Below are 57,671 nucleotides of genomic sequence, written 5' to 3'. Positions count from 1 at the left end.
TGATTGCGGTTATGCCGGATGGTCTTGAAAAAGAAGGTACTCTTGTAGAAGCATTTCCCGGATTGGGGATGATGGTTTCATGAGCAAGACAGTATACTTAAACATCAATGAAATTACCGAAGTACGCCATAAGGAGATCCAGCTGAAAGATGTAGCTGACGTATATTGTGATGATTCTGCCACTATGAATAAGTGTAAGGCCATGAGAATCAAAACCATTCATCTGGATCAGAATAAAAGGTATGTGGAAAGCGCTCTCGATGTCATAAAGAAGCTGGTGGAGATGGACCCCACCATATCTGTCACGAATGTAGGAAAAGTGGAATATATCATCGATTACCACAAGCCTAAGCCTCCGTATTGGGCATGGCAATGGGCAAAAACTATTTTTGTATGTATCATATGTTTCTGCGGTGCTTCTTTTGCAATTATGACTTTTAATAACGATGTCAGTGTAACGGATGTATTTAAGGAGATTTATAAAATTGTGATGAGGAAGGAGTCAAGCGGATTCACAATTATGGAAGTCAGCTATTCTGTTGGCCTGTTTTTGGGAATTGTCGGTTTTTTTAATCATTTTGCAAAGTTCAAGATCAATACTGATCCGACGCCCATTGAGGTGGAAATGCGCCTTTATGAAGATAACGTCAGCAAAACTCTGATCCAGAATGATGGAAGAAAGGAGTCCGATATTGATGTTACTTAAAGAAGTATTCCTTTGTTTTATCGGGTTAAGCGCTGGCGGCATTATCGCAGCCGGCGTTTTTGCTTTTTTAGCAATGATAGGTATCTTCCCCCGGATCATCGGATATACCAAAACCAAAAAACACATCATTCTGTTTGAAACGTGCATTATCCTTGGTGGAGTACTGGGAAATATCTCAGATATTTATGAATTCCCCATAGGTTTTGGAGGGAATGTGGCTTTGGGGATTTACGGTTTAGCTGTAGGAATATTCGTAGGCTGCCTGGTGATGTCACTTGCAGAAACGTTAAAAGCACTGCCTGTCATCAGCCGCCGGATCCATATTGGGGTTGGTCTGCAGTATATCATTCTATCCCTTGGACTTGGCAAAATGGTGGGATCGCTGGTTTTTTTTGCAGAACGGTTCGGACAGTAACCGGATATATGGTACAGAATGGAGGAAAACAATGGAGATAAACAAAAAAGCTTATGAAGCATATGTAAAAGAAGTAACACCGGTAAATAAAAAAATACCGGGGCTTATAAAAGCATTTTTCGTAGGAGGAATCATATGCACCCTGGGACAGCTTTGTACAAATTATTTCATGAATCTGGGGATTGAAAAAGAATCTGCTGCTTCCTGGACCCTTCTGGTCCTGATTGCAGCCAGTGTGATTTTGACTGGACTTAATATCTATCCCAAAATCGTAAAATTCGGAGGTGCCGGTGCCCTGGTGCCGATTACTGGCTTTGCAAACTCAGTCGTGGCTCCGGCTGTGGAATTTAAGGCGGAAGGTCAGGTATTTGGTATTGGCTGTAAGATATTTACCATTGCCGGTCCCGTCATTTTATATGGAATATTAAGCTCCTGGATTCTTGGAGTTATCGCCTATGTATTAATGGCTTTTGGGATACTGTAGGTAGGAACAAGCAGAGAAATGGAGAGAGAACATGCAGTTAGGAAAAGCAAGCATAAAATTTGAGGAACCGCCGGTCATTGAAAGTATGGCATCAATTGTCGGTAAAAAAGAAGGGCAGGGCCCTTTGGGTAAACTATTTGATGTGGTAGAGCAGGATGATATGTTTGGAGCGGATACCTGGGAAAAGGCAGAGAGTGCTCTCCAGAAGCAGACCGCTGATCTTGCCATAGAAAAGAGGGATATACGGAGAAAAGATATTCGCTATTTGTTTGCCGGTGATTTGCTTGGACAGCTGATCGCCACTTCTTTTGGAACTGTGGATCTGGAAATACCGCTGTTTGGTTTATTCGGAGCATGCTCCACCATGGGAGAAGCATTGAACCTTGGAGCAATGACAGTAGCAGCCGGCTATGCCGATAAAGTAATGACTATGGCTTCCAGTCATTTTGCAACGGCAGAAAAGCAATTCCGTTTTCCGCTGGGATACGGAAACCAACGGCCGTTTTCCGCCTCATGGACCGTAACCGGATGCGGTGCCATTATTCTTGGAAAAAACAAAAAGGAAGGTATCGCTGCCATTTCCGGAATCACCACCGGCCGTATGGTGGATATGGGAATCAAGGATTCCATGAACATGGGGGCAGCCATGGCTCCGTCAGCCTTCCACACCATTCAGCAGAATTTTGACGATTTTTCAGTTGATGAGTCCTATTATGATAAAATCATTACAGGTGATTTGGGGCAGGTCGGCCGGACCATTTTACTGGATTTTATGAAAAACAAAGGTCATGATCTGGAAAAGATCCATACAGACTGCGGAATCGAAATTTTTGACAGTGAGTCTCAGGACACACATGCTGGAGGAAGCGGCTGCGGCTGTGCCGCTGCAACCCTGTGTGCTTATATTCTTCCCAAAGTGCAGAGCGGAGAGTGGAAAAGGGTTTTATTCGTTCCCACAGGCGCATTGCTTTCCACGGTCAGCTTCAATGAAGGAGAAACTATTCCCGGCATTGCCCATGGAGTCGTTATAGAGCATATTGAAAGCCACTCATAAGAGGAAAGGAGCAAGCGATGGACTACGTAAAAGCATTTTTAGTTGGAGGAGTAATCTGCGCACTGATACAGATATTAATGGACAATACAAAGCTGATGCCAGGCCGTATTATGGTACTTCTGGTGGTAAGCGGAAGCATTCTTGGTGCTGTTGGGCTTTATCAGCCGTTTGCTGATTGGGCAGGCGCAGGAGCCACAGTTCCGCTTCTGGGTTTTGGAAACACCCTATGGAAAGGTGTTTGGAAGAGCATGGGGGAAGATGGATTTCTGGGAATATTCAAAGGCGGGTTTACTGCCAGTGCAGTAGGTATTTCCGGGGCACTTATCTTTGGCTATCTGGGCTCTATTTTATTTAAGCCAAAGATGAAGAGTTAAGAACGGAACAAAATATTTGTTTTTTCTTTTTATTGACAGTGAAAAAAAATCGTGCTATTCTAAATAAAAATTAATAGTACAAGTTCTATGTTGACATTTGGTCGCATAAAGGGGTACACCACCTAGGGTGTAGCTTTTTGTGCGGCCTTTTTTATTGCAAAGGAGGTGAGCTTGTGATTCGTATTAATGGAATGGAGGTTCTGGCAGATAACCAGTTATTAAGTGATTGCCTTAAAAATAACGGCTATCGTTTGGAACGGGTTGCAGTTGCGGTAAATGGACAGATTGTTCCAAAAGTCCAGTACAGCGCGACTGTTTTAATGCCGGGCGACAGAGTTGAAGTCGTCTCACTTGTAGGAGGCGGCTGATGTTTCTTTTACTGGAACAAACCATATGAGGGTATAAAAATTGATTACATACGAATAGGAGCAAATTATATGAAACATCAGGATTTATTGGTTTTAGGCGGTAAGGAATTTTCTTCAAGATTTATTTTGGGTTCAGGAAAATATTCTCTGGATCTGATAAAGGCTGCAATAGAATGTGCAGAGGCACAAATGATTACACTGGCAGTACGCAGAACAAATACAAAAGAAAATGAAAATATTCTCGATTACATTCCGAAGGAAGTAACCTTGCTTCCCAACACGTCTGGAGCGAGAAATGCAGAAGAAGCAGTGAAAATAGCAAGGTTTGCAAGAGAACTTGGCTGCGGAAATTTCGTAAAAGTAGAGATTATGAGGGATACCAAATACCTGCTTCCAGATAATGCAGAAACGGTCAGGGCCACCGAACAGTTGGCAAAGGAAGGGTTTATTGTACTGGCTTACATGTATCCGGATCTATATGCGGCCAGGGATTTGGTCAATGCAGGAGCGGCTTCTGTCATGCCGCTGGCAGCTCCTATCGGCTCAAACAAGGGCCTTGCCACAAAAGAATTCATTCAGATACTAATTGATGAAATCGATGTTCCGATTATCGTGGATGCCGGAATCGGCAAACCATCAGAAGCTTGCCAGGCAATGGAAATGGGAGCAGCGGCTGTTATGGCAAACACCGCAATTGCAACAGCCGGAGACATTCCCTTGATGGCAGCAGCTTTTAAGCAGGCGGTATGCTCCGGGAGAAAGGCATATCTGTCCGGTCTTGGAAGAGTTTTGGAACGGGGAGCCGCTTCTTCTGACCCGATAACAGGATTTTTAAGGGATTCATGAAAGACTTTGAATCATAAGATGGTTTTCGTAAGTAAGATAAATCGGGAGTGAAACAGAATGAATGAAAATAGCTTTTTTATAGATTCCGGCCGGTTAAGTCCGGCCGCAAGTAAAAAGAAACACTTATTAGAGGAAGATCCGGCCAGCCGGACCAATCATATGGAATATCTGCCCGGTATGGACCAGATATCGTCTGACATTATGTCAAAGGTCACAGAAACCATGAATTCCTTTGATTACAGCCGCTATCATCAGGAGGATGTAAAGAGAGCATTGTTCCATAAAACTTGCAGCATCGAAGATTTTAAGGCTCTTTTATCCCCGGCTGCAATGCCTTTTCTGGAGGAAATGGCATTGCGGGCCAGGCAGGAGACGGGAAAGTTTTTTGGCAATACCGTCTATGTGTTTACGCCGCTCTACATTGCCAATTATTGTACCAACTACTGCGTTTACTGTGGATTTAACTGCTATAATAACATCAATCGTAAAAAGCTGGACATGCAGGAAATCGAGAAGGAGATGAAAGTGATTGCTGATTCTGGTATTGAAGAGATACTGATCCTTACGGGAGAAAGCCCGGAACAAAGCAATGTGGAATACATTGCCCAGGCATGCCGGTTGGGGAAAAAGTATTTCCGAAACATAGGACTTGAAATATATCCGGTCAATGTGGCTGAGTATGGGTATCTGCATCAGTGCGGCGTGGATTACATAACGGTTTTCCAGGAAACCTATGATTCAGACCGATACGAAAAGCTGCATTTACTGGGGCGCAAAAGGATTTATCCCTATCGTTTTGAAGCACAGGAGCGGGCGATTATGGGAGGAATGAGAGGGGTAGGTATGTCTGCCCTGCTTGGACTTGGGGACTTTCGTAAGGATGCGCTTGCAACTGCAATGCACGTATACTGTCTCCAAAAGAAGTACCCTCACGTGGAATTCTCCTTATCCTGCCCAAGGCTAAGACCGATTGTCAACAATACGGATATCCGGTCCTTGGATGTTCATGAAACACAGTTGTGTCAGATCTTGTGCGCTTACCGTATTTTTCTGCCCTATGTGGGAATCACGGTATCTTCAAGAGAAAGCAGTGATTTTCGCAATGGAATCGTTAAAATTGCTGCAACAAAGGTATCAGCCGGAGTATCAACAGGAATCGGGGACCACGAAAATAAATATGAAGGAAAGGATAAACAGGACGCAGGAGATGAGCAGTTTGAAATTGCTGATGAAAGAACGTTGGATGCGATGTACCGCGATATCAAATCAAAAGGTCTGCAGCCTGTTTTAAATGATTACATCTATGTCTAAAGTTCTATGTATTACAAACCGCAGCCTTGCCGGGACAGATTTTCTCCGGCAGATAGAAAAAATTGCAGCCGCAGGGCCGGAAGCCGTTATTTTAAGGGAAAAGGACTTATCTGAAAAGGAATATGAGGAATTGGCCTCTAAGGTGTCTGAAATCTGCAGAAAAAGGCAGGTTCCCTGCATTTATCATACCTACATAATGACAGCAGAGAAACAGAAAGCGGGCGGCATTCATTTACCCCTTGTGCAGCTGAGAGAGGTCTACCGTGAAGCAAAGGAACGGTTTCTTATCATCGGCTGTTCCACGCATTCTGTCGATGAAGCTCTGGAAGCGCAGTCGTTAGGTGCCACCTATATCACGGCCGGCCATGTGTTTCAAACGGATTGTAAAAAGGGGGTTCCACCCCGGGGTCTATCTTATTTAAAAGAAGTCTGCAGCACGGTTTCTATCCCTGTGTACGCATTAGGCGGCATAGACAGGATAAACGCTTCACAATGTCTGGAAGCGGGTGCAGCCGGAGTCTGTATGATGTCTCCGTTTATGAAAAGCAGCAATCCAGCGGAACTGGTAAACGGCGTGTAATCATAAATAAATGTAGGAAAAGAGGAATCAAATGCAGATCGGAATTAATAAAAGATTGTTCCCTGAGGAGGAAAACGGGAAAAATGTAAGCTGGACCCAGCTGAAACTGTTTGAAAGACAAGATTTTTTAATGATAGATATAAGAGACTCTGTAGTCTTCCAGAAAGGCAATATACCTGGCTCCGTCAACGTTCCGTTCCCGAAAGAAGCCGCAAAGCTTTACGAAATCCCCCGGGACAAGGCTTTAATTGTCTATTGTCAAAAAGGGGAGATAAGCAGTGAGATTGTACAATTACTTACAGATGCAGAATATGAGGCTTACAACTTAAAAGATGGTTTTTGCGGCTGGCTAAAAGCCCGGATGATAAGTGACAGATAATAAAATAAAGTTGCAAAATCTTTATGCAGAGCAAACGTCCGTCCGCTAAGACAGGAAAGATTATAGGGAGGTTAAGATTCAATGTTTTCACCACAGGAAGTTGAACGCTATTCCAGACATATGTTATTGAAAAATGTAGGTGTGAAAGGGCAAAAGGCTCTTTTAGAGAGCAAGGTTTTAATCATCGGTGCCGGCGGACTGGGAGCACCGGCAGCACTTTATTTAGCCGCTGCCGGTGTTGGAACCATAGGGCTCGCAGACAATGACAAGGTGGAATTATCCAATCTCCAAAGACAGATTATCCACAAAACAAAAGCAGTGGGAAGTTATAAGACAGAATCCGCCAGACAAACCATACAGGAAATCAATCCGGGGGTAAACGTAAAGACCCATCCGGTCCGAATTCAGCCGGATAATATTATGGATATCATTAAAGAATACGATTTCATCATTGACGGAACCGATAATTTCCCAACAAAGTTTTTGATAAACAATGCCTGTGTAATCGCAAAAAAACCATTTACCCACGGAGGAATTCTAAGGTTTGAAGGACAGCTCATGACGTATGTGCCGGAAAAAGGCCCCTGTTACCGCTGTGTATTTGAGGAAATCCCCCCAGAAGACGCAGTCCCCAGTTGTTCTCAGGCCGGAGTCATGGGTGCCATGGGAGGTATTATAGGAAGCCTGCAAGCTCTCGAAGCTCTAAAATATTTATTAAAGACCGGTGAACTACTCATAGGTCGAATGTTGGTATTTGATGGCTTAAAAATGGATTTCCGAACCATAACCTGCCATTCTCCCAACAAAACCTGCAAAGTCTGCGGCAATCCTCCCCGGATCACAGACGTAAAGAAGAATGCAGCCTTATACACCCGGTCATTCTGTAAATTGTAAGGACTGCAAACATAAACCCAGCCAAAACGAAAGACGGAGGGGAGAGCTTTCTGCCGAATGCCCTCTCCTCCGTCTTTTGTTTCTTCCCAATCTGGAATCAATCCATATTCTTTAGTATCCCCAAGGCCAGAATCCTCCGGGTGATTGTGGCGCCTGAGGCGCTGCCCCTGGTCCATATTGCTGAGGAATATCTTCTGATGCTCCCGGGTTATCTGGAACATTCCCCGGTGGGATAATAATGGAATTTGCCGTATGAATGGTGCAATACCCCGGCATCGCATATTTTGAATCATCCGTGGTTCCTTCTTCCCCGGCCGGCAATACCATGAAAACAGCAGTGGTCCTTTCCGGACAATAGGGGGTAGGAAGTTTGTGAGAAGTCGCACAAACCGTTGCCCGGACATGATTGTTGCAGACATCAGTGGGAACCGTTCCTTTTGCAAAATATTCTGTATATACCGGATTCCCTCTCGGATCCTCGGTACAGACTCCTTTGACGGCCAGTTTACCGGATTTCCGGCAGATCTGAGCAGTTTCAATGCTGTCTGGTACGGCAAAGCCCGGATCTGACATACCCTGATGAACCCGGGTCATGATTTTCCGCCAGATGGCCTTGTGGAAGGAGGTTCCTCCGTTTTGTTTGGTAAGTTTCTGGTTGTCATCACATCCACCCCATATTCCGGCAGTGTAGTAAGGCGTATACCCAACGAACCAGATATCATTGTTTGCTGTTGTGGTTCCGCTTTTTCCGGCAGCCGACATACCGGGTATGCTTGCCGCTGTACTGGTGGAAGACGGTCCGTTGCTTGAGAACTTTCTGCTGCTTTTCATGGAGTCGGCCATGGCATCCGTTAAAAGAAATGCAGTGGAATCTTTTAATACCCGGTGAGTATCCGGTTTGTTCTCAATCAGGACGTTGCCGTCATGATCCAGTATTTTAGTGAAGAATACAGGCTTTGTATACACTCCGCCGTTGGCTATGGTGGCAAAAGCACCTGTCAGTTCCAGATTGGATACTCCCTTAGTGATACCGCCCAGAGCCAGAGCCGGGTTGTAATCCGTATCTGTTAAGGAGCTGATTCCGAAATTCTTTGCATATTCCACGCCCAGCTGCGGAGTCACTGTTTCCATCAGACAGCGGACTGCCACGATGTTCATGGAATAGACGATCCCATCCCGGATGCTGGAGTAGCCCTGATAGCCTGAGCTGTACCAGTTGGAGAAGGTTTTTTTACCCACCCGGTAGACGGAATCGTAATAAACCGTTCCAAGGGTAGCTCCACTGGTATCAATGGCAGGAGCAAAGGCTGTCAACACCTTAAAGGTAGAGCCGGGCTGCCGGAACGTATTGGTCGCACGATTCAACGTCAGGCTGGCTGTCTTTTGCCCACGGCCGCCGCTGATGGCTTTCACTTCCCCGGTTCTTTGATCCATAATGACAAAGGAAGCCTGAGGCTCCAGCGTTTTATGAAGGCTTTCTCCCAAAATGGTATCTCCGTCTTTTATCAGTTCCGCCTTATATCCGTCAATGTCTGCCTGAATTTCCTGTTCCGTGTTGTATAATCCGTCAAATCCGGAATCCACATTTTCTCTGTGATAGTTATGGATATTCTTCTCGGAATAGTGCGTGGTAGTGCCATTCTTATGAGTGACGGAAAGCCGGTATTCTATGGAATAACGGGCGGCCGAGTAATTATCTGGATTGTTGATTTCTTCATCAACGATGGACTGAATGCCGGGATCCTGTGTCGTATAAATAGACAATCCGCCGCTGTAGAGCATGTTGTGGGCCTGAGTTTCCGTATAACCTAACTGAGTCTTCATGGCTGTTATGACCTGTTCCACCAGTTCATCCGTAAAATAGCTGTATGGAGTGGAAATCTCCTTGGCTGCCATGTCCACATTCTGGATTCTGGAATAAACATCATCAGAAAGAGCGAGTTCCTCCTCTTCCTTTGTAATATAGCCCTGGTCAAGCATGTACTGAAGAATTACTTTTTGCTTGGCAGCGTTCGATTTCTGACCGGTGATAGGATTGAATTTGGAAGGATTCTGTGTGATTCCTGCCAAAACCGTGCATTCGGACAACGTTAGATCCTTTACATCCTTATTAAAATACCTCTTGGCTGCCACCTTCACCCCAAGGGTGTTATTGCCAAGGTTAATGGTATTTAAGTAATTGGTAAGGATCTGTTCTTTGGACATGGCACCGTCCAGCTTGACAGCTAAGAACCATTCCTGAAGCTTACGCTCCAGCCGTTCGCCGAAGCTTTTTTCCATACCGCCGCCAAAGACACTGTTTTTGATCAGCTGCTGGGTGATGGTACTTCCTCCGCCAGCAGAGGAATCACCGGTCAAAACACCTCTTGCGGCACGTAAGATGGAACGCAGATCGATTCCGTTATGTTCCCAGTATCGGGAATCTTCATAGGAAACAAAAGCATTTATCAGATTTTTCGGTAGTTCTTCATAAGTAGCTTCTTCCCGGTTAGAACCTGCAGTCACCAGGGTTTCGGTGACGTTTCCTGCACTGTCGTAGACCGTGGATGCATATTCATTTGGGACGATGGTTGAAATATCTACATCAGGAGCATTGTCTATGATTCCTTTTACCATGCCGATTAAAACGCTGGCGGTTACGATACCGCCGAACAGGCACAGCACAAATAGACTTTTAATAAAAGCCAGAAAAACCTTGGTGGTGTATTTCCTTGCTTTTGAATTGGCAGATCGAATTTTCCTCTCTGTCGCTTGCTTGCCGTAATTCATAGGAAACCTCCTTTACCGGTTCATTATACCAAAAATTGTATAGCAATTCAACACTTACCATTTTCGGAGAAAAAATGGGGAAATATACATGAAAGCTTGATTGGATTGCCATTTTTGGATATAATGAGAGAAATTTTTATACCCCAGGAAATAACAGAGAGATTAGAAAGAGGCTGCTTATGAGAAAAGCTTACCGTATTTTATACGAAGGTGGAACCGGAGAGATTACGGAGAAGAAATCACGCTTTATCGCTAATTTTAAGCCCGTGCAATCGGAGGATGAAGCACAGGCTTTTATAGAAGAAATGAGAAAAAAATATTGGGATGCCAGACATAACTGCTATGCGTGGATTATTGGTAAAAAAGGAGAAGAAAAGCGCTGCAGCGATGACGGAGAACCAAGCCAGACCGCAGGAAAGCCCATGCTTGATGTTTTAGAAGGGGAACAGGTTGTAAATGTATGTGTGGTGGTGACCCGGTATTTCGGCGGGACTCTGCTTGGCACAGGAGGGCTTGTGCGGGCTTATTCAAAAGCTGTAAAGGAAGGGCTTACCGCATGCACGGTGCTGACCGTTGAACCGGCTAAAAAGATTGCCGTAGCCACCGATTATAATGGAATCGGCAAGATCCAGTATCTTTTAGGACAGCAGGAAATCACAACCTTAGACAGCCAGTATACGGACAAGGTAGAACTTATAATTCTTGTGCCCGATGAGAGAACAGGGAAGTTAAAAGCAGAAATAACGGAAGCAACAAGCGGAAAAGCGGAAATTCTTGAATTGGAAGAGGTTTATTACAGCATACTTGACAAAGAAGTACTTTTATTTCCAGAATAGGAATGCAGATGTAAAAAAAACAGGAAAAAAATCTTGCAATATCAAATACATGATGTTATACTAACTAATCGTGATAATGTTAATGGAACTAAGGACAGAACCGGTCCTTAGTTTTTTATGGTATGGACATGAGTTTGTCTGTATTATAAAAATGTTCTCTGGCTTTTTGCCTCTTGGGCGGCTGGAGTGCATTCTTTGTTGAAAGAAGAGAAAGAAGAGTACATTTTATGAAAATGAAAAGAGAAGACGTAAGAAATGTGGCAATTATTGCCCACGTCGATCACGGTAAAACAACACTGGTTGACGCTCTGTTAAAGCAAAGTGGAATTTTCCGTGATAATCAGGAAGTTATGGAGCGCGTTATGGACTCCAATGATATTGAAAGAGAGCGTGGAATCACGATCTTATCAAAGAATACAGCCGTACATTATAAAGGTACAAAAATCAACATCATCGATACCCCAGGACATGCGGATTTCGGTGGTGAGGTGGAACGTGTATTAAAGCTGGTAAACGGCGTAATCCTTGTTGTAGATGCCTATGAAGGCGTTATGCCGCAGACCAAGTTCGTTCTTCGTAAAGCCCTGGAACTGGGACTTTCCGTTGTTACCTGTATCAATAAAATCGACCGTCCGGAAGCAAGACCGGAAGAGGTGGAGGAAGAAGTATTAGAGCTTTTAATGGATCTTGATGCCAGTGAAGAGCAGCTTGACTGCCCATTCCTTTATGCATCGGCAAAGGCAGGATTTGCGAAAAAAGCCCTTGATGATGATGATGTGGACATGGCTCCTTTATTCCAGACAGTGATTGATCAGATTCCGGCTCCGGAAGGCGACCCGGATGCATCCACTCAGCTGTTAGTCAGTACCATTGATTTCAATGAATACGTTGGCCGTATCGGCGTAGGGAAAGTGGATAATGGCAAGATCAGGGTCAATCAGGAATGCGTGATTGTAAACCATCATGAACCTGACAAATTCCGCAAAGTAAAGGTAGGAAAACTTTACGAATACGAAGGTCTTAATAAGGTAGAGGTTCAGGAAGCTGCCATCGGTGCCATCGTTGCCATATCCGGCATTGCCGATATTCATATCGGTGATACCCTTTGTTCCACAGAAAATCCTGTAGCGATTCCGTTCCAGAAGATCTCTGAGCCCACCATTGCCATGAACTTTATGGTTAATGACAGTCCTCTTGCAGGACAGGAAGGTAAATTCATTACCTCCCGCCATCTCAGGGAGCGTTTGTTCCGTGAACTGAATACGGATGTCAGCCTTCGCGTAGAAGAGACAGAATCTCCGGACTGCTTTAAGGTTTCCGGACGTGGAGAGCTTCATTTATCCGTATTAATTGAAAATATGAGAAGAGAAGGTTTTGAGTTTGCTGTCAGCAAAGCAGAGGTTCTTTTCCGTTATGACGAAAGAAACCAAAAGCTGGAGCCAATGGAAATCGCCTATATTGACGTACCTGAGGAATTTACCGGAGCTGTTATTCAAAAGCTTACCAGCCGTAAAGGAGAGCTTCAGGGTATGAGTCCGGCAAACGGTGGCTATACAAGACTGGAGTTTTCCATTCCTTCCAGAGGTCTTATCGGATACCGTGGGGAGTTCATGACAGATACAAAGGGAAATGGTATTATGAACACGGCATTTGACGGTTATGCACCATATAAGGGAGAGATCTCCTATAGAAAATCCGGTTCTCTGATCGCTTATGAGTCAGGTGAATCCATCACTTACGGTCTTTACAATGCTCAGGAAAGAGGAATTTTATTTATCGGAGCAGGAGTTAAGGTATACTCCGGTATGATCATTGGACAGAATCCGAAAGCAGAAGACATTGAAATTAATGTCTGCAAGGCAAAAAAACTGACGAATACACGTTCTTCCGGTGCCGATGATGCGCTTAAGCTGACCACACCGAAGGAAATGAGCTTAGAACAGTGCCTTGATTTTATTGATGTGGATGAACTTTTGGAGATCACCCCTGTAAGTCTTCGTATCAGAAAAAAAGTTTTAGACCCTACCTTAAGAAAAAGGTCTGCTTCAAATAAAAAATCTCTGGGATAATATGTAATAAAATGGAGGATGCTGACTCAGGTCGCCGAATATTCGGCAATCTCGCGGCATTCTCCATTATTTTTGTTCATTATGCCTGGTCCTGTCGATATTTTTGGATTGTTTTTTATCATTTTAGAGCATTCTATCACATAAATTTAATAATAGCTGTGAAGCGTATTAGCAAATAAGTGAAAGAAGAGGAGAAATACAATGTCAGAAAAAATGATTGAAAACAACAAAGTAAGCGTTATCGGAGAAATTATCTCCGGCTTCACCTTCAGCCATGAGGTATTTGGAGAAGGATTCTATATGGTGGATATGGCAGTAAACCGTCTCAGTGATCAGGCCGATGTTATTCCGTTAATGGTCTCAGAACGTCTCATTGATGTGACTGGAGATTACAGCGGCTGTACGGTAGAAGCAGTGGGCCAGTTCCGCTCTTACAACCGCCATGAAGGAACCAAGAATCGACTGGTACTTTCCGTGTTTGTAAGAGAAGTTCATTTTATGGAAGAATTTACCGATTATACAAAAACCAATCAGATTTTTTTGGATGGATACATATGCAAAGCTCCTATTTACAGAAAGACTCCTCTTGGAAGGGAAATCGCCGATTTGCTGCTGGCCGTGAACCGGCCTTACGGAAAGTCTGATTACATACCCTGTATTGCCTGGGGAAGAAATGCCAGATACGCGTCTGGATTTTCGGTGGGAACCAGAGTGAAAGTATGGGGAAGAGTCCAAAGCAGAGAGTATACCAAAAAATTGAGTGAGACAGAATGCGAAAAGCGAATCGCATACGAAGTCTCTGTCAGCAAGCTGGAATGTGCAGAGTAAATTCTGTTGCAATTATATTAAGAAAATGGTAAGAAAACTTGCAAAATAGTTAATTTTGTGATACGATAAGCAGGTTCTAACGTAATATGTAAGTTATTGCATTTTAGCTGTTATGAGGTGCTGAAGGATGAATAGAGGTACGATACAGGTTATATGCGGCGAAGGAAAAGGAAAGACCACGGCTGCATTAGGTATGGGAATCGAAGCTCTGATGAAGAACAGGAGTGTTATTGTCATACAGTTCTTAAAAGGCTGTACAGGGCGTGGATCTTTTGAAATTATGAAACGTCTGGAACCGGAGATGAAGATATTCCGCTTTGAAAAGTGTGATGGTTTTTTTGAAAACCTGACAAAGGAAGAGCAGGATGAAGAGCGGATGAATATCCGCAATGGTCTGAATTTTGCCAGAAAAGTTGTATCCACCGGAGAATGTGATCTGCTGATCCTTGATGAAATTTTAGGGATACTGGATCAGAAAATTATTGAAGCAGAAGAACTGGTTAAGCTGCTTCAGACGAAAGTTGATGATATGGAGATCATATTGACCGGTAAGGTGTTTTCCAAAGAAATGGAGCCTTACGTAGACAGTATTCTGGAAATCAACCATGTTAAAGTTGACAACACAAAATAATAATGATAGTATGGAAACATACATAATAAAGTAGAGGTTGCGTTGCTTATAAGTACTTTGTCCGATGTATCAGGTGCAGGTGAGGACAGGGGAAAGGAAGAGACGCCGAAGAACGGTACGGCCTGAGCGTACTTGTTCTGGGCATATGGTTAAGAGCCATATGACTGTCATCCAAGTCGGATGGGGAGCTACTTAAAGAGAGATGATATTACCAAATTCTGGGCTTTAAGAGCTGACCCCGTTGTCAGCTCTGTTTTTTCGTGTACGGCCAGCCACAGGCTTCTTAGCGGCTGCTGCGATGACGGATGAAGGTTTACTATGTATGATAAAATGGATCAGGAGGATTAGATCATGGCAATTTTTGAAGGCGCCGGTGTTGCGCTTATTACACCACTGAAAGAGAATGGGGAAGTAAACTACGGGAAGCTGGAAGAGCTGGTAGAAGAGCAGATTGCAGGGGGAACGGATTCCATCATCGCTTGCGGAACTACCGGAGAAGCTTCTACGATGACTCACGAAGAGCATTTGGAGGTTATCAAATACGTTTGCGAAGTGACGAAAAAGCGGATACCGGTCATTGCTGGTACCGGTTCTAATTGTACGGATACTGCAATTTATTTGTCCAAAGAAGCGGAGAACTGCGGAGCGGATGGACTGCTTTTAGTGTCTCCATACTACAACAAAGCGACTCAGAACGGATTGAAGGCGCATTTTAAAGCGGTTGCTGATGCGGTTAAGATCCCAATCCTTTTATATAATGTACCTTCAAGAACCGGAGTGAATATTGCAGCAGAAACCATCGCAGACTTATGCCGGAATGTTTCCAATATCTTAGGTGTAAAGGAAGCCAGCGGCGATTTCTCTTCTATTGCCGATCTTATGTATCTTACCGATGGAAAAGCGGATGTTTATTCCGGTAATGACAACCAGATCGTCCCCATTCTGGCACTGGGCGGAAAAGGTGTTATATCCGTACTTTCAAACATTGCACCTTCCCAGACTCATGAGATCTGCCAGGCATATTTTGACGGCGATGTGACACGCAGTGCCAAATTACAGCTTGATGCGATCCCACTGATCAATGCCCTGTTCTGTGAAGTAAATCCTATTCCGGTAAAGGCTGCTTTAAATCTTATGGGCAAGAACGCAGGCCCGCTGCGTCTGCCGCTGACAGAGATGGAACCAAAGAATCAGGAACGCTTGAAAAATGCCATGAAAGCGTATGGAATTTTATAATTCGTGAAAGATATACCTATGGAGGAAAACATGATTAAGATGATAATGCACGGCTGCAACGGGGCAATGGGGCAGGTGATTACCGCAATGGCAGCAGAAGAAAAAAACATTACGATCGTAGCAGGAATCGATCCTTACGATACGAAAGCAAATCCGTATCCGGTCTTTCCATCTTTAAAGGAGTGTGATGTTCCGGCAGATGTGATCGTGGATTTCGCTTCCGCAAAGGCAGTGGATGGACTTCTTGATTACAGTATGGAAAAGAAGATTCCTGTGGTGGTTTGTACGACTGGACTTTCGGAAGACCAGATAAAAAGGATAGAAGAGATATCTGGTCATGTTGCAGTACTTCGTTCGGCCAACATGTCTTTGGGTGTGAATCTGCTTATGAAGCTTGTGAAGGATGCGGCTCAGATACTTGCCGTTGCCGGATTTGATATAGAAATTTTAGAGAAACACCATAATAAAAAATTAGATGCTCCCAGCGGAACTGCCTTGGCTTTGGCTGATTCCATTAATGAAGCTATGGATCAGGAATATCATTATGTTTATGACAGAAGCCAGGTTCGAAAAGCCAGGGATAAAAAAGAAATCGGAATTCAGGCGGTTCGCGGAGGCACCATAGTAGGGGAGCATGACGTGATTTTTGCAGGTAAAGATGAAGTGGTTACCTTTAACCATACGGCATATTCAAAGGCGATTTTTGCACAGGGGGCAGTATCGGCAGCAAAATTCCTGGCAGGAAAAGGGCCGGGATTGTATTCCATGAAAGATGTAATCGAATCCTAAATTTTCCAAAATCTTCCACCATAATTCATTTGTCCTTTACACATACTAATGATAGAAAATGAAAGGAGAATGTATTATGAAAAGAATAAAACCATTTGTTTTAACACTTCTTGTAATTATGGCAGTTATATCATTGACTGCCTGTGGAACGACTCAGAAAGATACCGGAAATTCCGGAGCCACAACAGGCGGTACAGCTCAGACATCTGCAGCAACGACAAAAGCAGCCACTACCGAAGCTGATACAACTTCTAAAGCCGGTGATTCCAGCACAGAAAGCACCGGAGTCATCAACGGAGTTGTGAATGATGTTGAAAAAGGTGTAGACAGTATTACAGGCGAAAGCAATGGTCAGCCAACCACTGAAAGCACAAGTGCGGCACAATAAGCTGAATCATAAGGAAAAAGCTTCAGGCAGTATTTTATGCTTGAAGCTTTTTTTATAATGAGTTATAATAGGTTGTAACATATCTTTTTGTATTTTTCATCCGTTCCTTTAACCCTTCATGAATCAATAGTTCGATTTCGTATCCAGTGAGCCAATCCATATGTCAGGAGGCCGGCGTTTCGTGACAGAGAAATTTGATTTATTTAAAATTCAACGGTATAATAACAAAAGAAAACCATGGAGACAGCTCCGGTGGTCCGTAAAAAAGAAAGGGAGGCACCCGCAAGGCTGTGTGGCCTGGCTTTTTTTGCTGGCCTGTCTGGAAGCGGCTGTTTTAATTCCGGATTATGGACAGGCGGTTCTTGATGAGGCACGGACGTTCCTTACTGTCAGCAGGGAGATGAAACTTGAGAAGGAAAAAGGTGATTTGTATCATGGAGATGCAGGAGAAACAAAAGAACGTGGATTTTCTCTGGATATTAAAGAAGGCAAGGTGGAATTATGGCAGAAAGTAGAACGCATAGTCTTTAAAGAAACTGATTGAGAAACAGAACCGCATAGTGGTCATTAGTATTTATAATAAGAAAATCAGTTGCATTCCTATTTTCAGTGTATTATAATTTCTACTGAAACACCAGAGTTTTATTTGAAAAACTTATAAATTAATTCAGAAAAGGACAGGTGGTTGCCATGGAGAAAAAAGAAATGCTGTATGAAGGAAAAGCAAAAAAAGTTTATACGACGGAAGACCCGGACGTATTGATTGTTTCATATAAAGATGATGCTACAGCGTTCAATGGCCTTAAAAAAGGTACCATTGTCGGAAAAGGTGCGATCAACAACCGAATGACCAATTTTATCTTCAAAAAGTTAGAGGCCAAAGGTGTTCCTACGCATCTGGTGGAAGAATTAAATGACCGTGAGACTGCGGTAAAGAAAGTGGAGATCGTTCCCCTTGAAGTCATCATCAGAAATTTCTCCGCCGGAAGCTTCGCCAAGAAGATGGGAATGGAAGAAGGCATAAAGTTTTCTTGTCCGACTCTTGAATTCAGCTATAAAAATGATGATCTGGGTGATCCGTTCATCAACGATTATTATGCACTTGCCTTAAATCTTGCAACTCAGGAGGAGATCGATGCCATTACAGAGTATGCATTTAAGGTGAATGAAGTATTACAGGAATATTTTGACGGTTTAAATATTGACCTCATTGATTTTAAAATCGAATTCGGCCGCTACCATGGAAAAGTGATACTTGCCGATGAGATTTCTCCGGATACATGCAGGCTTTGGGATAAAGATACTCATGAAAAGCTGGACAAGGACCGTTTCCGCAGAGATTTGGGAGACGTAGAAGGCGCTTACGAGGAAGTGTTCCGCCGTCTTGGTATTCAGTAAACCGCACAGAGAGGGAAAAACATTAGATGAGTAACGAATTAAACTTCAACATCGAGGAAGAGTTACATGAGGAATGCGGCGTCTTCGGTATGTATGATTTTGATGGCGCTGAAGTTGCATCTACCATTTATTACGGATTATTTGCTTTACAGCACAGAGGACAGGAAAGCTGCGGAATTGCCGTCAGCGATACGGAAGGTCCCAAGGGAAAAGTGAGTGCCTATAAGGGGATGGGGTTATGTAATGAAGTTTTTACTCCGGAGATTTTAGAAGGTCTTCACGGCAATATAGGAGTAGGTCATGTTCGTTATTCGACGGCTGGAAGCAGTACACGTGAGAATGCACAGCCCCTTGTTCTTAACTATGTGAAAGGAACCCTTGCAATGGCTCATAACGGCAATCTGGTCAATGCGCCGGAACTGCGCAAGGAACTGGAATATGACGGAGCTATTTTTCAGACGACCATAGATTCAGAAGTAATCGCCTACCACATCGCAAGAGAACGGGTAAAGACTTCGTCTGTTGAGTCAGCCGTAGCCAATGCCATGAAAAAGATTGTCGGTGCTTATTCTCTGGTTGTCATGAGCCCCCGGAAACTGATCGGGGCCAGAGATCCTTACGGTTTCAAACCTTTATGTATCGGCAAAAGGGATAATGCCTACATTATTGTATCTGAAAGCTGTGCTCTTGACACGATCGGGGCTGAATTTGTCAGGGATGTCCTGCCGGGAGAGATCGTAACCATTACAAAGGACGGAATTGTTTCCGATACAAGCCTTTGCCCGGCAGATAGATCAAAGGAAGCCAGATGTGTGTTTGAATATATTTATTTTGCAAGACCGGACAGTGTGTTTGATGGAGTCAGTGTTTACCATGCAAGACTTTCTGCGGGACGTGCCCTTGCGGTAGATTCTCCTGTGGATGCGGATATCGTCGTTGGCGTACCCGAATCCGGCAATGCAGCAGCACTTGGTTATTCCCTGCAGTCCGGTATTCCCTATGGAACGGCTTTTGTTAAGAATTCCTATGTGGGAAGGACGTTTATTAAGCCAAAGCAGAGCAACCGGGAATCTGCTGTAAGAATTAAACTGAATGTTTTAAAAGAAGCAGTTGCCGGCAAGCGTGTGATTATGATTGATGATTCCATTGTCCGAGGGACCACCAGTGCTTTGATTGTCAATATGCTTCGGGAAGCAGGGGCCAAAGAGGTACATGTCCGCATCAGTGCCCCTCCGTTTCTTCATCCCTGCTATTTTGGAACAGATATACCGGACGAGGATCAGCTGATTGCCCACAACCGGAGCATTGAAGAGATACGGAAGCTGCTGGAAGCGGATTCACTATCTTACTTAAATATAGAACGGTTACCGGAGATGGCGGCTGGTCTGCCCATCTGTACGGCCTGTTTCAGCGGCAATTATCCGATTGAACCGCCGAAAGAGGATATCCGCGGAGAATACAGCAGATAAAAAAATCTGTACTGGGTGAGAGGACCGCCTGGCTGGCTAAAAAAGGCCCGTCAGGCGGTTTTTTCTTTCCCTTTCCAAACCATGAAAAATATGATAACATAAAACTAATATGACCCCAAGGAGGAATATAGGAAACATGACAGATCGATACCAAAGCCCATTGTCTGAGCGATATGCCAGCAAAGAGATGCAATACATTTTTTCACCGGATAAGAAATTCAGAACATGGAGAAAACTCTGGATTGCACTTGCGGAAGCAGAAAGAGAACTGGGGCTTCCGATTTCGGAAGAACAGATAGAAGAGTTAAAGGCGCACCAGGAAGAGATTAATTATGATGTGGCCAGACAGAGGGAAAAAGAGGTCCGTCATGATGTGATGTCCCACGTATATGCATACGGTGTTCAGTGTCCAAAAGCCAAAGGCATTATTCATTTGGGCGCAACTTCCTGTTATGTTGGGGATAATACGGATCTCATTGTTATGACAGAGGCTTTAACGCTTGTTAGAAATAAATTGATAAATGTGATCGGGGAATTGGCAAAATTTGCCGATACCTATAAGGAACTTCCCACCCTTGCCTTTACCCATTTCCAGCCGGCCCAGCCTACGACGGTAGGAAAGCGTGCCACTTTGTGGATCCATGATCTTACCATGGATCTGGAGGATCTGGATTTTCTGCTTGGGTCAATCCGTCTTCTTGGTTCAAAAGGCACCACCGGAACTCAGGCAAGTTTTCTGGAGCTTTTTGACGGTGATATGGATAAGGTGAGAAAATTAGACCGCCTGATTGCAGAAAAGATGGGATTTACAGGATGTTATCCGGTTTCCGGACAGACTTATTCCAGAAAAGTGGACAGCCGTGTGGTAAATGTTCTGGCAGGGATTGCCCAGAGTGCACACAAATTCTCCAATGACATCCGTCTGTTACAGCACTTAAAAGAGGTTGAGGAGCCATTTGAAAAGAGCCAGATCGGTTCTTCTGCCATGGCCTATAAGCGTAATCCTATGAGAAGTGAACGGATTGCCTCTCTTTCCAACTATGTAATGGCAGATGTCATGAATCCTATGCTGGTTTCTTCCACTCAGTGGTTTGAGCGGACGCTTGATGATTCTGCAAACAAGAGATTAAGCGTTCCGGAAGGATTTCTGGCAATCGATGGTATTTTAGACCTTTATTTAAATGTGGTAGACGGACTTGTGGTATATCCCAAGGTAATTGAAAAGCATATGATGGCAGAGCTTCCGTTTATGGCGACAGAAAATATTATGATGGATGCAGTAAAGGCTGGCGGAGACCGGCAGGAGCTTCATGAAAGAATCCGGGAACTGTCCATGGAGGCCGGGCGGAATGTGAAGGAACGCGGCCTTGATAACAATCTGCTGGAGCTGATTGCAGCAGATCCCACCTTTAATCTGACGCTTGATGATCTGAAAAAGAGCATGGAACCGGGCAAGTATGTTGGCTGTGCTCCTGTTCAGGTTACGGATTATCTGGAGGAAGTAATTACCCCTCTGCTTGAAAAAAACAAAGAGGTACTTGGACTGACAGCAGAGATTAACGTATAGTTCTAAGCAGGCGGACTGAAAAAATTTGGTCTGCCTGCATTTTGTTTTTATCAGGAGGAATTCATGAGCATCAATTTGGAATACTATAAGGTGTTTTATTATGTGGCTCAGCTGGGCAGCATTACACTGGCAGCGGAACGGTTATGTATCTCCCAGCCTGCGGTGAGTCAGGCAGTGAGGCAGCTGGAACAATCCTTAGACAGCCAGCTTTTTTTACGTACCTCAAAGGGTGTCCGTATGACAAGGGAAGGCGCGTTTCTCTATGAATATGTGAAATCCGGTTTGGACAGTATCTGGCACGGGGAAAATATGCTTAAGCGGATGAAAGATCTGGATACCGGCGAGGTGCGGATCGGTGCCAGTGATATGACCCTGCAGTTTTATCTGCTGCCTTATCTGGAAAAGTTTCATGAACTTCACCCGGGAATAAAAGTTATGGTTTCCAACGGACCTACTCCGGAAACCCTGCGCTTCTTATATGAAGGAAAGATTGATTTCGGAGTGGTCAGCACTCCTTTTGAAGCAAAGGCGGAAGTGGTCAGCAGGCCGGTAAAAGAAGTTGAAAATGTATTTATTGCCGGGGATAAATTCCGTTATTTAGAAGGGAAAAAATTAAGCTATGATGCCTTAAAGGACCTTCCCTGCATTTTTCTGGAGAAAAATACCAGCACAAGGACCTTTATGGATCAGTATCTGGCAGAGAGAGGCGTGGAGGTGGAACCGGAATTTGAACTTTCCACCAGCGATATGATCGTACAGTTTGCCATGCGAAATCTTGGGGTCGGATGTGTGATGTCAGGATTTGCCAAAGTGGAACTGGAAAAAGGAAATCTACTGGAGCTGAAATTTCAGGAAGAAATGCCAAAGCGGCACTTTTCCATCATTACAGACAGCAGGACCCCTGTTTCACCGGCGGGAAAGCGTTTGCTGCAGCTAATGACAAGCAATATAAGCTGAAATTATGAGGAATATAAATAATATTGATTTTACTTATGGAATACTTTGCGCTATCATAGAATAGTAAAAGGTATTTTCACTCGAAGGAGGAACAATCAAATGGTAAGAGCAATCGTAGGCGCCAATTGGGGCGACGAAGGAAAAGGCAAGATCACAGATATGCTGGCAAAGGAATCTGATATCATTATTCGTTATCAGGGCGGCAGTAACGCCGGGCATACAATCATCAACAATTACGGTAAATTTGCACTTCACCTTCTGCCGTCAGGCGTATTCTACAATCATACGACAAGTATTATCGGCAATGGCGTGGCATTAAACATCCCTTTCCTGGTTAAGGAGGTGGGAGAACTTGTAAGCAAAGGTGTTCCGAAGCCTCAGATTCTGGTTTCTGACCGTGCGCAGATTCTGATGCCATACCACATTTTGTTTGACCAGTATGAGGAAGAGCGTTTGGGCAAACAGTCCTTTGGTTCCACCAAATCTGGGATTGCTCCGTTTTATTCAGATAAATATGCAAAGATCGGCTTTCAGGTAAGCGAGCTTTTTGATGAGGAAAGCTTAAAAGAAAAGGTTTTCCGTGTTTGTGAAACAAAGAATGTTTTATTAGAGCATCTTTATCATAAACCGGCAATTGATCCGGAAGAATTGTTTAAAACCCTCCTGGAATACAGGGAAATGGTGAAGCCGTTCGTATGTGATGTGTCCAAATATCTTCATGAAGCCATTAAAGAAGGAAAAAACATTCTTTTGGAAGGTCAGTTAGGATCTTTAAAGGATACGGATCACGGTATTTACCCGATGGTAACTTCCTCTTCAACTTTGGCTGCTTACGGAGCCATTGGTGCAGGGATTCCCCCCTATGAGATCAAAAATATTACGACTGTTGTAAAAGCTTATTCCAGCGCAGTTGGTGCAGGCGCATTTGTCAGTGAGATTTTCGGGGAAGAAGCAGATGAATTAAGACGCAGAGGCGGTGATGGCGGAGAGTTTGGTGCAACCACCGGCCGGCCGAGACGAATGGGCTGGTTTGATGCAGTCGCTTCCAGATATGGCTGCCGCATTCAGGGGGCAACAGAGGTAGCATTGACCGTTCTTGATGTTCTGGGATATCTTGATGAACTGCCCATTTGTATCGGATATGAGATCGATGGAAAGGTAACAAAGGATTTCCCTACCACGGCTCAGCTTAATAAGGCAAAGCCGGTATATACCACACTTCCCGGCTGGAAATGCGAAATCCGAGGAATTAAAAAATACGAAGACCTTCCGGAGAACTGCAGAAAATACATTGAATACATTGAGCAGGAGCTGGAGACGCCGATTACAATGGTATCTAACGGACCTGGAAGAGATGAAATCATTTACCGCAAATAAAATTATGGTCAGATAAGAAAACGGAGAATATGGAAAAAGTTCATTGGCTTATTCCTGTTCTCCGTTATTTATTATTTCTGATCTTTTTTTGCTTCCTGTGTTTTTCCGGGATCAGGCTTTAGTACCCGGTAGACCAGCTGAATGGCATAAATCAAAACAGGGACAATTACAGTAGAAAAAATTGCAGCCATCAGCCAGTTTTTCGCTTCCGGATGATGGGAAAAAGCTGATATAATGGCGATGATGTAGATGGATAAAAGGAAAATAATTCCGATCATGGCCAAAGGGCGTTTCCATTTCATGGGAGGTACCTCGCTTTCTGAATCCGATCATTTTTATTATTATATCCTATAAACGTTAAATTGTAAAAGAAAACCTTAGAGATTGTTTATAAAAACTTATTATTTGAAACCTGTACATTTCTATTAAAGTATAGTAAAATTTTAATAATTATAAGGTAAGTCTTGAAAGGAGTGAAAGTATCCTTGAAAAAAAGCTGGTTAATGGTGTCCGTATGTATCGGTTTGTGTCTGGGAATCTCCATGGCTTCAGCTGCAGAGGAAACCAACACTCAGACGCAGGACATAGATGGACAGGCTTTAAATCCTGTATGGCAGTGGCAGAAGGATTATGATGGCTGGAAGTATATTGATGACAAGGGAACTTACAAAAGGAATTCCTGGGAAAAAATAGATGGTTTCTGGTACTATTTTGACAATGATGGTTACATGGCTGTGGATTGGAAGAAGATAGGCGGCATGGAGTATTATTTTTCTGAAAGCGGCGAGCTGGAAGTGGGCTGGCTGTATAATGAGGAGGAGGAAAAGTGGCATTATTACAGGGAAGACGGTTATCCGCAGAAGGGGTGGTATCAGGAAAAGGACGGGAGCTGGTACTGGTTTAACAACAAGGGGGAGATGGCTTCCTCCGGTTATAAGAACATATCAGGAAAGAGATATTATTTTTTTGATAATGGGCAGATGGCGGCGAACCAGTATGTAGGATTGGCCTACATGGATGAAAACGGCATAAGAAACAGGGAACTGGATATAGCTATTGAAGGAAAGCAAGGCTCCTATACTCCTACGGAGGAAATTAAGGAGGCTTTTACGGAGGCATCAAAAAACATACCAAGACATTGGGTAAAGAAATTCGCAGATCAGGGCTGGCAGGTCCTTTATTATCCGAGGAAACAGTATTTTTCCGCACCGGTTACAGGAAACGGCGTTTATTATGTATGTCATAAACTGGATACCAATTATAAGAAGATTAAAATCTGTAATCCGTCAGATTTAACAGAAGCATTCGGTGAGTATATCGGATATGCTTCGGGAAGCTATGACCCGGACAGTACGGCAGCAACGGATTTGATTATGAACCGGGATTCAGTGGAGGAATTTGTGTATATACCGGATTATTTTACTGATGATTTTATTTTTTATTTTGGAAAGCTGGTAGGAGCTTATGTGGGTTCTCCATCGACCAGATCTGAGATGCAGAAAGAAGCGCCTGAGGTAACGGAGATATTAAAAAATATTTTATATGAGCAGGCGCAGAAAGAGTAAGCGGTTTTGGAGAAAGATCCAGGCCGCTTTTTTTATCGTATAGGAAAGTTCGTCCTATACGATAAAAAAACTTCGGGAAGATTCCACTGCGGACACCCGACGCAGGCGGATAATCCCGCAAGCGGGATTCTTTCTGATAGAAATATAGAAAATAAGTGTTGACAATTTACGGATAAACGTATAATATTATTATATAAGTTGCAAACAATTGAATTTTATAAAATAAAATTATAAAATAAAATATGAGACGGGAGGTATTTTGTTGAGTTTATTCACTGGTATTCTGGTTGCACTCATAGCGGCAGAGCATTTGTATATCTTATGGGTGGAAATGTTTGCATGGACAACAACAGGAAAGCGTATATTTACGTCCATAGACCCGGAGCTTTTTGGTAAGACAAAAGTGCTGGCTGCAAATCAGGGACTGTATAATGGCTTTTTAGCTGGTGGACTTATCTGGTCTTTGTTCATAGGAAATCCCCTATGGGCAGAAAATATAGCTTTATTTTTTCTGACTTGCGTGGTCTTAGCAGGGACATTCGGGGCTCTGACTTCTTCAAAGTCAATTTTTTTGAAACAGGCACTGCCTGCTTTGCTGGTACTGATCCTGGTGGCAGCGGTACGGTAAACAGTAATGAAAAATAAAATAACAGGAGAGATGAATCATGAATGATACAATAAAACTGATACAGGATCACAGATCCATAAGAAGCTTTCTTAATAAGGACATTGACGATGAAATTATCGATGAGATCCTAAAGGCAGCCCAGTCCATGCCCAGTTCTATCAATGGGCAGCAGAGCTCCGTAATCGTAATAAAAGATAAGGAAACAAAGGCAAAGATTGCCCAGCTTGCAGGCAATCAGAGATGGATTGAAGAAGCGCCGGTATTTCTTGTATTTCTTATGGACTTCTATAAAACCAACCTTGCAGCGGAGAAAAATGGTCTCAATCAGGTGATTCACGAAAGTGTGGAAGGAACTATGGTGGGAACTTTTGATGCAGGTCTTGCTATGGGGGCAGCAATCATATCTGCGGAATCTCTGGGACTTGGAATCGTACCGATCGGCGGTGTCCGCAGGAGCCCGGATGAGCTGATTAAATTGCTAAATCTGCCGCCCTATACCTATCCCGCGGTAGGTCTTGCGGTAGGATATCCAAAAGATCATTCCCGTAAGAAACCAAGATTGCCTTTTGAAACCTATAAGCATAAAGAAGTTTATCAGACAGAGGGATTAAAGGAGGCAATTGACCGGTATGACAAGGACATGGAAGTTTATTTAAATGAAATTGGACTGGAAAAAGAAGAAAACTGGAGCAAATACACTTCCAATATTTATCAGAGTGTTTATTATCCGAAAGTTTATCAAACTTTAAAGGATCAGAAATTTACAAATGATAAATAAATAAAACGGAAAGCCGCAAACAGCAGCTTTCCGTTTTTTATTCAGCCAATTCTTCCCACTGTTCATAAAGTGCTTCCAATTGTTTTGAAATGGCTTCCTTTTCCTGATTTAGCTCCATCAGTCTGGGAACATCGGTAAAGACATCTTCCTGTACAAGCAGTTCATCAATCTCTCCATCCCTTGTTTCCAGGCGGTGAATTTCTTCCTCGGTTTTCTTAAGATCGTTCTGCCGCTTTCTTAAACGGGCCTGTTCTTCTTTTTGGGCTTTCCAGTCAAGCTTTGTCTCTGAGACGTCTTCCCCGCAAGCAGGATCTGCGGAAGGGGCAGCTGTATACAGGCTGGTCATAAGATCCTTCTTTTCCAGGTAGTAATCATAATTACCGATATAATCGACCAGACTCTTATTGGTTAAGTCAAGGATTCTGGTGGCGGTCTTATTGATGAAATAACGGTCATGGGATACATATAGTACGGTTCCCGTATAGTTTATCAAGGCATCCTCCAAAATCTCCTTTGAGGTAATATCCAGATGGTTGGTAGGCTCATCCAAAATAAGGAAATTGGCTTCGGAGAGCATAAGCTTTGCAAGAGAGACTCTGCCCCGCTCGCCGCCGCTTAAATCTTTGACTCGTTTATATACATCATCTCCGGTAAAGAGAAAAGCTGCCAGAATATTGCGGATCTGGGTATTGTTCATGGAAGGGTAGGTATCCTGCAATTCATCAAAAAGAGTCTTATCCATGTGAAGTACCTGATGCTCCTGGTCATAATAGCCGATATGTACCTTGGAGCCTAACCGGATTTCCCCTGCATCTGCCTGAAGGATTCCGTTGAGTATCTTGAGGATTGTTGTCTTGCCGGTTCCGTTGCCGCCGATAATCGCCACCCGTTCCCCCCTCTTTATCTCAAAGTTTACCTGATCAAAAAGTAGATTTTGGTGAAAGGCCTTCTTTAATCCCCGTACCGTGAGAACATCGTTGCCGCTGATGATATTGGGTTCCAGACGAATCCGCATCTCATCATTGATTTCCGTTGGTTTATCCAGTAATTCTATTTTTTCAAGCATCTTTTCCCGGCTTTCTGCCCGGCGGATGGATTTTTCCCGGTTAAATGATTTTAACTTAGCGATAACTTCTTCCTGATGCTTGATTTCCTGCTGCTGATTGATATAGGCCTTTCTCTGCGCTTCCCGGATCATGGCCCGCTTTTGGCTGTAATCCGTATAGTTCCCCTGATAGACATTCATGATTCCATTGTCAAGTTCAATGACTTTTGTTACCACGCGGTCTAAAAAGTAACGGTCATGAGCCACGATGATCACGCTGCCGTCGTAATTGATCAAATAGCTTTCCAGCCAGGCGATGGATTCCATATCCAGATGGTTGGTAGGCTCATCCAAAAGGATGATATCCGGTTTTGTAAGGAGAAGGCGTCCTAAGGATACACGGGTTTTCTGCCCTCCGGACAAAGCAGAAACAGGTTTATGAAATTCTTCTTCCGTAAAACCCAGTCCTTTTAAGACTCCGGTTATTTCACTTTGATAGGCATAGCCGTTTTGCTGCTCAAACTCATGATTGAGCCGGCTGTAGGAGGTGAGCATACTGCTTAACTCGCTGCCTGTAAGATGCTTCATATCCAGTTCCATCTGCCGGATTCTGGCTTCCATCTCAATAATCGGGCGTTTCACTTCGAGGACTTCTTCATAGATGGTTTTATCCCCTGTAAGATCCTGGTGCTGTGCCAGATATCCCATGGATTTTCCCTTTGATAGAACAACCTCACCTTCATCAGAAGGCATTTCTCCGATGATGATTTTTAAAAGGGTGGATTTTCCCGCTCCGTTAATGCCCACAATCGCTGCTTTTTCATGGTCTTCTATATGAAAGGAAGCGTGTTTGATTACCTCGTTGCTTCCAAAAGCTTTGCTTATGTTGCTGCATGAAAGAATCATGGTTTTATTTCCTCCTGAATAAGTGTAAGACAACAGGACTAGTATAATATAGGTCATTTGTTTTTTCAAGGATTCAATAATAAATCTCGTTTGACATTATTTTGACGTGAAGTTATAATAATGTTAGTTTATTCTAAGTAAAAGAAGGTGAAGATGTGGCAGATAAAGAAATTTCAAAAGCAGTGATTGCCAGGCTTCCGAGATATTACCGGTATCTTGGAGAGTTGCTGGAAGATGGAGTGGAGCGGATATCCTCCAATGATTTAAGTGTTCGTATGAAAGTGACCGCTTCTCAGATCCGCCAGGATCTGAATAATTTCGGAGGATTCGGTCAGCAGGGATATGGCTATAATGTGAAATATTTATATACAGAGATAGCAAAGATACTGGGAATTGACAGGCAGCATAATCTGATTATTATTGGTGCCGGAAACCTGGGGCAGGCGATTGCCAATTATGCAAACTTTGAAAAGCGTGGTTTCCTGATTAAGGGAATGTTTGATATTAATCCGCGCCTGATCGGTCTTGTGGTCCGCGGGATAGAGATTCGCAGCGTAGATGATCTGGAACAGTTCGTGAAGGATAATGATGTCCAGATCGCAGCTTTGACGATTCCAAAGACCAAGGCACCGGAGATTGCAGACCGCCTTGTAAAGGCAGGAATCAAGGCTATCTGGAATTTCGCCCACACGGATTTGACAGTACCGGATGATGTAGTGGTTGAAAATGTCCATTTGTCAGAGAGCCTGATGCGGTTATCTTACCGGGTATGCAGCATGCAGGATCAAGAACAGGCCGGAGAATAAGACAACAGACAACTTTAAGAATAAAGGAGTATGCCTGCCGGCAGACGAAGAGGAAGGACTCTTTGCTGCCGGTTGTTTTTTATAGGAAGGGGAACGCATTATGAGGTATCTGGTTACAGAAAGTCAGATGAAAGAAGTGGACCAATATACCATAGAACGCATTGGGATACCTTCACTGGTCCTTATGGAGCGCGCTGCTTTGGCAGTTTTTGAGGAAGTAAAAAAACATGTGCAAAAGACAGACCCAATATGGATTCTGTGCGGCAATGGAAATAATGGGGCAGATGGAGTGGCGGCCGCCAGAATGCTTCATTTAAAAGGGTATCAGGTACTGGCAATCCTTGCCGGAAAAAAGGACGGAGGAAGCCGGGAGTACGGCATACAGATTGATATCGCAGAAAAAGTAGGCGTCCATTTCATCGACTATTCCGGTTTTAGTCCCGGCAGATGTGTGCTTTTTGTGGATGCACTCTTTGGCGTGGGCCTTAACAGAGAAATACTTGGCGCTTATGGTGAGATTATGGAAAAATTCATCGAATGCCGTCCGGGATTTACCATTGCTGTGGATATTGCTTCCGGAATCCATTCAGATACGGGGCAGGTCATGGGAACGGCTTTTCGGGCAGATGTAACGGTAACCTTTGGTTATGAAAAGCTGGGATCCATGCTTTATCCCGGAAAAGAATACTGCGGTCAGGTAATAGTGGCTGATATTGGTTTTCCGGAGAAAAGTCTCTTGGAAACCGGCACCGGATACTTCACCTATGAACCAGGGGATGAAAGACTGATCCCAAAGCGTCCGGCTTATTCAAACAAGGGAAGCTTTGGAAAAGTTCTTATAGCAGCAGGCGGACGGAATATGAGCGGTGCGGCATATTTAAGCGCTCTTGCCGCCTATCGGACAGGAGCCGGCTTGGTAAAGATATTTACCGTTGAAGATAACCGGACCATTTTGCAGACCGGACTTCCTGAAGCCATCATAGTAACTTATGATCCTAAAGAAGCGGAAGCAGGAACCGATGCTTTTCAGGAGTTAATGAGAACCCAGTGCGAATGGGCAAGCGTAATTGTCTTAGGACCAGGGCTGGGACGGGAAGCTTATGTGAAAAATCTGGTGGAAGGAGTGCTGACCAACGCCTATGTACCTATCATACTGGATGCAGATGGTCTGGGTACGATTGCAGCCAATCCGGAGCTGACTGGTTATTTTACAGAAAATATTATCGTGACTCCCCATCTTGGTGAGATGGCAAGACTGACGGGCAGTTCCATAGAAACCATAAGAAAAAATCTGATTGCAGCAGCCAGGGAGTATGCGGACCGGTTTGGAATCACCTGTGTCTTAAAGGATGCGGTGACCATCGGTGCATGTAAGGATCAGAGAACATTCGTCAATTCAAGCGGCAACAGCGCCATGGCAAAAGCCGGATCAGGGGATGTACTGACAGGAATCATCGCCGGTCTCCTGGCCCTGGGACTTGAAGAATCGGATGCGGCGGCCCTTGGAGTCTGGCTTCACGGCCGTGCTGGAGACGCAGTAAGAGAAAGATATGGAAGTTATAGTCTGCTAGCCACTCAGCTGACAGAGGAAATATATACAATAATGCAGGAGCAAACGAGGGAACAAAGAGATGAAATTATATGGCAGGGTTTTTGAATCAGTGAATTTGGACGCAATCAAGCACAATATGGAGGCAATGCAGGCAAATCTGGCAGAAGGAACTAAGATAATCGGTGTTGTAAAGTCTGATGGCTATGGGCATGGAGCGGTTCCTGTTGCTTTGGCCATTGATCCTTATGTGTGGGGATATGCGGTCGCGACGGCAGAAGAAGGCGTCATATTAAGAAAACACGGCATACAAAAGCCTGTTCTGGTGCTGGGAGTCGTTCCTTTGGAAGGATATGATCTTCTGGTGGAATATGGAATCAGCTCGTCCGTATTCCAGTATAAAAGGGCTTGTCTCCTTTCAAAGGCGGCTTGCAAGGCAGGAAAGAAAGCCATTGTTCATCTCGCTGTGGATACCGGTATGAGCCGGATCGGATTTCCGGTCACAAAAGAGGCTGCAGAAGAGGCTGTGAGAATATGCGGTCTTCCAGGTATTGAAGTGGAGGGGCTGTTCACTCACTTTGCAAAGGCAGATGAAACCGATAAGGCATCAACGGAAAGACAAATAAAGGAATACCGGAAATTTGTGGATATGCTGTCGGAAAGAGGAATCCGCATTCCGGTTCTCCATTGCTCCAACAGTGCGGGTATTCTGGATATTCCTGCAGCAAATTTCCATGCGGTGCGTGCGGGAATATCCATCTATGGGCTTTATCCATCGGATCAGGTTGATAAAGAAACCGTAAAACTGACCCCTGCCATGGAATTGAAGAGTGTGGTATCTTACATAAAAAAAATTGGCCCGGGTACGGCTGTAAGCTATGGGGGAACCTTTGTGGCGGAAAAAGACATGGTGGTGGCAACCATTCCGGTAGGATACGGAGACGGCTATCCAAGAAATCTTTCCGGAAAGGGAGAGGTCCTCATAAGAGGTCAGCGTGCCAGAATTCTGGGAAGAGTCTGCATGGACCAGTTCATGGCAGATGTTACAGAAATCCAGGAGGCAGACGAAGACGACGAAGTGGTTTTAATTGGCACCCAGGGTCAGGAACAGATCACGGTAGAGGAGGTAGCCAATACCTGCGGAGGATTTCATTACGAGATTATATGCGACATCGGCAAACGGGTTCCCAGGGTGTATTATGAAAATGGTCAGATCGTTGGTACGAAGGATTATTTTGACGATTGTTATAAAGGGTTTCAAAAGGTGTGATAACAAACTCCATGTCCAAATCATATCATAAGGTATGCGGCAGAAAAACTTGAGTGTATACACGAGTCAAAGAAGGTCAATAATAGACTTAAATAAATTGACGGAGTGTGAGAATGTGATAATCAGACGTGGAGACATTTATTATGCCGATCTTAGACCGGTAGTAGGCTCTGAACAAGGCGGTATCCGCCCGGTTCTTATTATACAGAACGACATAGGAAATAAGCACAGTCCAACCGTGATCTGTGCAGCGATAACTTCCAGAATGAACAAGGCAAAGCTTCCCACCCATGTGGAGCTTGATACAAAAAAGTGTGATATGATTAAAGATTCGGTGATTCTTCTGGAACAGCTTCGAACGATTGACAAGCAGAGGCTCAAAGAGAAGATCTGTCATATTGATGAAGAACTTCAGCAGGAAGTGGACTGTGCATTAAGGGTCAGCCTGGAACTGGATACATAGTTCATTATTGACGGAATGCTGATAAAATGCTATATTTTAAATAGTTTCATGAAATATTCAAATGCTGATGAACAAAAGAAAACTGTATGATTCTGCGCTTTTAAAGCATCCAGGACGTGAATATTGACGATCTGAAGAAAGTGATGGGAAAAGAAAGCGAAAAGAATCACGAAAGCCTTTCTATAAAATTGGCACAGTCTCCATAGATTCCTTGTGTGAAAGCAGTTGGAAGCGGTGGCTGTGCATTATTTATTCTTGCAAGATGAAAAAAATAGTGTTAAAATGGAAAAGATTTTGGTTTTTAGAAAAATAAGGACGTAATAGAGAAAGAAAAGGAGTGCTTTAAACGATGTCAGGACATTCAAAGTTCGCAAATATCAAACACAAAAAAGAGAAGAACGATTCCGCAAAAGGCAAGATTTTCACTGTCATCGGAAGAGAGATAGCAGTAGCAGTAAAAGAAGGCGGACCAGACCCTGCCAATAATAGCAGGCTCCGTGATATCATTGCAAAAGCAAAAGCAAATAACATGCCAAACGACACCATTGAGCGCGGCATTAAAAAAGCAGCCGGTGATGCGGCTTCCGTTAATTATGAAACAATTACATACGAAGGTTATGGCCCGAACGGAGTTGCAATCATCGTAGATACCTTGACAGATAATAAAAACCGTACGGCGGCAAATGTCAGAAGTGCATTTACAAAGGGCGGCGGCAATATAGGAACTCCTGGCTGTGTTTCTTTCCTTTTTGATAGAAAGGGACAGATCATTATTGACAAGGAAGAATGTGAGATGGATCCGGACGAACTGATGATGGTAGCTTTGGATGCAGGTGCAGAGGATTTTTCAGAGGAAGAGGACAGCTTTGAAGTCATCACCGGACCGGATGAGTTCAGTGCAGTAAGAGAAGCATTGGAAGCAGCAGGAATCACCATGGTTGAAGCAGATGTTACTATGATTCCTCAGACCTGGGTAGAACTTACTGATGACGAATCCATCAAAAAGATGAACCGGCTTCTGGATCTTCTCGATGCTGATGATGACGTGCAGGCAACTTATCATAACTGGGACGAATAATATAAAAAGAGTGAGAGAGGATTTATAATCCTTACTCACTCTTTTTGCCAATTAAGGTCAGCTGAAAAACATCAGTTAAAACGGATTGAAGTGAGCAAAAGAATGTGCTACAATCACCGTGTCAAAGATTGTAGAAAAACACAAAAAAGAGGCTCTGAATCATGGATAGTGACCGATTATACCGGGTGAAAAAAGAAGATGTGGAGAAATTAAAAAGACTGTTGACAGAATGCTTTGCATCAGATCCCCTTTACTGCAAACTAATTCCTGACGAGGCAACCAGAAGCCGGCTGCTTCCGGAACTGTTTGCCTGCGATATGGAAGAATTTTTTGAGACCTGTGAAATATTTGCGGACAGTGAAGAAATTCATGGAATCATGGTGGTAGAAGATGAATCAGAGTCCCATAATTTCATTCGATGTTATTTATCGGAAGCCGCTGCTTATTTGAAAACAGACGGTTATCTGATCAAAGAAGATCCATCCCTTCGGACTTTTTGGAATTTTATTCAGGGAAGGGATTATTTAAATTCAAGATGGACCGATAAACTTCATATGGAAGAAAGGCTTCACATCATCTATCTGGCAGTACGTCCCGGCATGCAGCATCATGGAATCTCCACCATTCTGTTAAGGGAAGCTGCGGAATACGCAGACAGAAACAGGCTCATGGTGTCTCTGGAGACTCATAATGAGAATAATGTAGCTTTTTACAGGCATTTTGGGTTTGAATTGTTTGAAGTTATTGAAAAGCATTTCCATTTAAAACAATATTGTATGATACGTGATAGAAAACAGGTTTAGTATACATAATAGGACAGGCTTTCAGTAATCTGGAATCCTGCTTTTTTGTACAGGGCGAGAGCCGGTTCGTTAAGGCCGGATACCTGTAAAAAAAGTTTTTTAAACCGTTTTGCATTGGGATGAGCAAAATAGGTATCTAAAAACAGCGAAAGACAGGCAGTTCCAAGCCCCTGATTGCGAAGAGGTTCTGCAATCTCAAAGCCATAAAAGTAAGCACCATTTGCCAAGGAGTCCAGAAAGCAGGATCCCACAGGGCTGCCGTCCAACAGAAATACACACTGAATGGGTGTCTCTTCCGGTGAAGTGGCAATGGATAAGGCTAATTTATCAGAGTAGCGGCCATCTTTTGAACGGCCGGTTTTAAACAGCTGGGAAAGAGGCAGTTCCATAATGTGCTCCTGGTACCAGAAGGAGGCTTCTATGGAATTGATAACGAAAAGAGTATCCGGGCAGTTCTCATCTACGGGAAAGATCAGATCAGCTTCCCCGGTTTCCTTTAAAAGTTCTTTAAGCAGACGGACGAAGTAACCCTTCCTGCGGTGACTGGGAAAGGTAAAGGCACTGCATTCGTAATCCCTGTTTTCGGTAAAAAATGCGCTGAGAGCGGATAAGAGGACATCTTCGTCGTATAATAAGTAATAGATACAATCCTCTTCCAGTGGAATTGTTAAAGATATGCTGTCATGATCTCTGCAGGCATCCTGCAGCATGGATAAATCATATTTTTGTCTTTGACTGAGGGAATTCGTACGGATCACATTCATAGCAGGACTCCTGATTTGTTTTCCTATAGTATAATACAAAAAAACATGAAAATTCAATAAAATATTTCCATATTTACGGTTGTTTCTTTGAAATATGGGTGATAGAATAAACACAAGTAAATCGGTTGGAGGGAAATCATTGAAAAAAAGAGATGAAATACCAGTTTGCGATACCTGGAACCTGGCAGATATTCTGCCGTCTGAGGCAGCCTGGGAGGATTTGTTCCATGAGACAGAGCAGGAACTTTCCGGTTATAAAAAATTTGAAGGACATCTGGCGGATTCCGCCAAGATGCTTTTTTCCTGTCTGAAGTTCGATGAAGAGGTGTCCTTAAAGATAGAAACGCTATTTGTTTACGGAAAACAGAAATCAGATGAAGACACAGGCAATGCAAGATACCAGGAATTTTCGGCAAGGGCAAGAGCCCTGTCCTATCAGGCAGCAGGACTTTCCGCATTTTTAGTACCGGAGATTCTTGCAATTCCGGAAGAAACCCTTCGTGAGTTCCAAAAGAATGAAGAGGGCCTGAAACGTTACGAAAGAACCTTTGAGATTATTTTAAAAAAGAAGGCCCATACGCTGTCTGCATCTATGGAAGCGCTCCTGGCAAAATCCATGGAAGCCACATCCGGATCTTCGGATATATTTAATATGTTTAACAACGCAGATGTGAAATTTCCTGAGATCCTGGATGAGAATCATGTTCCGGTCAGAATTACCCATGGGAATTATATCGCCCTAATGGAAAAGCAGAACAGAGAGGTGAGAAAATCTGCTTTTGAAGCTCTTTACAGCGTCTACAAACAGTTTGGGAATACACTGGCAGCTACCTTTGCTTCCAATGTGAAAAAGGCGGCTTTCTATGCTGCGGCAAGAAACTACCCTTCTGCAAGGGCTCACTCCCTGTCCGAGAACGAGATTCCTGAAGAGGTCTATGATCATTTGATAACAGCAGTCCATGAAGGGATTTCTTATCTCCACGAGTATGTTTCCATTCGCAAAGAAGCACTTGGGGTAGAAAAACTCCATATGTATGATCTGTATGTGCCCATGGTATCTGCAAAAGAAAAGAAAATTACCTTTGAAGAGGCCAAAGCCATGGTTTTGGAAGGGTTAAAACCTTTGGGGGAAGAATATCTTTCTTTGCTGAGGGAAGGCTTTGAAAACCGCTGGATCGATGTGTATGAGAACGAAGGAAAAAGGAGCGGGGCATATTCCTGGGGCGTTTATGGAGTTCACCCGTATGTATTGCTTAATTTCAATGGAACCCTTGACAGCGTCTTTACCCTTGCCCATGAGATGGGGCATGCACTTCACAGCTGGTTTTCCGATAAAAATCAGTCTTATGTGGATGCCGGATATAAAATCTTTGTAGCGGAGGTGGCTTCCACCTGCAATGAAGCCCTGCTCATCCGCCACCTGCTGAATACGACGGAAGACAGAAAGGAACGTGCTTACCTGGTCAATCATTTTATGGACAGTTTCAGAGGAACGCTCTACCGGCAGACAATGTTTGCAGAGTTTGAAGCGGAAACCCACCGTATGGTCAAGGAAGGCCAGATATTGACATCGGAACTCCTCTGTCAGACATACCGTCGTCTCAATGAATATTATTTTGGACCAGATATGGTAGTTGATCCGGAAATTGACTATGAGTGGTCCAGAATTCCGCATTTTTATACACCATTTTATGTGTACCAGTATGCAACAGGATTTTCAGCCGCAGTTGCTATAAGCAGCAAAATTCTTGCGGGAGATCAGGAAGCAATCAAGGGGTATTTTAAATTTTTAAGCGGCGGAAATTCCAAGACTCCCATAGATCTTTTAAAGCTTTGCGGTGTTGATATGTCAACGGCAGAACCGGTAAAAGATGCGCTTTTAGTCTTTTCCGGGCTTTTAAAAGAAATGAGAGGGCTTATTTAAGTTTGATTGCTGGTTAGAGAAGAGGGGAGCAGGTATGAATCTTTATCAGATGATATTTAAAAGAAGATCCATCAGGAAATTTAAAAGAGAACAGGTCCCGGAACAGCTTTTAAAGGATATTCTTTATTTCGGGAACTGTGTGTTAAAGCTTCATCCGGACATTTCTGTAAAAATGGAACTATATGAAAATCTGGACGGCCGCCTTCCGGTCAAAGGGTTGTGGAAAGTGGAGGCACCGTATTATCTGGCTTTTTATTCGGAGGAGAAGTCCGGGTATCTGGCTAATGCCGGATATATTTTGGAACCGGTACTGCTTTATATGACAGGAAAGGGTCTTGGAACCTGTTACCTTGGAAATGCAAAGATTCATGAGGAGGGTCCGGAGGGGTATAAGCAGGTGATTACCGTTGCTTTTGGTTATCCCAAAACCTTGCTTTATCGGGATCCTGCCACTGCAAAGCGGCTGCCGTTAAAAGAGTTGTGTGTATTTAAGGAGGAAGTAGGCGAACCCATTAAGAACATTCTAAAAGCAGCAAGGCTTGCCCCTTCTTCCATGAACACTCAGCCCTGGCGGTTTATCGTTTATCATGACAGGATTTATATTTTTGCGTGCAGAGATTTTTTGCCTTCCTCACCGCTTGTTTCCATGCGTGAGCTATGCATTGGGATTATGCTGTCCCATTTGACCATTGCGGCGGAAGAGATGTGGATGAACATAAAGCTGGAGGTCGATGAGGCCATGGCAAAAAAATCTTATAAAAGCGGTACCTATGTAACGACAGCATATATAAAGGAATTTAACTGCGGATAGTTTTAGACATAAAAGCAGAAGGCTCAAGTCACTTGAGCCTTCTGCTTTTAAAAATTATTCAATTGGAATATATTGAGCCTGCTCAATTTCTTTTGGTGTATCCTTTGGAATCGTAAGTCTTAGGATTCCGTTTTCAAAGGATGCTTTAATGTCTTCCTGTTTTACTCTGGATCCTACATAAAAGCTTCTTTTTAAAGAACTGTGGTAACGTTCTCTGCGGATATAATTTTTCTCCGTTTCAGAGCTGTTTTCAGAGTCATTTTCCGCAAAAATGGTCAGATATCCGTCTTTCAGCTCTGCTTTTACCATATCCTTTTTATATCCCGGCAATTCCAGATCAATGATGTAATTGGTACCATCATCTTCAATGTCGGTCTTCATCAAAGGTTGCCTGTTCAGGTATGCATCTGAAAAGAACGGATCATTAAAAAAGTCATCAAATAAATTGTTTCTTCTTGCCAGTAACATAATCATTCCTCCTTTTGCAATTCCTACAGCACCATTTGTTTGGTGTGAGTGCTATTTGTTATACATGTAATATAACACACGTTATCAGCACTGTCAATAGTTGAGTGCTAATTTTTTAAAAAATTTTTTATTGATAGTATCCGGGGAAAATGATAAAATAACCATGTTTTTAATATGGAAGAAGCGAGGTCAGCCAGGATATGAAGCGGGAAGTCGATTTCAATGAGATTTCGGATGGAAAATTATATGGATTAAATGATATGGTGAAGGCGGACTGCGGAGACTGCAAAGGTTGCTATGCATGTTGTCAGGGAATGGGGCAGTCGGTCATTCTGGATCCTCTTGACTGTTTCCGTTTGACAAAAAACCTTTCCTGCACCATAGAGACACTGCTTGCAGATAAGCTTGAATTAAATGTTGTGGACGGTATCGTGCTCCCTAATTTAAGGATGTCAGGTGAGGAAGAGCGGTGCGGCTTCTTAAATGGAGAGGGACGCTGCAGCATTCACCGCTTCCGGCCCGGGATATGCCGTTTATTCCCGTTAGGAAGAGTTTATGAAGAACAGGGGTTTCAATATTTCCTGCAGACACAGGAATGCCGAATGGAAACCAGAACAAAGGTAAAGGTGCGGAAATGGATCGATACTCCCGATATAAGACAGTATGAAAAGTTTGTACTGGACTGGCATTTCTTTTTAAAATATTTAGAGCAGCAGTTAGATCAGAATAAGGACCCGGCTTTTGCAAACAAGGTCAGTATGTATGTGTTAAAGAATTTTTATCTTGTTCCTTATAATTATGAAGAAGATTTTTACAGCCAGTTTGAAAAAAGGCTGGAGAACAAAAGGCTTGAAGCCAGTACCTTCTTATGATAGAATTGGAAAGAATAGAGAATAATATGGACAAAGATACCTAAGGAGGAGACAATGATCAGGCAGTTAATTGAGAAAATCCAGAAGACAAAGGCACCGGTCTGTGTAGGTTTGGACCCGATGCTTAATTATATACCGGAGCATGTGATAAAAAATGCATTTGAAGAATTCGGTGAGACACTGGAAGGCGCAGCCGAAGCCATCTGGCAGTATAACAAAGAAATTATTGATCATGTATACGATTTAGTCCCCTCCGTAAAACCCCAGATCGCAATGTATGAACAGTTTGGCATTGAAGGGTTGAAAGCCTACGTAAAGACCGTCAATTATTGCCAGGAAAAAGGACTTCTCGTCATTGGAGATGCAAAGAGAGGTGATATTGGTTCCACCTCTGCGGCCTATGCCACCGCTCATATCGGCAAGGTAAAGGTTGGAAGCAATCACTTTTCCGGTTTTGGCACAGATTTTCTTACGGTCAATCCGTACCTGGGTACCGATGGGATAAAGCCTTTTGTTGATGTGTGCAATGAAGAAGACAAGGGGCTTTTTGTACTGGTTAAGACCTCTAATCCCTCCAGTGGAGAATTTCAGGACCGCCTGATCGATGGCCGCCCATTGTATGAGTTGGTTGCGGAAAAAGTAGTTGAGTGGGGAAAAGAATCCATGGATGGAACTTACAGCAATATAGGCGCTGTTGTAGGTGCTACTTATCCTGAGATGAGCAGAATTCTTCGAAAACTTATGCCAAACACTTACTTTCTGGTTCCTGGATATGGTGCTCAGGGAGGAACTGCCGAGGATTTAAAACCGTGTTTCAATGAAGATGGATTAGGCGCAGTCGTAAACTCTTCCAGAGGGATCATTGCTGCGTATAAGCAGGATAAATACAAAAAATATGGAGCAGAACACTTTGGTGAAGCCTCCAGGCAGGCAGTGATCGATATGGTTGCTGATATCAACCGGGTATTATAGGGAGGAATCATGGCGAAAGTAATGGAATCAGCAAGGATTTTCCGTCAGACCAGGCTGGCGGATGGTGTATACAGCATGTGGCTGGAAACAAAAGACATTGCAGAAAAGGCAGTACCAGGACAATTTATTTCTCTGTATACAAAAGACAGTGCAAAGCTGCTGCCCCGGCCAATCAGTATCTGTGAAGTTGACCGGGAAAAGGGCCTCTTGAGAATCGTATACCGTGTCCTGGGAAGCGGAACAGAAGAATTTTCCCGGTATAAGGAAGGCGAAACTGTTGAACTTATGGGACCTCTTGGCAACGGGTTTCCTCTAAAGGCAGGAGCAGCCGGAAGAAAGGCTTTTTTGATCGGTGGTGGAATTGGAATCCCGCCAATGCTGGAACTTGCAAAGCAGCTGTCCTGTGAAAAGCAGATCATATTGGGCTACCGGGATTCTCTCTTTTTAAATGAAGAGTTTCAACCCTATGGGAATGTTTTTCTGGCAACAGAGGATGGAAGCGTGGGCACAAAAGGGAATGTCCTAGATGCGGTAAGGGAGCATGGATTAAAAGGAGACGTAATTTTTGCCTGCGGTCCAACCCCCATGTTAAAAGCAATAAAAGCATATGCATCGGAGAATCAGATAGAATGTTATCTTTCTTTGGAGGAGCGGATGGCATGTGGAATCGGAGCCTGTCTTGCCTGCGTATGCAAGAGCAGCGGAATCGACGAACATTCCATGGTCCACAACAAAAGGGTCTGCAAAGACGGCCCTGTATTTCAGGCAGAGGAGGTAGACTTTTAGATGAATACAAAAGTGAATCTGGCTGGAATAGAACTGAAAAATCCTGTAATGACAGCTTCCGGTACCTTTGGCTCCGGCGAAGAATACGGGGAAATGATTGACTTGAATTGTCTTGGTGCAGTGGTAACAAAAGGCGTTGCCAGTGTTCCCTGGCCCGGCAATCCCACTCCCAGAATTGCAGAGACTTACGGCGGAATGATCAATGCCATTGGCCTTCAGAATCCTGGAATGGAAGTGTTTGTTAAAAGAGATGTTCCTTTTTTAAAGAAATATGATACAAAGATCATTGTCAATGTCTGCGGAAAGACAACCGAGGATTATCTTAAAGTGGTGGAACGGCTGGCAGATGAGCCGGTGGACATGCTGGAGATCAATATTTCCTGTCCCAATGTAAAAGAGGGCGGAATTGCCTTCGGCCAGGACCCAAAAGCAGTGGAAGCAATTACCCGTGAAGTGAAAAAGTACGCAAAGCAGCCGGTGATCATGAAATTAAGCCCCAATGTAACGGACATTACAGTTATGGCAAAAGCGGCGGAGGCCGGAGGTGCTGATGTACTTTCTCTTATTAATACGCTGACCGGTATGAAAATCGATATTAACCGCCGGACATTTGCAGTAGCAAATAAAACCGGAGGGCTTTCCGGTCCGGCCATAAAGCCGATTGCAGTCCGCATGGTATATCAGACTGCCAATGCGGTGAAGATTCCGGTCATCGGTATGGGCGGAATCATGAATGCGGAAGATGCCATGGAATTTATTCTGGCAGGAGCTACTGCAGTTTCCGTCGGCACGGCGAATTTCAGGAATCCTTATGCGGCAAGTGAGGTAGTCAAGGGCATTGAGGAATATATGAAGAAGTATGGTGTGGATGACATTCAGGATTTAATCGGTGCTGTACGGTAAGCGAGAATTAATAGAACGGAGAGGAAAAAAGATGGAACAGTATAAGCAGGAATTTATAGAATTTATGGTGGACAGCAAAGTCCTTAAGTTTGGTGATTTTACACTGAAAAGCGGAAGGAAATCCCCCTTTTTTATGAATGCAGGTTCCTATGTAACGGGAGCACAATTAAAAAAGCTGGGAGAATATTACGCAAAGGCCATTCATGATAATTTTGGCGATGATTTTGATGTGCTGTTCGGACCTGCTTATAAGGGGATTCCCTTAAGCGTTGCTACGACCATTGCTTTTCATGATCTATACGGAAAGGAAATCAAATATTGTTCCAACCGAAAGGAAGCAAAGGATCACGGTGATACAGGAATTCTTCTGGGCAGCCCCATAAAAGACGGAGACAGGGTCGTAATTATTGAAGATGTGACGACCTCCGGAAAATCCATTGAAGAGACATTTCCTATTATAAAGGCCCAGGGCGATGTGGAAATTCTGGGACTTATGGTATCCTTAAACCGTATGGAAAAGGGCAAGGGAGATAAGAGCGCTCTTGATGAGATCCAGGAAAAATATGGATTTAAAGCTTCTGCAATTGTATCCATGGCAGAGGTCATTGACCACTTATATAACAAAGAATGTAATGGAAAGATCGTCATCGATGATACGTTAAAAGCTGCAATTGACACTTATTACGACGTCTATGGTGTAAGATAAGGAGAGACTGATATGGAAAGAGTATACAAGACTATGAGAAATGTAGGAGCATTAAGCCTGGCTGTAGGAATTGTTGTGACTGTTATCGGACTTGCTGCTGGAATCATATCAATTATAAATGGATCATTTCTTCTGAAAAGAAAATCAGAAATTACATTTTAAGGCGATTACTCATGGAGGAAGCTGTTAGGAAGGAATGGTTTTCAGACAGTTATTCTCTTTCTATGAAAAGATGGAGCTGTTATGATTAAAAATGCTACAAAACGGCAGAAAATGGGTTGGGTGATTTTTTTAATATATTTAATCTTTTTGGCCTACTTTCTATTCTTTTCCGATTTTTTTGGCAGAGGAAGCCATTTAAGACAGGATTATGCTTACAATCTGGTCCCATTGAAGGAGATACGGCGATTTATTGTTTACCGCAAGGTGGTTGGACTTGAGTCTTTTCTTCTTAATATCGTCGGGAATATTGCAGGATTTATGCCTTTTGGTTTCTTTTTGCCTGTCATCAGCCGCCGAAGCCGCCGTTTCTTTAATACCGTGCTGTTAAGCTTTCTGTTCAGCCTGACGATTGAAACGATCCAGTTGGTGTTTAAGGTTGGGAGCTTTGATGTAGATGATATGATTTTGAATACGGCAGGAGGAATTCTGGGTTATATTCTGTATAAAATTGTGCAGCACATAAGAGTTAGGAGGAAAAGGCGTGAAAAAACAGAAAAAAGTGTCCTACATTAGAAAACCTTTTGCCAGGAAAAGTTTTCTGTCTCTGGGGCTTTCTGTTGGGGCGCTGGTATTGGGAATCATTGGAATCGCCAGTTCGGTAATGGCGGCAGGGCAGGCGCAGCTGAATGTTGCGGCTGTCTGTTTTTGCAGCCTGATCATATCCTTTGTTTCCCTCGGTTATGGTGTCCTTTCCTTTTTTGAAAAGGAAAAAAAATATATACTGTCCAGAATTGGCATAGGAATCAGTGGAGTTCTTGTAATTCTCTGGATCGTTTTAATTATTATCGGAATAAGGGGGTAACATCATGGATTATAAAATGGAATTTAAGCAGGAAAATGAAATAATAATGGAACGCTTTGAATTGTCAATGGATCGAATCAGGCAGATGGCTACGGAAGAAACCGTACAGAAACCATTCCGTGATTATTTTGCAAAAACGGCTTCATTTATTCAAATGATAGGGGAATATTTATCGTTTATAGAACAGGGAAACCAAAAGACGGCTTCTATTGAGGAATTAAAAGAATGGAACCAGAGGCTTTATGAGGATATTTTACCAGGGAATTATGAAAGCAGCTATGCGAATCCCGCCTATGCAGTGGCACAGCTGGGGGAGGATTACGGGCGGCTTCTTTCTTATTTATATAAGGAAATAAGGGGAGATATTGTATTTGTGCATGAGTGGCGTCTTACAGATATTACGATCTTAAATGAAGTCCTTATAGAAATTTACAATATGTTTGAAGAAGAGGTTCCGGAAGCTTCTTCCATAAAAGAAGTGTTATACTGGTTTGTTAGTGATTATACAGATCATACAGTCACTTATCGCGTTCGGGAAGGTCTTGATCCTTCTCTTTCTTTTGCAGCAGATATTATTAAGGAAAACGATTTATCGGATCTTCGCTATCTGTATTATTTTGGTGAATATATTTCGGATTCAGAGCGTAAGGTGGCAAAATTTTTGAATTCTCTTCCCGAGGAAAAAGTCCGTCTGATGGCAGATACCTATACGGAAGGCTACCGGAAAGGCTTTGAAGTCATGGGCAGAGATCTGTCCAAAAAAGGAGCGGTACAGATCCGGTATGAAATTGGCTTTGAACGAATGGTGAAATATGCCATGGAGAATTTTGAAAAGATGGGGCTTAAAATCATTCTCTGCCGGGCTGCTGTATGGGCCGTCAATACAAATGCAGGGAGAAAAGCCGGATATTACAGTACATCTCCGAACCGCCAGTATGATTATGACCACCGTTATGACGATGCCATCTATTTGAATAAGGCATTCAAGGACAGAAAGGCTGCTGTTATGAAAGTGGCATACGAAACGTACAAGGATCTGGCACTTCAGTATGCGGGACCGGCAGTGATAGAAACCTTTGGAAAAGAAGGATTTCATCCGGTCAATAAACCAGAGGCCAATAGCCTTGATGGCAGACAGGAGAAGCTGGCGGCAGAAATGTCCAATGAAACTTCAAGAATTTTAAACCAGTTCATTCCCGGAGATGAGACCAGCTTTACCATCATTGCTTTTCCTGTACCGGCTATTGGGGAAAAGTTTGAAGAGATATTTGAAGAGACAATCGCCATCAATACGCTTGATTATGAAAAATATAAAGGGTTACAGCAGATTATCATTGATGCTCTTGATGAAGCGCAATATGTGGAGGTTACTGGAAAAGGCAATAATAAAACACACATCAAAGTAGCCCTGCATGCTTTGCGTGACAGGGAAAAAGAGACGAATTTTGAAAACTGTGTAGCGGATGTAAATATTCCTCTGGGGGAAGTATTCACTTCTCCGGTGCTTACCGGAACAGAAGGTACTCTTTTTGTAAGTACTGTCTATATTATGGACTTCCAGTTTAAAGATCTGAGGATGACTTTTGAAAACGGTATGATTACCGATTATTCCTGCAGCAATTTTGAAGATCCGGCGGAGGGAAAAGCTTTGATCAAACAGGTCATATTAAAGAATCATGACACACTTCCAATGGGAGAGTTTGCAATCGGCACGAATACCACAGCATATGCCATGGCAAGAAAGTTTGGAATTCTTGATAAGCTTCCTATCTTAATTGTGGAGAAAATGGGGCCTCATTTTGCCGTAGGAGATACCTGCTATAGCTGGGCGGAGGATAGTCCTGTTTATAATCCCAATGGAAAAGAAGTGATTGCCAGAGACAATGAAGTGTCCCGGCTTAGAAAAGAAGACCTTTCAAAAGCTTATTTCAGCTGTCACACAGATATAACCATACCGTATGCGGAACTGGACCGGATTGAAACGGTTACTGCAGAAGGAAAAAGGGTGCGTATTATAGAAGATGGCAGGTTTGTATTAGATGGCATTGAAGAATTAAATATTCCTTTGTCAGGTGTCTGATTTTAGGGAAGGGTAGCCTTTAATCATGCTGGTAATTTAAGAATTTTGTAGAATTACTTAAGAATTGCCGTAAAATGTCGATATTGGGGGTAGACGAAACAAAAGAAGAATAGATATCAGATGGAGGGTACCAAATGAAAAATTTAAAAATCGGTAAAAGAATAACAATTGCTTTTGGAATTGTATTTGCTTTGTTTTTAATCGTTTCCTGTAGTTCCTTGTATGGATTGATTACAAATAATAGTAAGTTTGTTGAATTTTATAACAACGGCCATCAAATTTCCCTGCTGACTGTGGAAATGAGACGGGACATCCAGTCCTCTGCGAAGAACGTGAGCTATGCCACGATGAGCCTTGATGTGAATACGACGGCCTCTTATATTGATGCCGCAGAAGCTGATTTCGACAAGTTGGAAGAAGGAATCAAGTATCTGAAAGAAAATTTCAGAGGGGATCAGACACTTGTAGATGATATCGCAAAAACATTACAGGAGGCAGAACCTTTTAAGGAACAGGTCTTTGTTCTTGCGAAGGAGAATAAGAGCCGTCAGGCATCCAATCTCTTCTTTGATTCTCTGGAACCGTATTACTTAAAGGCACAGGATGACTTGATGAAAATCAGTGATTCTGCAAAAGTAAGTGCAGATAGTGATTTTAAAGAGTCACAGTCTGTTATGACACTTATCGAGGTTGTTATTGTTATATTCCAGATTCTTGGAGCTGTAGCTACCATTGTATTGGCTTCCATGATTACAAAAAGTATTGTTAAGCCGGTAAAAGAGATCGAAAAGGCAGCCGGAGAGATGTCAAAGGGCAGTCTTCATGTTGATTTAAGCTACCAGTCCCGCGATGAACTGGGAAGTCTTGCAAATGGCATGAGAACTACGATAACCAATATCAGCACTATTATCGATGATATTACTTACCTTTTAGGCGCTATGGCATCAGGAGATTTTCAAATCGTATCCAAATGCCGGGAGAAGTATGTTTATGATTATCAGCCGATTATGGAGGCAATGCGCAATATCCGTAATAATCTAAGCGATGCACTTTTCCGTATCAACGAAGCAGCCGACCAGGTCGCCAATGGTTCCGAACAGGTTTCTTCCGGTGCTCAGGCACTTTCTCAGGGAGCTACCGAGCAGGCATCCTCCATTCAGGAGCTTGCTGCCACCATTAACGATATTTCCAATCAGATCAACAACAACGCTCAGAATGCAAAAGAGGCCCGTCTTGAAGCAGAAGAAGCGTCAAGGAATGTTGCTTTAAGCAATGAGAAGATGACTGAGATGAATCAGGCTATGCTTCAAATCAGTGACAAATCCAATGAGATCGGTAAAATCATTAAGACGATTGAAGATATTGCTTTCCAGACCAATATTCTGGCATTGAACGCAGCTGTAGAGGCAGCCCGTGCCGGAGAGGCAGGAAAGGGCTTTGCAGTGGTTGCTGATGAAGTCCGCAACCTTGCCAGCAAATCCGGTGAGGCGGCAAAAAATACAACTCTTCTGATTGAAGAAAGCATGCATGCCGTGGAAAATGGAACGAAGATTACGGCAGAAACCGCCAAATCCATGCAGGCAGTCGTAGAAGGTACCAAGCGTATCAATATGATTATTGAAGAGGTGGCAGATTCTTCCGATAAGCAGGCGGTTGCAGTAAGCCAGGTAACTCAGGGAATTGACCAGATATCAAGTGTGGTTCAGACCAACTCTGCGACTGCAGAACAGAGTGCGGCAGCCAGCGAAGAATTATCGGGTCAGGCTCAGATCATGAAAGGACTTGTTCAGCGGTTTAAGTTATACGACGGTGCGGCAGCTGATGAATATCAGAGTGAAGCCATACAGCCGGAGATTCCCCAATATGAGGAAGAACCGGAAGCACCTGCTGTAAATATAGATCCAGTTTATTTTGAAGATACTACTTCTTACGATAACGGTAAATATTAATCCCAGATAATCAGGCGCAGAAATTGGAGAGCAAAAATCTTTCCGGTTTCTGCGTTTTTGTTTTATCGGTCTCTGGTTATACTTAAATTAATGCAGAAAACCATTGACGCAGCAGAAAAAAACTAGTATTATAATTAATAAGCAGTAGTTGATTAATGAATGCAATATATTAATCAAACTAATTAATAATATTACCGTTAATAATGAGTTACCATATTATAGAGAATGAAAAGGAGAATTTACTATGGCAAAAGTGTCAATTGTTATGGGAAGTGATTCAGATATGCCTGTTATGGCTCAGGCAGCAGAGATTTTAGAGAAGCTGGGTGTGGAGTTTGAGATGACTGTTATCTCTGCCCACAGAGAGCCGGATATATTTTTTGAATATGCAAAAACAGCAGAAGCAAGGGGCATTAAGGTAATCATCGCAGGCGCAGGTAAAGCCGCTCACCTTCCGGGGATGTGTGCCGCCCTGTTCCCTATGCCGGTTATCGGAATCCCAATGAAGACTTCTGACCTTGGCGGAGTGGATTCCCTTTATTCGATCGTTCAGATGCCATCCGGCATTCCGGTAGCAACCGTTGCGATCAACGGAGGAACCAATGCAGGAATATTGGCAGCTAAAATCCTGGCAGCAAGTGATGAAGAGCTTTTGAAGAGATTAAAGGAATATTCCGAGAATTTAAAAAATGAAGTGGTAAAAAAGGCAGAAAGACTGGATGAGATCGGTTATAAGGAATATACAGCCCAAATGAAGAAATAAAATACCGGAAGCGAGGAGAAAGCTATGGATTATAAGAATGCTGGAGTAGATATTGAAGCCGGATACCGGTCAGTTGAATTAATGAAAAAGCATGTACAGGAGACAATGAGACCAGAGGTTCTTGGCGGCCTGGGGGGATTTTCAGGAGCTTTTTCCATTTCCGCATTTAAAGATATGGAGAAACCTACCCTGGTTTCCGGTACAGATGGAGTAGGAACGAAGCTGAAGCTGGCTTTTTTGCTGGACAAGCATGATACGGTAGGAATTGATTGTGTGGCCATGTGCGTGAATGACATCGCCTGTGCAGGGGGAGAGCCGTTGTTTTTCCTTGATTATATTGCATGCGGCAAGAACTTTCCGGAAAAAATTGCAGAAATAGTCAGCGGTGTTGCAAATGGCTGCAAACAGGCCGGGGCCGCATTGATCGGAGGAGAAACCGCAGAGATGCCTGGTTTTTATCCGGAGGATGAATATGATCTGGCCGGTTTTTCCGTGGGTGTGGTCGATGAAAAGGATCTTATTACGGGAGCAGAATTAAAAGCAGGAGATATCCTGATTGGAATGGCATCTTCCGGTGTTCACAGCAATGGTTTTTCACTTGTCCGTAAGGTATTTGATGTTTCAAAGGAAAGCCTTTCTGTCTATTATGAAGAGTTAGGAAAAAACTTGGGAGAAGCGCTGATTGTTCCGACAAAAATCTATGTAAAAGCGTTAAAGCATGTCAAAGAGAGCGGAGTGAAGATCAAAGCCTGCAGTCACATTACCGGCGGCGGCTTTTATGAAAATATTCCGCGGATGCTTCCTGAGGGCATTTGTGCCCTTGTGGATAAAAAAAGCTATGAAGTGCCTGCCATCTTTAAGCTTCTGTCTAAAAAAGGAAACATTGAAGAAGAAATTATGTATAACACCTTTAATATGGGAATCGGGATGGTTCTTGCAGTAGATGAAAAAGATGTGGATACGGCGATGGAGGCAATCCGCAATGCCGGAGAGACTCCTTATGTGATCGGGCGTACAACGGATGGGGAAAAGGGCGTGACTTTATGCTGAGAATCGGCGTGTTTGTTTCCGGAGGAGGAACCAATCTTCAGGCCATCTTAGATGCCATAGACAATGGTACCATAACCAATGCTTCCGTAGAAGTTGTCATCAGCAACAACAGCAGTGCTTATGCCCTTCAAAGGGCAGAAGATCACGGGATTGATGCGGTTTGCATCTCTCCCCGTGAGTTTGAAGACAGAGAGCAGTTTTATCAGGCACTGATGAATAAGACAGATGAATACCGGCTGGACCTGATCGTTCTTGCCGGATTTCTTGTTGCCATACCGGAAGCCATGATTAAAAAGTACCGGAACCGCATCATCAATGTACATCCTTCCCTGATTCCTTCGTTCTGCGGTGTAGGTTATTATGGACTGAAGGTTCATGAGGCAGCTTTGGAGAGAGGCGTAAAGATTACGGGAGCAACGGTTCACTATGTAGATGAGGGCACAGATACCGGGCCCATCATCTTGCAGAAAGCGGTTGAAGTCCGTAAAGGGGATACGCCTAAAGATCTGCAAAGAAGGGTCATGGAAGAGGCAGAATGGATCATTTTGCCAAAAGCTATTCAAATGATTGCAAACGGACAGGAGGAGATAGTGTGAAGGTTCTGATCATAGGAGGCGGCGGAAGAGAACATGCAATCGCGTGGAAGACTTCCAGAAGTCCAAAAGTCCAAAAAATTTACTGTGCCCCTGGGAATGCCGGAATCGCACAGCTGGCAGAATGTGTGGATATCGGAGTCATGGATTTTGAAAAGCAGGTTGCATTTGCCAGAGAACATAAAATCGACCTGACCATTGTGGGACCGGATGACCCGCTGGTGGCTGGAGCGGTCGATGCATTTGAAGCTGCAGGTCTTAAGGTGTTCGGCCCCCGTAAAAATGCCGCCTGCCTGGAAGGATCCAAGTCTTTTTCCAAGGATTTAATGAAAAAGTATAACATACCGACAGCAGGATATGAAACCTTTGATTCCCCGGAGGAGGCACTGAAATATCTTGAAACAGCCTCTATGCCCATTGTGTTAAAAGCGGACGGTCTGGCTCTTGGAAAAGGAGTTCTGATCTGCAATACACGGGAGGAAGCGAGAGCCGGAGTAAAGACCTTGATGCTGGATAAGCAGTTCGGTTCTTCCGGAGACCGGATTGTTATTGAAGAATTCATGACCGGCAGGGAAGTATCTGTCCTTTCTTTTGTTGATGGGAACACAGTGAAGATCATGACATCTGCCCAGGACCATAAGCGGGCAAAGGATAACGATCAGGGGCTTAATACAGGAGGTATGGGAACCTTTTCTCCAAGCCCGTTTTATACGGAGGAAGTAGATTTATTCTGCAGGGAGCATATCTATGAAGCCACTGTTCAGGCGATGAAAAAAGAAGGCAGAGAATTTAAGGGAATTATCTTTTTTGGATTAATGCTGACGGAGCAAGGCCCTAAAGTTCTGGAGTATAATGCCAGATTCGGAGATCCTGAAACCCAGGTTGTGCTTCCGCGCATGAAGAATGATATCGTGGACGTATTTGAAGCCTGTATTGACGGTACTTTGGACCAGATAGATCTTCAGTTCGAGGATAATGCGGCGGTATGTGTGGTTCTTGCATCCGAGGGATATCCGGAACATTATGAAAAAGGCTTTCCAATATCCGGTCTTACTGCTTTTCAGGGAAAAGAAGGATATTATGCGTTCCATGCGGGCAGTAAGTTTAACGATAAGGGAGAGATTGTGACCAACGGAGGAAGGGTTTTAGGAATAACCGCTTTGGGAACAGACTTAAAAGATGCCAGATCCAATGCATATGAAGCAGTAAAATGGGTATCTTTTGAGAATAAGTATATGAGAAATGACATTGGCAAGGCCATTGATGACCTCTGAAATTTGTTTTTTTCACCTTATAAATATGAGTAAATTGTGTCTGGTTTATAAAAAAATCGTTGACATGGCTTACGTTTCATGGTATGTTATGACTAATGTATGGTGCGTATTGAATGTGAAGTCGGGCAATTGCTGTTAAAGCCGGAGTGCATGTGTGTTCATCGGTGTTATAGCTGTTGGCTGCTCTGATATTTCATGCGGCCTGCGTGATGAATGATGGGATAGCAGTCAGTCTTTGAGGGCATATTACGATGCGAAAGGATTTGGCGGCAGAGCCTTAGCTGGCGGTTAATTATACAGGATTCTTATGATTTTGAGAGAAAAACATTTGAAAATATTTAACGGATATCATGGATGTTGTCATCACAAGTACCCACTCTGACAGGAAACCAGATCAGGTGAAAGGCTATTCTTATAACTGTGGCTGGAACTTAAGGAAATGCTTTATACAGTTAAATAGTAACGGAAGACATCACAAAGTAGGGATTGTTCTAAGTCGTAATCAAGCCGATATCCAAGTTTTGGATATCGGCTTTTCATATAGATGATAAAGGAGGCTGATCGATGGGTCATAGACGTTAGATGTTACACAATTTTAGGAAAAATGGATTCTAATGAAAGAAGAAAAGGATTTTGGGAGAATAATACGTCAGCATTATTTTCAATGTCAAAAGGGGATTAGTATTACATTAGAAAATTGGGAGAATTAACTACGTCGTTTGTATCTGAATTATATTCGGATCGAACGAAAGATGTGCATAAATATGCACAGGAATGGAGGAAAAAATGCTTGAATGTTTGCGTAAATTAAATTTGCCGGAGTATGTACTGGATATATTGAATCATTCCAAAGGGGTCATCATTCCAAAAACAAGAGCCGAACTTCTGGAGCTTGCTATGGGAAATGCAGAAAATAAAGAATACCACATTGAATATGATGTCAAAGGCAAGGGCATGGTATTGGAAGCAATTGCTACCCGCTGTACCAACGGAATCGTAGTCAACTACATGGAAGATTACATGAGAAGGCGTGATCCTAACTGTACTATCATTGCAGATGATAAGCCAACAGATAAACCGAGATATGAGGATGTTTATAAAAGTGATTTTAAGTCCTTAAGAACGGAGACGTTTGACTGGCTAAAGGATCAGGAGCTTATTTTCTTCCCATTTAAGTCAGGTGGTGTTGAATACGGATATGATTCTGTTCTGATCGCTCCCGCCAACGCAGGCTTTTTTGCCGCAGCAATGGCAGACTTACAGGGATTTGAGAATATTGATGATATCAGTGAATTTGATTTGAAAGCCATTGTATATCTGGCTCCCCCATTCCGTCATACCCATTTTAACGGAAAACAGGTTGTAATCCACAATCGTCTGGATGATATTCATGAGGTATATTCTTATAATTTATATCCAGGTCCAAGTGCCAAAAAGGGTATTTACGGCGTGCTTTTAAATATCGGCGAGTCTGAGGGCTGGGTTACCGCACATGCTTCTACGGTAAAGGTTATCACACCATATGATAATGAGATCGTCATCATGCATGAAGGTGCCTCCGGCGGCGGAAAAAGTGAGATGATCGAGGACATTCACAGAGAGATGGATGGAAGAGCTCTGCTTGGTACCAACACTTTGACCGGAGAGAAGAGTTATCTGGTATTCAATGATTCCTGTGATCTGATTCCTGTAACGGATGATATGGCTTTATGCCATCCGGCGATCCAGAATGAAAGCAAAAAGCTGGTTGTAACCGATGCAGAATCATCCTGGTTCCTTCGTCTTGATAACATTAAGCACTACGGTTCTTCTCCGCAGTATGAAAAGCTGCTGATTCAGCCAAAAGAGCCGCTTGTTTACTTAAATATGAAAGCTGTTCCTGGCGCTACAAGCCTTCCATGGGAGCACATTATGGATTCCAACGGAAAGCCTTGCCCGAACCCGAGAGTTATCCTGCCGAGATGGATGATCGAAAAAGCCATTAACGGTGCCGTTGAAGTCGATGTAAGAAGTTTTGGTGTACGTACACCAGCCTGTACCAAAGAAAACCCATCTTATGGAATTATGGGAATCTTTCAGGTGCTTCCTCCGGCGCTTGCCTGGTTATGGCGTCTGGTTGCTCCCAGAGGATATAACAATCCAAGCATCATTGATTCCCTGGAGATGACCAGTGAAGGGGTTGGTTCCTACTGGCCATTTGCAACCGGAAAAAAGGTTACTCAGGCAAATCTTCTTCTGGAACAGATCGTGAATTCCAGCAATACCCGTTATGTTCTGATTCCAAACCAGCATATCGGAGTCTATGAAGTAGGCTTTATGCCGCAGTGGGTTTCCAGAGAGTATATCGCACGCCGCGGAAGTGCTAAATTCAAACCAGAGCATCTGATAGAATCCCGCTGTCCTTTATTGGGCTTTGGTCTGGAATCCTTAAAGATTGACGGACAGTATATCAGCAGAGCATTCTTAAGACCGGAAACACAGCAGGAGGTCGGTCTGGAAGGATATGATGCAGGAGCAAAGATTCTTACAGATTTCTTTAAGCAGGAGCTTGAACAGTATAATACAGACGAATTAAATCCATTGGGAAAACAGATCATCGATATGTTCTATAAGGGAGCTACGGTGGAAGAATACATGAATATTATTCCAATGAGATATTAATTTAAGTGAAATGGAAGAACCTTCCTCTGCTAGGGAAGGTTCTTCTTAAATTAGTCGTTTTGCTGTTGACTTTCCCCTTTGGGGCAAGGGTTATAATTATGACAGCAATTTATATTTTTAGTAAAGACCGAGGTGTTTATGATGGAAAAAGAAAATGGGGAGCAGATCCGTATTGTTCAGGAAACTGTTGCCGGAAGAGAAATTACACTGGCACATATTATTGGCGGGCCTTTGCCCATTGTTTACCGTAAGTTAGGATTGAACCCGGAAATTGATTATAATTCTTCTGCAATCGGCATTATGAATATGACTCCGCCGGAGTCAGCCGTAATCGCTTCTGATATTGCAGTTAAAAGCGGAAATATTTATCTGGGCTTTGCCGACCGGTTCAGCGGGACACTCATTATAACCGGAGAGATTGCGGAGGTAAATGCTGCAATCACAGAGATTGTGGAATATTTTCATAATGCACTGGGATATGTGACCTGCCCGATTACAAAGCGGTGATCATATGAAAAAGTTATTTTTATGCGGCAGAAGTGAAGCCGGAAAAACCTCTCTTACCCAGGCATTAAAGGGAGAGCCGGTTGTCTATCATAAGACCCAGTATGTCAATCACTGGGATATTACCATTGACACACCTGGGGAATATATGGAAAACAAAAATCTTTCCTTACAGGGACTTTGCTGCTTTTCTTATGAGTCAGATGTCATTGGACTGCTCTGCAGCGCGAATGAGCCCTTTAATTTGTTTTCCCCTGGGGTTTCCACTGCATGCAACCGGCCTGTGATCGGAATTATTACAAAGATCGACTGCCCGGACGCCAATACAGCCATGGTCCGTCAATGGCTGGAAGAAGCCGGCTGCGAAAAAATTTTTCCAGTCAGCAGTATGACCGGCGAAGGCATAGAGGCTCTCATTGAATATTTGAATGAAGAAAAAGAAGAAATGACATGGGATAAAATTATGGAGGCACAGGAAAAGGGTTTAAGAGAGTGGGATTTATAAGAGAAATAAACGTAAGCGATGAGAGTGTGGGAGTATGACAGATAATAAGGGAAATAAAGAAAGTGTGGAAAGCCTTTTTGCAAGGATTCTTGAGCCTTCAAAAGGCGGGAAAAGGCGGATGGTCAATGTTACGGTTGCCGGACGGGAAATCACGCTGGCACATGTAATTGGTGTCTCGGAAGCCTCTGTTTATAAGAACCTGGGTCTGGATATTGGAGCCAATGCAGGAATGGATTTTACCGGAATGTCCATCGGCACCATTCACATGACGCCTCCGGAATCAACCATCATTGCGGCAGATATTGCGGTAAAGAACGGAGATGTAATTATCGGTTTTTTGGACCGGTTCAGCGGCACCTTAATCCTCACGGGTCCCCGGATTGAAGTTAAAACGGCTGTTGAAGAGATCGTAAAATATTTTAGAGAGGGTCTGAATTATAAGACCTGCCCGGTGACAGAGCGGTAATAGAAAAGACAGTATCACGAATGGAAGGATTCTGGGATGCTGTCTTTTTTGTCCTTTATTTTATGCTTCCGTGCAAAGGGGCAGTCCGTCATTGCGGATAAGATTTTTTAACTCTGCCAGATAATTTTCTGCAAAGATACTTAAATGGACCTTCGGATTTGTGATCCAGCCGATTTTCATATATTCGGAAGTGCTAAGAGGGACAGCGATGATGTTATCACCGTTTAGATTGCTGTTTAAGATCCCGCTGCATATGGTGTAGCCGTTTAATCCAATCAGCAGATTAAAAAGAGTGGCACGGTCGCTGACATAGATGATCTTTTTTCTGGGCACAGTGCTTAAAATCTCTTCGGAAAAGTAAAAGGAATTATTTTCTCCCTGTTCAAAGGCCAGAAATGGAAATGGTTTTAAATCCTCCATAGTCACTGATTCTCTGGAAGAAAGGGGATGGGAGGAGCTTATAAATACATGGGGAGAGGCTTCAAACAGGGGGTGAAAGATCAGGCCGCTTTCCTTAAACAGTTTTTTCATCACCTTTTCATTGAAATCATTTAAGTAAAGAATCCCCAGTTCACTTCTGAAATTCTTCACATCCTCGATAATCTCATGGGTTCTTGTTTCCCGTAGTGTAAATTCGTACTCGTCATTTTCCTGCCTAGAAACAAGATTCACGAAAGCATTGACTGCAAAGGCATAATGCTGGGTGGAAATGGAACAGATCCGCTTTAACGGCTTTTTGTCCAGATAATGCTGTTCCATAAGGTCGGTCTGTTCCAGGATCTGTCTGGCGTAAGAAAGGAATTCTGATCCATCAGGGGAAAGAGAGATTCCTTTGGAAGTTCTGTTAAAAATGGATATGTTATATTCCTGCTCCAGTTCCTTAACTGCATTGGAAAGACTGGGCTGTGTAATGTAAAGCTGTTTTGCGGCCTCAGAGATGGAACCGCAATTGACGATGGTAATAATGTAACGAAGCTGCTGTAGGGTCATAATGATTTCCTTTCGCATATGTTTTTTTGTATTCTAACACAGAATGTTATAGTTTTAAACTATATCAGGTCATAATTTAATAGAATTATACATTTTCTCCTTTTTGCGTTAGAATTTAGGAAAGTCAGAAAAACAATTCATATCAATCATAAAAATGTAAGGAGATCAAACGATGAGCCAGAAGAAAAAAAGAGCACCTTTTAAATTTGACATAGTAGGAAGTTTTTTAAGGCCGGAGTACTTGAAAGAGGCAAGAGAAGGCTTTAAAAATGGTACGGTGACAGAAGAAGAATTAAGAAAGACGGAAGATAGAGCCATAACAGAGCTGATTGAGAAGCAAAAAGAGGTAGGGCTTCCTGTAATTACAGACGGAGAGTTCCGCAGAAGCTGGTGGCATCTGGATTTTATGTGGGGGCTTAAGGGCGTAGAAAAGCTGGAAGTTTCCCAGGGCTATGCTTTTCACAACGAAGTGACAAGAGGAGAATCTGCCGGACTCACCGGTAAGATCTCAGGAGAAAACCATCCTTTTGTGGAACATTTTAAATTCGTAAAGCTGTTTGAAGATGAGAATGTGACTGCCAGGCAGACCATACCGGCTCCTGCTCAGTTCCTGGCAGAGCTGGAAAGAGGGGATAACTTAGAGCGGACCAGGACCTTTTACAAAGATGAGGAAAGCCTGATACAGGATATTGCAGCCGCATACCGCACGGTGCTTGCAGATTTATATGCAGCAGGCTGCAGAAATGTACAGTTTGATGACTGCACCTGGGGAATGTTTTGCGATACCAAATACTGGGAAGCAAGACAGAACGGTAAGAAATCGGTGGAAGAGGAAGCGAAAAAATACGTCAGAGTCAACAATCTGGCGATTGAGGGCCAGCCTGAGGATCTTGTGATCAATACTCATGTATGCAGAGGAAATTACCATTCCACATGGGCTTCCTCCGGCGGTTATGCACCGATCGCACCTCATTTATTTTCAGAAGAGCA

At 43.3% G+C, this 57,671-nt stretch carries 61 protein-coding genes and 1 riboswitch (2 of these 62 only partly in view); of the genes, 55 read left to right on the top strand and 6 right to left on the bottom strand.

Annotated features, from left to right (window positions below; translation table 11 throughout):
* The 12 genes from ACLTWA_RS04050 to ACLTWA_RS03995 form a co-directional block, all read left to right on the top strand.
* Positions 1-83: the 3' portion of a hypothetical protein gene (locus ACLTWA_RS04050; RefSeq protein WP_412326278.1), read on the top strand. 79 nt of this gene lie to the left of the window's left edge; only the last 83 of its 162 coding nucleotides appear in the window; the start codon falls outside the window, past its left edge; it ends in the stop codon at positions 81-83.
* Positions 80-706: a stage V sporulation protein AA gene (locus ACLTWA_RS04045; protein WP_412326277.1), complete on the top strand. Its 627-nt coding sequence runs from the start codon at positions 80-82 to the stop codon at positions 704-706. The genes ACLTWA_RS04050 and ACLTWA_RS04045 overlap by 4 nt, the downstream gene beginning before the upstream one ends.
* The gene (locus ACLTWA_RS04040) at positions 693-1,121 is read left to right on the top strand and encodes a stage V sporulation protein AB (RefSeq protein WP_412326276.1); all 429 of its coding nucleotides are present in this window, start codon (positions 693-695) and stop codon (positions 1,119-1,121) included. The genes ACLTWA_RS04045 and ACLTWA_RS04040 overlap by 14 nt, the downstream gene beginning before the upstream one ends.
* 31 nt (positions 1,122-1,152) lie before the next feature.
* Complete coding sequence (locus ACLTWA_RS04035; RefSeq protein WP_412326274.1) at positions 1,153-1,605, top strand: SpoVA/SpoVAEb family sporulation membrane protein; 453 nt, start codon at positions 1,153-1,155, stop codon at positions 1,603-1,605.
* A gap of 31 nt (positions 1,606-1,636) precedes the next feature.
* Positions 1,637-2,659, top strand: a complete 1,023-nt coding sequence (spoVAD, locus tag ACLTWA_RS04030; protein WP_412326273.1) for a stage V sporulation protein AD — start codon at positions 1,637-1,639, stop codon at positions 2,657-2,659.
* A 17-nt stretch (positions 2,660-2,676) separates the two neighbouring features.
* Positions 2,677-3,033, top strand: coding sequence for a SpoVA/SpoVAEb family sporulation membrane protein (locus ACLTWA_RS04025; RefSeq protein ID WP_412326272.1), 357 nt, complete (start codon positions 2,677-2,679; stop codon positions 3,031-3,033).
* 173 nt (positions 3,034-3,206) lie between these two features.
* Positions 3,207-3,401 (top strand): sulfur carrier protein ThiS, encoded by a 195-nt coding sequence (thiS, locus tag ACLTWA_RS04020; protein ID WP_412326271.1) that lies wholly within the window; start codon positions 3,207-3,209, stop codon positions 3,399-3,401.
* A 69-nt stretch (positions 3,402-3,470) separates the two neighbouring features.
* A complete protein-coding gene (locus ACLTWA_RS04015) occupies positions 3,471-4,247 on the top strand; it encodes a thiazole synthase (RefSeq protein WP_412326270.1) in 777 nt (258 codons plus the stop codon).
* Between the two features lie 57 nt (positions 4,248-4,304).
* Positions 4,305-5,558 (top strand): 2-iminoacetate synthase ThiH, encoded by a 1,254-nt coding sequence (thiH, locus tag ACLTWA_RS04010; RefSeq protein WP_412326269.1) that lies wholly within the window; start codon positions 4,305-4,307, stop codon positions 5,556-5,558.
* Positions 5,551-6,138, top strand: a complete 588-nt coding sequence (locus tag ACLTWA_RS04005; RefSeq protein WP_412326267.1) for a thiamine phosphate synthase — start codon at positions 5,551-5,553, stop codon at positions 6,136-6,138. The genes thiH and ACLTWA_RS04005 overlap by 8 nt, the downstream gene beginning before the upstream one ends.
* A gap of 31 nt (positions 6,139-6,169) precedes the next feature.
* On the top strand, positions 6,170-6,517 hold the full coding sequence (locus ACLTWA_RS04000) for a rhodanese-like domain-containing protein (protein WP_412326266.1): 348 nt from the start codon (positions 6,170-6,172) through the stop codon (positions 6,515-6,517).
* Positions 6,518-6,598: 81 nt separating this feature from the next.
* Positions 6,599-7,411: a HesA/MoeB/ThiF family protein gene (locus ACLTWA_RS03995; protein ID WP_412326265.1), complete on the top strand. Its 813-nt coding sequence runs from the start codon at positions 6,599-6,601 to the stop codon at positions 7,409-7,411.
* A gap of 111 nt (positions 7,412-7,522) precedes the next feature.
* Here ACLTWA_RS03995 and ACLTWA_RS03990 read toward each other — a convergent pair whose 3' ends face one another.
* Positions 7,523-10,180, bottom strand: coding sequence for a transglycosylase domain-containing protein (locus ACLTWA_RS03990; protein ID WP_412326263.1), 2,658 nt, complete (start codon positions 10,178-10,180; stop codon positions 7,523-7,525).
* Between the two features lie 179 nt (positions 10,181-10,359).
* On the opposite strand from ACLTWA_RS03990, the gene ACLTWA_RS03985 reads away from it, so the two are divergent.
* The 13 genes from ACLTWA_RS03985 (at position 10,360) to ACLTWA_RS03925 (ending at position 23,725) form a co-directional block, all read left to right on the top strand.
* Positions 10,360-11,016, top strand: a complete 657-nt coding sequence (locus ACLTWA_RS03985) for a YigZ family protein (RefSeq protein WP_412326262.1) — start codon at positions 10,360-10,362, stop codon at positions 11,014-11,016.
* A 227-nt stretch (positions 11,017-11,243) separates the two neighbouring features.
* Positions 11,244-13,085 carry a translational GTPase TypA gene (typA, locus tag ACLTWA_RS03980; RefSeq protein ID WP_412326261.1) on the top strand — a complete coding sequence of 614 codons (1,842 nt, stop codon included), beginning with the start codon at positions 11,244-11,246 and terminating at the stop codon, positions 13,083-13,085.
* 201 nt (positions 13,086-13,286) lie between these two features.
* A complete protein-coding gene (locus tag ACLTWA_RS03975) occupies positions 13,287-13,913 on the top strand; it encodes a single-stranded DNA-binding protein (protein WP_412326260.1) in 627 nt (208 codons plus the stop codon).
* A 127-nt stretch (positions 13,914-14,040) separates the two neighbouring features.
* Positions 14,041-14,544, top strand: a complete 504-nt coding sequence (locus tag ACLTWA_RS03970; protein ID WP_412326259.1) for a cob(I)yrinic acid a,c-diamide adenosyltransferase — start codon at positions 14,041-14,043, stop codon at positions 14,542-14,544.
* Between the two features lie 23 nt (positions 14,545-14,567).
* A riboswitch (Lysine riboswitch) is annotated at positions 14,568-14,743 on the top strand.
* A 152-nt stretch (positions 14,744-14,895) separates the two neighbouring features.
* Positions 14,896-15,780: a 4-hydroxy-tetrahydrodipicolinate synthase gene (gene dapA, locus ACLTWA_RS03965; protein ID WP_412326258.1), complete on the top strand. Its 885-nt coding sequence runs from the start codon at positions 14,896-14,898 to the stop codon at positions 15,778-15,780.
* A gap of 30 nt (positions 15,781-15,810) precedes the next feature.
* The gene (gene dapB, locus ACLTWA_RS03960; protein ID WP_412326257.1) at positions 15,811-16,569 is read left to right on the top strand and encodes a 4-hydroxy-tetrahydrodipicolinate reductase; all 759 of its coding nucleotides are present in this window, start codon (positions 15,811-15,813) and stop codon (positions 16,567-16,569) included.
* 76 nt (positions 16,570-16,645) lie between these two features.
* Entirely contained in the window at positions 16,646-16,957 is a 312-nt protein-coding gene (locus ACLTWA_RS03955) for a hypothetical protein (RefSeq protein WP_412326256.1), read from the top strand.
* A gap of 181 nt (positions 16,958-17,138) precedes the next feature.
* Positions 17,139-17,501, top strand: coding sequence for a hypothetical protein (locus tag ACLTWA_RS03950; RefSeq protein ID WP_412326255.1), 363 nt, complete (start codon positions 17,139-17,141; stop codon positions 17,499-17,501).
* Between the two features lie 146 nt (positions 17,502-17,647).
* On the top strand, positions 17,648-18,355 hold the full coding sequence (purC, locus tag ACLTWA_RS03945) for a phosphoribosylaminoimidazolesuccinocarboxamide synthase (RefSeq protein ID WP_412326253.1): 708 nt from the start codon (positions 17,648-17,650) through the stop codon (positions 18,353-18,355).
* Between the two features lie 26 nt (positions 18,356-18,381).
* Positions 18,382-19,824 (top strand): amidophosphoribosyltransferase, encoded by a 1,443-nt coding sequence (gene purF / locus ACLTWA_RS03940; protein ID WP_412326252.1) that lies wholly within the window; start codon positions 18,382-18,384, stop codon positions 19,822-19,824.
* A 136-nt stretch (positions 19,825-19,960) separates the two neighbouring features.
* Positions 19,961-21,391, top strand: a complete 1,431-nt coding sequence (gene purB, locus ACLTWA_RS03935) for an adenylosuccinate lyase (protein WP_412326251.1) — start codon at positions 19,961-19,963, stop codon at positions 21,389-21,391.
* Positions 21,392-21,454: 63 nt separating this feature from the next.
* Positions 21,455-22,348, top strand: coding sequence for a LysR family transcriptional regulator (locus tag ACLTWA_RS03930; protein ID WP_412326250.1), 894 nt, complete (start codon positions 21,455-21,457; stop codon positions 22,346-22,348).
* Positions 22,349-22,447: 99 nt separating this feature from the next.
* Positions 22,448-23,725 carry an adenylosuccinate synthase gene (locus tag ACLTWA_RS03925; RefSeq protein ID WP_412326249.1) on the top strand — a complete coding sequence of 426 codons (1,278 nt, stop codon included), beginning with the start codon at positions 22,448-22,450 and terminating at the stop codon, positions 23,723-23,725.
* 71 nt (positions 23,726-23,796) lie between these two features.
* Here ACLTWA_RS03925 and ACLTWA_RS03920 read toward each other — a convergent pair whose 3' ends face one another.
* A complete protein-coding gene (locus ACLTWA_RS03920) occupies positions 23,797-24,027 on the bottom strand; it encodes a hypothetical protein (RefSeq protein WP_412326248.1) in 231 nt (76 codons plus the stop codon).
* A gap of 183 nt (positions 24,028-24,210) precedes the next feature.
* Here ACLTWA_RS03920 and ACLTWA_RS03915 point away from each other — a divergent pair, with 183 nt between their 5' ends.
* The 3 genes from ACLTWA_RS03915 (at position 24,211) to ACLTWA_RS03905 (ending at position 26,696) form a co-directional block, all read left to right on the top strand.
* On the top strand, positions 24,211-25,290 hold the full coding sequence (locus ACLTWA_RS03915; protein ID WP_412326246.1) for an N-acetylmuramoyl-L-alanine amidase family protein: 1,080 nt from the start codon (positions 24,211-24,213) through the stop codon (positions 25,288-25,290).
* Between the two features lie 262 nt (positions 25,291-25,552).
* Positions 25,553-25,918 (top strand): DUF1304 domain-containing protein, encoded by a 366-nt coding sequence (locus tag ACLTWA_RS03910; RefSeq protein ID WP_412326245.1) that lies wholly within the window; start codon positions 25,553-25,555, stop codon positions 25,916-25,918.
* A gap of 37 nt (positions 25,919-25,955) precedes the next feature.
* A complete protein-coding gene (locus ACLTWA_RS03905) occupies positions 25,956-26,696 on the top strand; it encodes an NADPH-dependent oxidoreductase (RefSeq protein WP_412326243.1) in 741 nt (246 codons plus the stop codon).
* Between the two features lie 37 nt (positions 26,697-26,733).
* Here ACLTWA_RS03905 and ACLTWA_RS03900 read toward each other — a convergent pair whose 3' ends face one another.
* Positions 26,734-28,647 (bottom strand): ABC-F family ATP-binding cassette domain-containing protein, encoded by a 1,914-nt coding sequence (locus tag ACLTWA_RS03900; RefSeq protein WP_412326242.1) that lies wholly within the window; start codon positions 28,645-28,647, stop codon positions 26,734-26,736.
* A 155-nt stretch (positions 28,648-28,802) separates the two neighbouring features.
* Here ACLTWA_RS03900 and ACLTWA_RS03895 point away from each other — a divergent pair, with 155 nt between their 5' ends.
* The 6 genes from ACLTWA_RS03895 to ACLTWA_RS03870 all read left to right on the top strand — a co-directional run bounded on the left by ACLTWA_RS03895 (position 28,803) and on the right by ACLTWA_RS03870 (position 34,616).
* Positions 28,803-29,453, top strand: coding sequence for a redox-sensing transcriptional repressor Rex (locus tag ACLTWA_RS03895; protein WP_412326241.1), 651 nt, complete (start codon positions 28,803-28,805; stop codon positions 29,451-29,453).
* Between the two features lie 100 nt (positions 29,454-29,553).
* A complete protein-coding gene (locus ACLTWA_RS03890; RefSeq protein WP_412326240.1) occupies positions 29,554-31,110 on the top strand; it encodes an NAD(P)H-hydrate dehydratase in 1,557 nt (518 codons plus the stop codon).
* Entirely contained in the window at positions 31,085-32,272 is a 1,188-nt protein-coding gene (gene alr / locus ACLTWA_RS03885) for an alanine racemase (protein WP_412326239.1), read from the top strand. The genes ACLTWA_RS03890 and alr overlap by 26 nt, the downstream gene beginning before the upstream one ends.
* 115 nt (positions 32,273-32,387) lie before the next feature.
* Positions 32,388-32,735 (top strand): type II toxin-antitoxin system PemK/MazF family toxin, encoded by a 348-nt coding sequence (locus ACLTWA_RS03880; RefSeq protein WP_054740115.1) that lies wholly within the window; start codon positions 32,388-32,390, stop codon positions 32,733-32,735.
* 349 nt (positions 32,736-33,084) lie between these two features.
* On the top strand, positions 33,085-33,813 hold the full coding sequence (locus ACLTWA_RS03875; protein ID WP_412326238.1) for a YebC/PmpR family DNA-binding transcriptional regulator: 729 nt from the start codon (positions 33,085-33,087) through the stop codon (positions 33,811-33,813).
* A gap of 161 nt (positions 33,814-33,974) precedes the next feature.
* Positions 33,975-34,616, top strand: coding sequence for a GNAT family N-acetyltransferase (locus tag ACLTWA_RS03870; RefSeq protein WP_412326237.1), 642 nt, complete (start codon positions 33,975-33,977; stop codon positions 34,614-34,616).
* On the opposite strand, the gene ACLTWA_RS03865 is transcribed toward ACLTWA_RS03870, so the two are convergent.
* Positions 34,613-35,380 carry a GNAT family N-acetyltransferase gene (locus ACLTWA_RS03865; protein ID WP_412326236.1) on the bottom strand — a complete coding sequence of 256 codons (768 nt, stop codon included), beginning with the start codon at positions 35,378-35,380 and terminating at the stop codon, positions 34,613-34,615. The two genes, ACLTWA_RS03870 and ACLTWA_RS03865, sit on opposite strands and share 4 nt — an antisense overlap.
* Before the next feature lie 139 nt (positions 35,381-35,519).
* Between ACLTWA_RS03865 and pepF the strand changes: the two genes are divergently transcribed.
* Positions 35,520-37,304: an oligoendopeptidase F gene (gene pepF / locus ACLTWA_RS03860; RefSeq protein ID WP_412326235.1), complete on the top strand. Its 1,785-nt coding sequence runs from the start codon at positions 35,520-35,522 to the stop codon at positions 37,302-37,304.
* A 34-nt stretch (positions 37,305-37,338) separates the two neighbouring features.
* On the top strand, positions 37,339-38,115 hold the full coding sequence (locus tag ACLTWA_RS03855) for a nitroreductase family protein (RefSeq protein ID WP_412326234.1): 777 nt from the start codon (positions 37,339-37,341) through the stop codon (positions 38,113-38,115).
* Between the two features lie 54 nt (positions 38,116-38,169).
* On the opposite strand, the gene ACLTWA_RS03850 is transcribed toward ACLTWA_RS03855, so the two are convergent.
* Entirely contained in the window at positions 38,170-38,586 is a 417-nt protein-coding gene (locus ACLTWA_RS03850) for an Hsp20/alpha crystallin family protein (RefSeq protein ID WP_412327170.1), read from the bottom strand.
* A gap of 197 nt (positions 38,587-38,783) precedes the next feature.
* Between ACLTWA_RS03850 and ACLTWA_RS03845 the strand changes: the two genes are divergently transcribed.
* From ACLTWA_RS03845 to ACLTWA_RS03760, 18 genes are all read left to right on the top strand, one after another.
* Positions 38,784-39,455, top strand: a complete 672-nt coding sequence (locus ACLTWA_RS03845; protein ID WP_412326233.1) for a YkgJ family cysteine cluster protein — start codon at positions 38,784-38,786, stop codon at positions 39,453-39,455.
* A 54-nt stretch (positions 39,456-39,509) separates the two neighbouring features.
* The gene (gene pyrF, locus ACLTWA_RS03840; protein WP_412326232.1) at positions 39,510-40,427 is read left to right on the top strand and encodes an orotidine-5'-phosphate decarboxylase; all 918 of its coding nucleotides are present in this window, start codon (positions 39,510-39,512) and stop codon (positions 40,425-40,427) included.
* 9 nt (positions 40,428-40,436) lie between these two features.
* Positions 40,437-41,213: a dihydroorotate dehydrogenase electron transfer subunit gene (locus ACLTWA_RS03835; protein ID WP_412326231.1), complete on the top strand. Its 777-nt coding sequence runs from the start codon at positions 40,437-40,439 to the stop codon at positions 41,211-41,213.
* Positions 41,214-42,116, top strand: coding sequence for a dihydroorotate dehydrogenase (locus tag ACLTWA_RS03830; RefSeq protein WP_412326230.1), 903 nt, complete (start codon positions 41,214-41,216; stop codon positions 42,114-42,116).
* A gap of 31 nt (positions 42,117-42,147) precedes the next feature.
* Positions 42,148-42,822, top strand: a complete 675-nt coding sequence (gene pyrE, locus ACLTWA_RS03825) for an orotate phosphoribosyltransferase (RefSeq protein ID WP_412326229.1) — start codon at positions 42,148-42,150, stop codon at positions 42,820-42,822.
* Positions 42,823-42,834: 12 nt separating this feature from the next.
* On the top strand, positions 42,835-42,984 hold the full coding sequence (locus tag ACLTWA_RS03820) for a hypothetical protein (protein WP_412326228.1): 150 nt from the start codon (positions 42,835-42,837) through the stop codon (positions 42,982-42,984).
* Positions 42,985-43,065: 81 nt separating this feature from the next.
* Positions 43,066-43,557 (top strand): VanZ family protein, encoded by a 492-nt coding sequence (locus tag ACLTWA_RS03815; RefSeq protein WP_412326226.1) that lies wholly within the window; start codon positions 43,066-43,068, stop codon positions 43,555-43,557.
* Positions 43,526-43,846, top strand: coding sequence for a DUF6142 family protein (locus ACLTWA_RS03810; protein WP_412326224.1), 321 nt, complete (start codon positions 43,526-43,528; stop codon positions 43,844-43,846). The genes ACLTWA_RS03815 and ACLTWA_RS03810 overlap by 32 nt, the downstream gene beginning before the upstream one ends.
* 4 nt (positions 43,847-43,850) lie before the next feature.
* Positions 43,851-45,926, top strand: a complete 2,076-nt coding sequence (locus ACLTWA_RS03805; RefSeq protein WP_412326223.1) for an aminopeptidase — start codon at positions 43,851-43,853, stop codon at positions 45,924-45,926.
* Positions 45,927-46,060: 134 nt separating this feature from the next.
* Positions 46,061-47,875, top strand: a complete 1,815-nt coding sequence (locus tag ACLTWA_RS03800) for a methyl-accepting chemotaxis protein (RefSeq protein ID WP_412326221.1) — start codon at positions 46,061-46,063, stop codon at positions 47,873-47,875.
* Positions 47,876-48,119: 244 nt separating this feature from the next.
* Positions 48,120-48,638 (top strand): 5-(carboxyamino)imidazole ribonucleotide mutase, encoded by a 519-nt coding sequence (gene purE / locus ACLTWA_RS03795; protein ID WP_412326220.1) that lies wholly within the window; start codon positions 48,120-48,122, stop codon positions 48,636-48,638.
* A gap of 24 nt (positions 48,639-48,662) precedes the next feature.
* Complete coding sequence (purM, locus tag ACLTWA_RS03790) at positions 48,663-49,688, top strand: phosphoribosylformylglycinamidine cyclo-ligase (protein ID WP_412326219.1); 1,026 nt, start codon at positions 48,663-48,665, stop codon at positions 49,686-49,688.
* Positions 49,682-50,284 carry a phosphoribosylglycinamide formyltransferase gene (gene purN / locus ACLTWA_RS03785; RefSeq protein WP_412326218.1) on the top strand — a complete coding sequence of 201 codons (603 nt, stop codon included), beginning with the start codon at positions 49,682-49,684 and terminating at the stop codon, positions 50,282-50,284. Before purM ends, purN begins: the two co-directional genes overlap by 7 nt.
* The gene (gene purD / locus ACLTWA_RS03780) at positions 50,281-51,555 is read left to right on the top strand and encodes a phosphoribosylamine--glycine ligase (RefSeq protein ID WP_412326217.1); all 1,275 of its coding nucleotides are present in this window, start codon (positions 50,281-50,283) and stop codon (positions 51,553-51,555) included. The genes purN and purD overlap by 4 nt, the downstream gene beginning before the upstream one ends.
* Before the next feature lie 786 nt (positions 51,556-52,341).
* Complete coding sequence (locus ACLTWA_RS03775; protein WP_412326216.1) at positions 52,342-54,216, top strand: DUF4914 family protein; 1,875 nt, start codon at positions 52,342-52,344, stop codon at positions 54,214-54,216.
* 141 nt (positions 54,217-54,357) lie between these two features.
* Complete coding sequence (locus ACLTWA_RS03770; RefSeq protein WP_412327169.1) at positions 54,358-54,723, top strand: BMC domain-containing protein; 366 nt, start codon at positions 54,358-54,360, stop codon at positions 54,721-54,723.
* Positions 54,724-54,727: 4 nt separating this feature from the next.
* On the top strand, positions 54,728-55,225 hold the full coding sequence (locus ACLTWA_RS03765; RefSeq protein ID WP_412326215.1) for a EutP/PduV family microcompartment system protein: 498 nt from the start codon (positions 54,728-54,730) through the stop codon (positions 55,223-55,225).
* Between the two features lie 34 nt (positions 55,226-55,259).
* Positions 55,260-55,691: a BMC domain-containing protein gene (locus ACLTWA_RS03760; protein ID WP_412326214.1), complete on the top strand. Its 432-nt coding sequence runs from the start codon at positions 55,260-55,262 to the stop codon at positions 55,689-55,691.
* Between the two features lie 60 nt (positions 55,692-55,751).
* On the opposite strand, the gene ACLTWA_RS03755 is transcribed toward ACLTWA_RS03760, so the two are convergent.
* Positions 55,752-56,681: a LysR family transcriptional regulator gene (locus ACLTWA_RS03755; RefSeq protein WP_412326213.1), complete on the bottom strand. Its 930-nt coding sequence runs from the start codon at positions 56,679-56,681 to the stop codon at positions 55,752-55,754.
* Positions 56,682-56,853: 172 nt separating this feature from the next.
* Here ACLTWA_RS03755 and ACLTWA_RS03750 point away from each other — a divergent pair, with 172 nt between their 5' ends.
* Positions 56,854-57,671, top strand: partial view of a 5-methyltetrahydropteroyltriglutamate--homocysteine S-methyltransferase gene (locus ACLTWA_RS03750; protein WP_412326212.1) — the 5' portion only. The gene runs 301 nt beyond the window's last position; 818 of the gene's 1,119 nt are visible here — the first part of the coding sequence; its start codon is at positions 56,854-56,856; its stop codon lies beyond the right edge, outside the window.

The organism is Lacrimispora sp. (assembly GCF_046972725.1).
Lineage (GTDB): Bacteria > Bacillota > Clostridia > Lachnospirales > Lachnospiraceae > Lacrimispora.
Note: the sequence above shows the minus strand (reverse complement) of the source record. Positions and strands in the feature narration are given on the sequence as shown.

Bases quoted from the DNA above. Each gene is read 5' to 3' on its own strand.
- ACLTWA_RS04045 (WP_412326277.1), top strand. From the start codon at position 80: ATGAGCAAGACAGTATACTTAAACATCAATGAAATTACCGAAGTACGC.
- ACLTWA_RS04035 (WP_412326274.1), top strand. From the start codon at position 1,153: ATGGAGATAAACAAAAAAGCTTATGAAGCATATGTAAAAGAAGTAACA.
- spoVAD (WP_412326273.1), top strand. From the start codon at position 1,637: ATGCAGTTAGGAAAAGCAAGCATAAAATTTGAGGAACCGCCGGTCATT.
- ACLTWA_RS04025 (WP_412326272.1), top strand. From the start codon at position 2,677: ATGGACTACGTAAAAGCATTTTTAGTTGGAGGAGTAATCTGCGCACTG.
- ACLTWA_RS04015 (WP_412326270.1), top strand. From the start codon at position 3,471: ATGAAACATCAGGATTTATTGGTTTTAGGCGGTAAGGAATTTTCTTCA.
- thiH (WP_412326269.1), top strand. From the start codon at position 4,305: ATGAATGAAAATAGCTTTTTTATAGATTCCGGCCGGTTAAGTCCGGCC.
- ACLTWA_RS04005 (WP_412326267.1), top strand. From the start codon at position 5,551: ATGTCTAAAGTTCTATGTATTACAAACCGCAGCCTTGCCGGGACAGAT.
- ACLTWA_RS04000 (WP_412326266.1), top strand. From the start codon at position 6,170: ATGCAGATCGGAATTAATAAAAGATTGTTCCCTGAGGAGGAAAACGGG.
- ACLTWA_RS03995 (WP_412326265.1), top strand. From the start codon at position 6,599: ATGTTTTCACCACAGGAAGTTGAACGCTATTCCAGACATATGTTATTG.
- ACLTWA_RS03990 (WP_412326263.1), bottom strand. From the start codon at position 10,180: ATGAATTACGGCAAGCAAGCGACAGAGAGGAAAATTCGATCTGCCAAT.
- ACLTWA_RS03985 (WP_412326262.1), top strand. From the start codon at position 10,360: ATGAGAAAAGCTTACCGTATTTTATACGAAGGTGGAACCGGAGAGATT.
- typA (WP_412326261.1), top strand. From the start codon at position 11,244: ATGAAAATGAAAAGAGAAGACGTAAGAAATGTGGCAATTATTGCCCAC.
- ACLTWA_RS03975 (WP_412326260.1), top strand. From the start codon at position 13,287: ATGTCAGAAAAAATGATTGAAAACAACAAAGTAAGCGTTATCGGAGAA.
- ACLTWA_RS03970 (WP_412326259.1), top strand. From the start codon at position 14,041: ATGAATAGAGGTACGATACAGGTTATATGCGGCGAAGGAAAAGGAAAG.
- dapA (WP_412326258.1), top strand. From the start codon at position 14,896: ATGGCAATTTTTGAAGGCGCCGGTGTTGCGCTTATTACACCACTGAAA.
- dapB (WP_412326257.1), top strand. From the start codon at position 15,811: ATGATTAAGATGATAATGCACGGCTGCAACGGGGCAATGGGGCAGGTG.
- ACLTWA_RS03955 (WP_412326256.1), top strand. From the start codon at position 16,646: ATGAAAAGAATAAAACCATTTGTTTTAACACTTCTTGTAATTATGGCA.
- purC (WP_412326253.1), top strand. From the start codon at position 17,648: ATGGAGAAAAAAGAAATGCTGTATGAAGGAAAAGCAAAAAAAGTTTAT.
- purF (WP_412326252.1), top strand. From the start codon at position 18,382: ATGAGTAACGAATTAAACTTCAACATCGAGGAAGAGTTACATGAGGAA.
- purB (WP_412326251.1), top strand. From the start codon at position 19,961: ATGACAGATCGATACCAAAGCCCATTGTCTGAGCGATATGCCAGCAAA.
- ACLTWA_RS03930 (WP_412326250.1), top strand. From the start codon at position 21,455: ATGAGCATCAATTTGGAATACTATAAGGTGTTTTATTATGTGGCTCAG.
- ACLTWA_RS03925 (WP_412326249.1), top strand. From the start codon at position 22,448: ATGGTAAGAGCAATCGTAGGCGCCAATTGGGGCGACGAAGGAAAAGGC.
- ACLTWA_RS03920 (WP_412326248.1), bottom strand. From the start codon at position 24,027: ATGAAATGGAAACGCCCTTTGGCCATGATCGGAATTATTTTCCTTTTA.
- ACLTWA_RS03905 (WP_412326243.1), top strand. From the start codon at position 25,956: ATGAATGATACAATAAAACTGATACAGGATCACAGATCCATAAGAAGC.
- ACLTWA_RS03900 (WP_412326242.1), bottom strand. From the start codon at position 28,647: ATGATTCTTTCATGCAGCAACATAAGCAAAGCTTTTGGAAGCAACGAG.
- ACLTWA_RS03890 (WP_412326240.1), top strand. From the start codon at position 29,554: ATGAGGTATCTGGTTACAGAAAGTCAGATGAAAGAAGTGGACCAATAT.
- alr (WP_412326239.1), top strand. From the start codon at position 31,085: ATGAAATTATATGGCAGGGTTTTTGAATCAGTGAATTTGGACGCAATC.
- ACLTWA_RS03875 (WP_412326238.1), top strand. From the start codon at position 33,085: ATGTCAGGACATTCAAAGTTCGCAAATATCAAACACAAAAAAGAGAAG.
- ACLTWA_RS03870 (WP_412326237.1), top strand. From the start codon at position 33,975: ATGGATAGTGACCGATTATACCGGGTGAAAAAAGAAGATGTGGAGAAA.
- ACLTWA_RS03865 (WP_412326236.1), bottom strand. From the start codon at position 35,380: ATGAATGTGATCCGTACGAATTCCCTCAGTCAAAGACAAAAATATGAT.
- ACLTWA_RS03855 (WP_412326234.1), top strand. From the start codon at position 37,339: ATGAATCTTTATCAGATGATATTTAAAAGAAGATCCATCAGGAAATTT.
- ACLTWA_RS03845 (WP_412326233.1), top strand. From the start codon at position 38,784: ATGAAGCGGGAAGTCGATTTCAATGAGATTTCGGATGGAAAATTATAT.
- pyrF (WP_412326232.1), top strand. From the start codon at position 39,510: ATGATCAGGCAGTTAATTGAGAAAATCCAGAAGACAAAGGCACCGGTC.
- ACLTWA_RS03835 (WP_412326231.1), top strand. From the start codon at position 40,437: ATGGCGAAAGTAATGGAATCAGCAAGGATTTTCCGTCAGACCAGGCTG.
- ACLTWA_RS03830 (WP_412326230.1), top strand. From the start codon at position 41,214: ATGAATACAAAAGTGAATCTGGCTGGAATAGAACTGAAAAATCCTGTA.
- pyrE (WP_412326229.1), top strand. From the start codon at position 42,148: ATGGAACAGTATAAGCAGGAATTTATAGAATTTATGGTGGACAGCAAA.
- ACLTWA_RS03820 (WP_412326228.1), top strand. From the start codon at position 42,835: ATGGAAAGAGTATACAAGACTATGAGAAATGTAGGAGCATTAAGCCTG.
- ACLTWA_RS03815 (WP_412326226.1), top strand. From the start codon at position 43,066: ATGATTAAAAATGCTACAAAACGGCAGAAAATGGGTTGGGTGATTTTT.
- ACLTWA_RS03805 (WP_412326223.1), top strand. From the start codon at position 43,851: ATGGATTATAAAATGGAATTTAAGCAGGAAAATGAAATAATAATGGAA.
- ACLTWA_RS03800 (WP_412326221.1), top strand. From the start codon at position 46,061: ATGAAAAATTTAAAAATCGGTAAAAGAATAACAATTGCTTTTGGAATT.
- purE (WP_412326220.1), top strand. From the start codon at position 48,120: ATGGCAAAAGTGTCAATTGTTATGGGAAGTGATTCAGATATGCCTGTT.
- purM (WP_412326219.1), top strand. From the start codon at position 48,663: ATGGATTATAAGAATGCTGGAGTAGATATTGAAGCCGGATACCGGTCA.
- purN (WP_412326218.1), top strand. From the start codon at position 49,682: ATGCTGAGAATCGGCGTGTTTGTTTCCGGAGGAGGAACCAATCTTCAG.
- ACLTWA_RS03775 (WP_412326216.1), top strand. From the start codon at position 52,342: ATGCTTGAATGTTTGCGTAAATTAAATTTGCCGGAGTATGTACTGGAT.
- ACLTWA_RS03770 (WP_412327169.1), top strand. From the start codon at position 54,358: ATGGAAAAAGAAAATGGGGAGCAGATCCGTATTGTTCAGGAAACTGTT.
- ACLTWA_RS03765 (WP_412326215.1), top strand. From the start codon at position 54,728: ATGAAAAAGTTATTTTTATGCGGCAGAAGTGAAGCCGGAAAAACCTCT.
- ACLTWA_RS03760 (WP_412326214.1), top strand. From the start codon at position 55,260: ATGACAGATAATAAGGGAAATAAAGAAAGTGTGGAAAGCCTTTTTGCA.
- ACLTWA_RS03755 (WP_412326213.1), bottom strand. From the start codon at position 56,681: ATGACCCTACAGCAGCTTCGTTACATTATTACCATCGTCAATTGCGGT.